46 protein-coding genes (1 of these 46 running past the window's edge) are annotated in these 57,671 nt (G+C 47.1%); 19 read left to right on the forward strand and 27 right to left on the reverse strand.

Going from position 1 to position 57,671, the window contains the following annotated elements:
- A partial coding sequence (locus ACKFKF_RS04335) for a CHAT domain-containing protein (protein WP_446866548.1) occupies positions 1-2,455 on the forward strand: 2,455 nt, incomplete at its 5' end.
- Positions 2,456-2,924: 469 nt separating this feature from the next.
- Here the strand turns inward: ACKFKF_RS04335 and ACKFKF_RS04340 are convergent.
- The 3 genes from ACKFKF_RS04340 to ACKFKF_RS04350 all read right to left on the reverse strand — a co-directional run bounded on the left by ACKFKF_RS04340 (position 2,925) and on the right by ACKFKF_RS04350 (position 5,680).
- A complete protein-coding gene (locus ACKFKF_RS04340) occupies positions 2,925-4,016 on the reverse strand; it encodes a radical SAM protein (RefSeq protein WP_446866549.1) in 1,092 nt (363 codons plus the stop codon).
- 64 nt (positions 4,017-4,080) lie between these two features.
- Positions 4,081-5,172: a hypothetical protein gene (locus tag ACKFKF_RS04345; RefSeq protein WP_446866550.1), complete on the reverse strand. Its 1,092-nt coding sequence runs from the start codon at positions 5,170-5,172 to the stop codon at positions 4,081-4,083.
- 217 nt (positions 5,173-5,389) lie between these two features.
- Positions 5,390-5,680 carry a Nif11-like leader peptide family natural product precursor gene (locus ACKFKF_RS04350; RefSeq protein WP_446866551.1) on the reverse strand — a complete coding sequence of 97 codons (291 nt, stop codon included), beginning with the start codon at positions 5,678-5,680 and terminating at the stop codon, positions 5,390-5,392.
- A 583-nt stretch (positions 5,681-6,263) separates the two neighbouring features.
- Here ACKFKF_RS04350 and ACKFKF_RS04355 point away from each other — a divergent pair.
- Positions 6,264-7,331 carry a transaldolase family protein gene (locus ACKFKF_RS04355; protein ID WP_446866552.1) on the forward strand — a complete coding sequence of 356 codons (1,068 nt, stop codon included), beginning with the start codon at positions 6,264-6,266 and terminating at the stop codon, positions 7,329-7,331.
- Here the strand turns inward: ACKFKF_RS04355 and ACKFKF_RS04360 are convergent.
- The 3 genes from ACKFKF_RS04360 to ACKFKF_RS04370 form a co-directional block, all read right to left on the reverse strand.
- A complete protein-coding gene (locus tag ACKFKF_RS04360; RefSeq protein WP_446866553.1) occupies positions 7,328-8,953 on the reverse strand; it encodes an NB-ARC domain-containing protein in 1,626 nt (541 codons plus the stop codon). The genes ACKFKF_RS04355 and ACKFKF_RS04360 overlap by 4 nt on opposite strands.
- An 82-nt stretch (positions 8,954-9,035) precedes the next feature.
- On the reverse strand, positions 9,036-9,422 hold the full coding sequence (locus ACKFKF_RS04365) for a nuclear transport factor 2 family protein (protein ID WP_446866554.1): 387 nt from the start codon (positions 9,420-9,422) through the stop codon (positions 9,036-9,038).
- A gap of 65 nt (positions 9,423-9,487) precedes the next feature.
- Positions 9,488-9,781: a hypothetical protein gene (locus ACKFKF_RS04370; RefSeq protein WP_446866555.1), complete on the reverse strand. Its 294-nt coding sequence runs from the start codon at positions 9,779-9,781 to the stop codon at positions 9,488-9,490.
- A gap of 550 nt (positions 9,782-10,331) precedes the next feature.
- Here ACKFKF_RS04370 and ACKFKF_RS04375 point away from each other — a divergent pair.
- From ACKFKF_RS04375 to ACKFKF_RS04385, 3 genes are all read left to right on the forward strand, one after another.
- Positions 10,332-10,862, forward strand: a complete 531-nt coding sequence (locus ACKFKF_RS04375) for a filamentous hemagglutinin N-terminal domain-containing protein (RefSeq protein ID WP_446866556.1) — start codon at positions 10,332-10,334, stop codon at positions 10,860-10,862.
- A 224-nt stretch (positions 10,863-11,086) separates the two neighbouring features.
- The gene (locus ACKFKF_RS04380) at positions 11,087-12,511 is read left to right on the forward strand and encodes a hypothetical protein (protein WP_446866557.1); all 1,425 of its coding nucleotides are present in this window, start codon (positions 11,087-11,089) and stop codon (positions 12,509-12,511) included.
- A 109-nt stretch (positions 12,512-12,620) separates the two neighbouring features.
- Entirely contained in the window at positions 12,621-13,208 is a 588-nt protein-coding gene (locus ACKFKF_RS04385; RefSeq protein WP_446866558.1) for a Uma2 family endonuclease, read from the forward strand.
- Here ACKFKF_RS04385 and ACKFKF_RS04390 read toward each other — a convergent pair.
- The 6 genes from ACKFKF_RS04390 to ACKFKF_RS04415 all read right to left on the reverse strand — a co-directional run bounded on the left by ACKFKF_RS04390 (position 13,205) and on the right by ACKFKF_RS04415 (position 16,658).
- Entirely contained in the window at positions 13,205-13,513 is a 309-nt protein-coding gene (locus ACKFKF_RS04390; RefSeq protein WP_446866559.1) for a hypothetical protein, read from the reverse strand. The genes ACKFKF_RS04385 and ACKFKF_RS04390 overlap by 4 nt on opposite strands.
- A gap of 70 nt (positions 13,514-13,583) precedes the next feature.
- Positions 13,584-14,183 carry a solute carrier family 23 protein gene (locus ACKFKF_RS04395; protein WP_446866655.1) on the reverse strand — a complete coding sequence of 200 codons (600 nt, stop codon included), beginning with the start codon at positions 14,181-14,183 and terminating at the stop codon, positions 13,584-13,586.
- Entirely contained in the window at positions 14,087-14,983 is an 897-nt protein-coding gene (locus ACKFKF_RS04400) for a solute carrier family 23 protein (RefSeq protein ID WP_446866560.1), read from the reverse strand. The genes ACKFKF_RS04395 and ACKFKF_RS04400 overlap by 97 nt, the downstream gene beginning before the upstream one ends.
- Positions 14,984-15,125: 142 nt before the next feature.
- Entirely contained in the window at positions 15,126-15,884 is a 759-nt protein-coding gene (locus ACKFKF_RS04405; protein ID WP_446866561.1) for a class I SAM-dependent methyltransferase, read from the reverse strand.
- 164 nt (positions 15,885-16,048) lie between these two features.
- Entirely contained in the window at positions 16,049-16,267 is a 219-nt protein-coding gene (locus tag ACKFKF_RS04410; RefSeq protein WP_446866562.1) for a hypothetical protein, read from the reverse strand.
- 130 nt (positions 16,268-16,397) lie between these two features.
- Positions 16,398-16,658: a beta/gamma crystallin-related protein gene (locus ACKFKF_RS04415; RefSeq protein WP_446866563.1), complete on the reverse strand. Its 261-nt coding sequence runs from the start codon at positions 16,656-16,658 to the stop codon at positions 16,398-16,400.
- Between the two features lie 365 nt (positions 16,659-17,023).
- Between ACKFKF_RS04415 and ACKFKF_RS04420 the strand changes: the two genes are divergently transcribed.
- The 3 genes from ACKFKF_RS04420 to ACKFKF_RS04430 all read left to right on the forward strand — a co-directional run bounded on the left by ACKFKF_RS04420 (position 17,024) and on the right by ACKFKF_RS04430 (position 21,437).
- The gene (locus ACKFKF_RS04420; protein ID WP_446866564.1) at positions 17,024-17,653 is read left to right on the forward strand and encodes a tetratricopeptide repeat protein; all 630 of its coding nucleotides are present in this window, start codon (positions 17,024-17,026) and stop codon (positions 17,651-17,653) included.
- 168 nt (positions 17,654-17,821) lie between these two features.
- Positions 17,822-20,194: a filamentous hemagglutinin N-terminal domain-containing protein gene (locus tag ACKFKF_RS04425; RefSeq protein WP_446866565.1), complete on the forward strand. Its 2,373-nt coding sequence runs from the start codon at positions 17,822-17,824 to the stop codon at positions 20,192-20,194.
- A 142-nt stretch (positions 20,195-20,336) separates the two neighbouring features.
- Positions 20,337-21,437 carry a glycosyltransferase family 4 protein gene (locus ACKFKF_RS04430; protein WP_446866566.1) on the forward strand — a complete coding sequence of 367 codons (1,101 nt, stop codon included), beginning with the start codon at positions 20,337-20,339 and terminating at the stop codon, positions 21,435-21,437.
- Between the two features lie 14 nt (positions 21,438-21,451).
- Here the strand turns inward: ACKFKF_RS04430 and ACKFKF_RS04435 are convergent, their stop codons facing one another.
- The 4 genes from ACKFKF_RS04435 to ACKFKF_RS04450 form a co-directional block, all read right to left on the reverse strand.
- Positions 21,452-23,416 (reverse strand): ScyD/ScyE family protein, encoded by a 1,965-nt coding sequence (locus ACKFKF_RS04435; protein WP_446866567.1) that lies wholly within the window; start codon positions 23,414-23,416, stop codon positions 21,452-21,454.
- Between the two features lie 346 nt (positions 23,417-23,762).
- A complete protein-coding gene (locus ACKFKF_RS04440; protein WP_446866568.1) occupies positions 23,763-24,455 on the reverse strand; it encodes a DJ-1/PfpI family protein in 693 nt (230 codons plus the stop codon).
- 567 nt (positions 24,456-25,022) lie between these two features.
- Entirely contained in the window at positions 25,023-25,283 is a 261-nt protein-coding gene (locus ACKFKF_RS04445; protein WP_446857904.1) for a carbonic anhydrase, read from the reverse strand.
- 119 nt (positions 25,284-25,402) lie between these two features.
- Entirely contained in the window at positions 25,403-25,957 is a 555-nt protein-coding gene (locus tag ACKFKF_RS04450) for a hypothetical protein (RefSeq protein ID WP_446866570.1), read from the reverse strand.
- A gap of 603 nt (positions 25,958-26,560) precedes the next feature.
- Here ACKFKF_RS04450 and ACKFKF_RS04455 point away from each other — a divergent pair.
- Positions 26,561-29,221, forward strand: coding sequence for a two-partner secretion domain-containing protein (locus ACKFKF_RS04455; RefSeq protein WP_446866571.1), 2,661 nt, complete (start codon positions 26,561-26,563; stop codon positions 29,219-29,221).
- Between the two features lie 68 nt (positions 29,222-29,289).
- On the forward strand, positions 29,290-29,925 hold the full coding sequence (locus tag ACKFKF_RS04460) for a Uma2 family endonuclease (RefSeq protein ID WP_446866573.1): 636 nt from the start codon (positions 29,290-29,292) through the stop codon (positions 29,923-29,925).
- A gap of 21 nt (positions 29,926-29,946) precedes the next feature.
- Here the strand turns inward: ACKFKF_RS04460 and ACKFKF_RS04465 are convergent, their stop codons facing one another.
- On the reverse strand, positions 29,947-30,720 hold the full coding sequence (locus tag ACKFKF_RS04465; RefSeq protein ID WP_446866575.1) for a DUF928 domain-containing protein: 774 nt from the start codon (positions 30,718-30,720) through the stop codon (positions 29,947-29,949).
- 197 nt (positions 30,721-30,917) lie between these two features.
- A complete protein-coding gene (locus ACKFKF_RS04470) occupies positions 30,918-33,659 on the reverse strand; it encodes a CHASE2 domain-containing protein (RefSeq protein WP_446866576.1) in 2,742 nt (913 codons plus the stop codon).
- A 240-nt stretch (positions 33,660-33,899) separates the two neighbouring features.
- On the opposite strand from ACKFKF_RS04470, the gene ACKFKF_RS04475 reads away from it, so the two are divergent.
- Positions 33,900-35,282, forward strand: coding sequence for an AAA-like domain-containing protein (locus ACKFKF_RS04475; protein ID WP_446866577.1), 1,383 nt, complete (start codon positions 33,900-33,902; stop codon positions 35,280-35,282).
- A 379-nt stretch (positions 35,283-35,661) separates the two neighbouring features.
- On the opposite strand, the gene ACKFKF_RS04480 is transcribed toward ACKFKF_RS04475, so the two are convergent.
- From ACKFKF_RS04480 to ACKFKF_RS04510, 7 genes are all read right to left on the reverse strand, one after another.
- Entirely contained in the window at positions 35,662-37,092 is a 1,431-nt protein-coding gene (locus tag ACKFKF_RS04480; protein ID WP_446866578.1) for a transglutaminase domain-containing protein, read from the reverse strand.
- Positions 37,093-37,539: 447 nt separating this feature from the next.
- Positions 37,540-39,090: an MFS transporter gene (locus ACKFKF_RS04485; protein ID WP_446866580.1), complete on the reverse strand. Its 1,551-nt coding sequence runs from the start codon at positions 39,088-39,090 to the stop codon at positions 37,540-37,542.
- A gap of 71 nt (positions 39,091-39,161) precedes the next feature.
- The gene (locus ACKFKF_RS04490) at positions 39,162-39,653 is read right to left on the reverse strand and encodes a hypothetical protein (RefSeq protein WP_446866581.1); all 492 of its coding nucleotides are present in this window, start codon (positions 39,651-39,653) and stop codon (positions 39,162-39,164) included.
- A gap of 241 nt (positions 39,654-39,894) precedes the next feature.
- A complete protein-coding gene (locus tag ACKFKF_RS04495) occupies positions 39,895-41,304 on the reverse strand; it encodes a glycoside hydrolase 100 family protein (RefSeq protein WP_446866582.1) in 1,410 nt (469 codons plus the stop codon).
- A gap of 496 nt (positions 41,305-41,800) precedes the next feature.
- A complete protein-coding gene (locus ACKFKF_RS04500) occupies positions 41,801-42,916 on the reverse strand; it encodes a sigma-70 family RNA polymerase sigma factor (protein WP_446866583.1) in 1,116 nt (371 codons plus the stop codon).
- 33 nt (positions 42,917-42,949) lie between these two features.
- The gene (locus ACKFKF_RS04505; protein ID WP_446866584.1) at positions 42,950-43,843 is read right to left on the reverse strand and encodes a ferredoxin-NADP reductase; all 894 of its coding nucleotides are present in this window, start codon (positions 43,841-43,843) and stop codon (positions 42,950-42,952) included.
- 669 nt (positions 43,844-44,512) lie between these two features.
- The gene (locus tag ACKFKF_RS04510; RefSeq protein ID WP_446866585.1) at positions 44,513-46,453 is read right to left on the reverse strand and encodes an ATP-binding protein; all 1,941 of its coding nucleotides are present in this window, start codon (positions 46,451-46,453) and stop codon (positions 44,513-44,515) included.
- Positions 46,454-47,848: 1,395 nt separating this feature from the next.
- Here ACKFKF_RS04510 and ACKFKF_RS04515 point away from each other — a divergent pair.
- Both ACKFKF_RS04515 and ctaD read left to right on the forward strand, forming a co-directional pair.
- Entirely contained in the window at positions 47,849-48,880 is a 1,032-nt protein-coding gene (locus tag ACKFKF_RS04515; RefSeq protein WP_446866586.1) for a cytochrome c oxidase subunit II, read from the forward strand.
- A 105-nt stretch (positions 48,881-48,985) separates the two neighbouring features.
- Positions 48,986-50,773, forward strand: a complete 1,788-nt coding sequence (gene ctaD, locus ACKFKF_RS04520) for a cytochrome c oxidase subunit I (RefSeq protein WP_446866587.1) — start codon at positions 48,986-48,988, stop codon at positions 50,771-50,773.
- Between the two features lie 94 nt (positions 50,774-50,867).
- On the opposite strand, the gene ACKFKF_RS04525 is transcribed toward ctaD, so the two are convergent.
- Positions 50,868-51,011, reverse strand: coding sequence for a hypothetical protein (locus ACKFKF_RS04525; protein WP_446866588.1), 144 nt, complete (start codon positions 51,009-51,011; stop codon positions 50,868-50,870).
- Between ACKFKF_RS04525 and ACKFKF_RS04530 the strand changes: the two genes are divergently transcribed.
- Positions 51,010-51,636, forward strand: coding sequence for a cytochrome c oxidase subunit 3 (locus tag ACKFKF_RS04530; RefSeq protein ID WP_446866589.1), 627 nt, complete (start codon positions 51,010-51,012; stop codon positions 51,634-51,636). The two genes, ACKFKF_RS04525 and ACKFKF_RS04530, sit on opposite strands and share 2 nt — an antisense overlap.
- 156 nt (positions 51,637-51,792) lie before the next feature.
- Positions 51,793-52,320, forward strand: a complete 528-nt coding sequence (locus ACKFKF_RS04535) for a YqhA family protein (RefSeq protein WP_446857880.1) — start codon at positions 51,793-51,795, stop codon at positions 52,318-52,320.
- 193 nt (positions 52,321-52,513) lie between these two features.
- Here the strand turns inward: ACKFKF_RS04535 and ACKFKF_RS04540 are convergent, their stop codons facing one another.
- On the reverse strand, positions 52,514-52,906 hold the full coding sequence (locus tag ACKFKF_RS04540; protein WP_446857879.1) for a response regulator transcription factor: 393 nt from the start codon (positions 52,904-52,906) through the stop codon (positions 52,514-52,516).
- A gap of 615 nt (positions 52,907-53,521) precedes the next feature.
- On the opposite strand from ACKFKF_RS04540, the gene ACKFKF_RS04545 reads away from it, so the two are divergent.
- The 4 genes in view from ACKFKF_RS04545 to ACKFKF_RS04560 are tightly spaced (at most 13 nt apart) and all read left to right on the forward strand, a layout consistent with a single transcriptional unit that may run on beyond the window.
- Positions 53,522-54,307, forward strand: a complete 786-nt coding sequence (locus ACKFKF_RS04545; protein ID WP_446866590.1) for a glycosyltransferase family 2 protein — start codon at positions 53,522-53,524, stop codon at positions 54,305-54,307.
- Complete coding sequence (locus ACKFKF_RS04550) at positions 54,289-55,542, forward strand: glycosyltransferase family 4 protein (RefSeq protein WP_446866591.1); 1,254 nt, start codon at positions 54,289-54,291, stop codon at positions 55,540-55,542. Before ACKFKF_RS04545 ends, ACKFKF_RS04550 begins: the two co-directional genes overlap by 19 nt.
- Positions 55,542-57,059, forward strand: a complete 1,518-nt coding sequence (locus ACKFKF_RS04555; RefSeq protein WP_446866592.1) for an HlyD family secretion protein — start codon at positions 55,542-55,544, stop codon at positions 57,057-57,059. The genes ACKFKF_RS04550 and ACKFKF_RS04555 overlap by 1 nt, the downstream gene beginning before the upstream one ends.
- Before the next feature lie 13 nt (positions 57,060-57,072).
- On the forward strand, positions 57,073-57,671 hold the 5' portion of the coding sequence (locus tag ACKFKF_RS04560) for a tetratricopeptide repeat protein (RefSeq protein WP_446866593.1). 781 nt of this gene lie beyond the right edge of the window; only the first 599 of its 1,380 coding nucleotides appear in the window; its start codon is at positions 57,073-57,075; its stop codon lies beyond the right edge, outside the window.

Genomic DNA, 57,671 nt, shown 5'->3' on the forward strand with positions numbered 1-57,671 from the left:
ATTATCCTCAAGCCTATCCGCTGGGACTATTGAGAATGGTGCAAGATCTGAGTTAGCAAAGATCTGGTATCTGGCAGCCCTTGCATTGCTGCAATTTTTGTGTGTCATTGCTTGGGGCGTTTTCTCACACGCTCAGGGGATTGCTCAGATCGCGCCAAATCGTACTAGTCCCACGCTCATTTCTCAAACGCTCATTTCTCAAACAAAGACTGGGAAGGTTTCGATAGCGCTTGTTCGTGCCCAAACATTGAACATCCGGGGCGCAGAGCAACTTGCAGCCGGACAAGCAGAAGCGGCGATCGAAACTTGGAAGCAAGCCGAAGCCGCATATAAAGCAGCAGGGGATAAACTAGGCACACTAGGCAGCCAGTTAAACCAGGTGCAAGCCCTGCAATCTCTGGGTCAATATCGACGCGCTAGGATAACTCTAGAGCAAGTCAATACCCAACTGCAAAGCCTGCCAGATTCTGCTTTGAAAGCTGATGGACTCAGGAGTGTAGGGATCACACGATTTCGAGTGGGCGATCTGAAAGAAGCTCAATCAGTTTTGCAGTCTAGTTTGACCATTTCTCAGCGCCTGAATGCGAATGCGGGCCAGAGCTATACGCTACTAGCCTTGGGAAATGTCACCAGGGCACTCCAAGAACGTGAGAAAAAAGACGGTGGAAAAAATGCGGCGAATGAAGCAATCGCTTTCTATCAACAAGCCGCTACACTAGCCCCTGACGATCTCACGCGATCGCAAGCCAGATTGAACCAGTTGAGCCTTTTAGCCCAAGCAAGCCCAACCCTCGATCAAGCTCCTCTACTCGCAGAAATTCGATCGCTGCTCAAGCGTCTGCCCCCAAACCGTGCATCAATCTATGCCCAGGTCAATCTGGCAGAAAGCCTGATGAAAATGAGCAACCAGGATCAACGAGACATTGCACAACTGCTCATCAACGCCACCCAACAAGCGCAAAAACTCCGAGATTCTAGAGCAGAAGCCTATGCATTAGGTCAATTGGGTCATCTCTACGAAACACTGCGCCAATGGTCGGATGCTCAGAAAGTAACGCAACAGGCGCTGCAAATGGCTCAAACAACTCAAGCGAATGATATCGCAGTCTCCTGGCAGTGGCAATTAGGACGAGTTTTTAAGCAGCAGGGACAGATACAGGATGCGATCGCTGCTTACAATCAAGCAGTAAATACGCTCTCAATCTTACGAAGCGATCTGGTGGCAATGAATCCGGAAGTGCAGTTTTCATTTCGAGAGCAAGTCGAGCCAGTTTACCGCCAATTGGTGCAATTGCTATTAGAGGACAATCCAAATCAAGCAGCGCTACAACGAGCCAGAGAAGTGATTGAAGCACTTCAACTCGCAGAACTCAACAATTTCTTTCGAGAAGCTTGTGTAGATGTTAGACCTGAGCAGATCGATCAAGTCGATCGCAATGCAGCCGTTGTTTACTCGATTTTGCTGCCCGATCGCTTGGCAGTGATCTTGTCGCTACCAGGTCAACCACTTCGCTATTACACTCCCGCTGTACCCTCAGATGCAAGTACGATCGAGAAGGCATTTGATGATCTCTTTGCAACCCTCAACCCATTTATTGCGACCTCAGATCCGCTCCGCCCAAATCGGCAACTATACGATTTATTGATTCGCCCGATCGCCAAAGATTTAGCTCAAAGTCAGGTCAAAACCCTGGTGTTTGTTTTAGATGGTGTCTTGCGAGGGGTTCCGATCGCAGCCTTACACGATGGTCAACAATATCTAGTTGAGCAATACAGCATTGCCCTATCTCCTGGTTTGCAACTCTTACCTCCCCGTTGGCAACGTCGTCTAACCGCAGCAGTGCCTTCAGACCAGTTGCAAACCCTCGCAGGGGGAGTATCCGAGGCTCGTCAAGGATTTTCGCCGCTTCCGGGTGTGGTGAGAGAAATGGAGCAAATTTCCGCATTGGTTCCGACAAACGTTTTGCTGAACAAAGCCTTTACGCGCACCCAGTTTGAAAGTAGAGTCGAGTCGGTTCCGTTTCCGATCGTGCATCTTGCCACGCATGGTCAGTTTTCGTCTGAGGCAGAGAAGACGTTTTTATTGACCTGGGATGGACGAATCAATGTCAAAGAGTTTGACCAACTTCTAGAAGGTCGCAGTCGCCGCGATCGTAGACCGATCGAACTGTTAATTTTAAGTGCCTGTCAGACTGCAACGGGCGACAAACGAGCGGCTTTGGGACTTGCAGGAGTAGCAGTTCGCTCTGGGGCACGCAGCACGATCGCAACGCTTTGGTCAGTGCAAGATAACTCAACGGCGATTCTCATGGCGCAACTCTATGAAGAACTGCGTCAGCCTGGAATGACAATAGCCGAGGCGCTGCGTCAGGCACAATTGAAGGTGTTGCGATCGCCAGACTACCAACAACCTTTTTACTGGGCACCGTTCGTTTTGGTGGGCAACTGGCAATGAGCAACCAACGTTGTGTGACGCTTATGCAAGAGTTTTGTGATTTATAGCCGCAACCTCGTCCCGTTTTGTCATTGGCAAATGAAAGATGATGGAAATCGCCAACGTGTACATTAATCTGTTGCTCAAGTCCTGCTTCCTGCACTAGTTTCTTGGCAGTATCAGCTTCTGCCGTTGCTAGCCAACCTGTCTAGTAAGTTTTTCCTACACACTTCACGATAGTCGGGGTCATGGTGTCGTAGTAGTTGCGAACTCGATCCAAATATTTAGAGTAATTAACTTCTACTACTTTACTAAGTGTTGCATCAGGGTTCAATTCATTGTGCAAGTGTTGTTGTGGTTGCTGAGGCATGAGCTTAGTTTCCATGTTGTTTGAACTTTGGATATCAGTGTCGGCGGGATACAGTTGTCAACTCAATGAACTACCTGGACGCAGCAGAAGTCTTTTTCATTCAGTTAAAGCTGCTTGTGTTCAATTAGAAGTTGCTTCGTTAAGTGGTGGTAGACCAACAAGAGGACAGGATAATGTTTCAAGGTCAAGAGTTTCAATGCCACGAACCCAGGGAGCGAGACGACCCGGTGTCAATTTCAAAGTTCCATCCGGCTGTAATAAGCCGATCTTATTGCGTTCATCATAAAGGGCTACAGTGCATTTCCCAATATCACCATTCGAGCGAACTACCAAGGAATTGAGTCGGGATGCGTAGCATACATCCTCTGCTTGAAATGAGCTTCGTTCTAATGTAGGGCTTTTCCCATACAACTTAGTTTCTAATGAGTTAATCGCTTTCTTCTTTTCCGCCTCAGGAAAAGTCTTTATGGATGCATCATTAGCCCCACCTAGCTGCTCGATCGCTTTGAAGAAAACAGAAAATCTCGAATCATCAATAAATTCTTTTTTGATGTCCTCAATCAAAGGAGCAAGCAGAGCAAGAGTATCTACAGTAAAATGGATACGTAGGCGGACATGAAAGAATAACGAGCTATCGCGGAGCGCAAGTAAATTAGACCAAATTTGATCATAAGTGCTGCTACCATCTGCACGAATTCGGCTTTTGTCATGTATCTCACGAGAACCATCCAAAGAAACTTGATAACATCTAACCCCAACATCTGCTAAGGCTTTAGCTGTGTTGTAATCCAGCAAGTATCCATTTGTCGTCATATCACTCTCATAACGTAATCTAGGATATCTCCGGGCTAGCGTCGTAGCATAACTAGAAATTTCCAACACAATGTCTTTAGCAATGAGAGGTTCTCCACCAAACCAGGCAATGTTCAAATAATCCAAATCAACGCAACGTCTTTCCAGTAAAGCCTTGACCCCAAGAATTGTTTCTTGCTTCATTCGTCCCATTACAAAGTCTTCATAGCAGTAAGTGCAACGAAAATTACACTTTTCTGTAGGCATCAAGATGAGATGAAAGTTTCGATTTGATGCTTCAGCTATTTTTGCTAAATTAGAATCGTTAGCATCCCTAACTAAGACTCTCCCAGTTTCACTAACCGTTATACTTTCGTTGTTTAGCGCTACAGCATTGAATTTTTCATTCGTATTGGTCATGGTATGCTCCTTGTTTGCTGACTAAGGGTTAACAATTTCTTTAGCTCACTGTTTACTTCCTGGTTTAAGGACTCGCATCAAACCAGTTATGGCAAAACTCTAGATATGCTTTAGCTTCCAAAAAGGCACCGGGTTGGTAGACAATTTTCACATGACTTATCTTCCTAGTAAAGATGCTGAATGCCCTAGCGCCCAGGAGAAGATCGCCCCAATGCAGATTATTAGGCCAAAGCTCTGGTTGAGAGGCTTTCTGAGAGTATCCAGACCAACCTAAAAGAGCATGTTGCTTGGCTGAAGTACAGAGTCCTATTTCCATCAAATAATTCAACAATAATTGCCATCGCGGTTCATGCTTAGGCTGCTGGATTAGGAAACATTCCAACCCAATTTTTGGGTAGACGCTCTCTCCAATGTCACAGCTCAAATGGATAAAATCCACAAACTCAGATAGATGTGTAACTAGCGATCGCAGTGTATGTGTTGGATCTGTCCAGCCAATTTGCACTAGATAATCTAGCAATTGCTCTGGGGACATTCCTCTTGCATTAATCCTTACTGCTTGGGTTGTGCGGGACATCATCGCTCCAATATGACTGATATATGCTTTGTCTGGCAGGTGATCAATGCTATGTTTTAGAATTGACTCTAGGAGCGACGGAAGCGGATGATTAAGTAGCTTGGCGGCTATTTCAAGTAGTTGTTGAGGTTCACTGATAGCCTCCTGATTCAAGGTCAAGAAGATACAGGGAATCGGTACTTGTAAGGGTTCTCCATCCAAATCAAATTCCAACCAGATATCTCTCACTCTGTGATGCAGGAAAGCTTCTGCATCAGTCCATTGCTGGATGATCCCTTGCAAGAGCCGCCAGGTAGAATGTTTCAAGAACTTTTCTGGCAGACTCGGTGCGCCGTAGGAGAGATTAGCTTGAAAGTCTACCCTAGATTGCTCATCTGTTAAACGACATTCAAATCCAGCGACTGAAAAGGCAGGTAAGATTTGGGTCAAGGACTGAATATGAGATAAGGCTTCAGTGGACACTAACTCAGAATGAAGATGGGGAGCAACAACTTTTAAGTAGTCTTCCATTGCACATTTCATAAATGTCTCGGCTAAGAAGTAAGCTAATAGCTGAATGGCACTGAAATAAGGAGTCAAGGAGATAGAAAAAGGCTCTAAGAGGGCGTTTGAAAAGTATTGAGGGCTTCTTCGCTTCGTTGTCATCCCGTCCAGAGACCGATTTCCGGGTGAGGCAATGCAATGAACGTTAGCTTTTCAAACATCCTCTTAGCGCAATGCGATAGTTTCCGTAGCTGAGACTCAAAAGATTTTTTCTACTCCTAAACGTCTCAGCTTTCTTTTCGCACTACTTTACCTAATCCCTACGTCTATTATCCCCACACTTGTTATCCATGTAAAATGGTCGTTGTTCGCCAGCTACGGCTTCTAGCAGTTCCTGTCTAAACCATCGCTGCGAGTTTGAGGCATCCAACTCATCAAGATACCCTTTTATCTCTTCAGGGCTAAAGTTGTACCCTTTCTCTTTCCCAATCTGAACAATCAGCGCAACCATGCTGTCGCGATCAGTTACGGTTTTTAATCGCTCTTGCAATGCAGGATCTTTCAGAATGTCTTGATAGAACTGTTCCAGATTTGCTGTTTCCATTTTCTCTACTCCTTTGTTGATGTCTTGTGTTTTGCTAGTTAGGTCTTTCTGAAGCGAGCAATTACATCATCTACATTTGTTTCTTAGTAGCCCTTTAGTAGCCATAACTTGTCTCCTGTTTTTTAGAGTTAAAGTTCAACTTGCGTGATAACGTATGCTATCAGCAATTGAGTTCAGTATCTACTTTCAATTTGTGGATGACCAGGCAAGATCGATCAGTGAATCCGCAACTTATGTCGTTTACTTCAAATCCAAATCAGGCTCATGTTCGACAGGATTTTGATGAATCGCCTTGATCTCGTTTTGACTTAAAATAATCATTGATGAAAGCTCTGAAATACGCTTGGCGCAAAGCTTTCTCAATCTAAAATCAACTCTAAAATAAATCTTGAGGGTTTAGTGGCTGATGTTGCCTGGTGCAATTCAAAGCAGTCTTCTAGGCTGACATACAGCAGGTTTCTACTCAGTGAAGTACAGTTGAATTGGCAAAAAGCTCGATTCTTTAGAGGTTTCAGCCATTTGTTTTTGTACTTCACCTATCTGCAAAGTGCTGTAATCGTTTGTGCCAGCCAACACTCCCCCTATGAATTTGCTACAAATGCTTCGGCTCCATAGGCAAGCGGTCTGGCTGAGTTGCTTCGATCGCAGATTAGTAGAAAGTGGGCAGCTACAACGATATCTTGATCAGGGACTGCAAGGCATTCTCTCTAGTTTTTCTAGTATTGAGCGATCGCTGCATACCTCCCAGTACGATCGAGACTTTCAAGCATTGTCTCAAACAGATGTTTTGTCACTCTATAACTTCATCGCTGTTCGGGAGATGCAGTTGGCGGCTGAACGGCTCAAAGAGGTTCATGATCAAACCGATGGGAAGGATGGCTATGTTAGTCTTGAGCTTCCACCTTATCGGGTGAGTGATCCAGAATCAATCCTCACCGAAGCCCGACAGCTATGGCGACAGGTCGGCTGGTCAAACTTCATGGTGAACATTCCAGCAGCACCAGAAAACAAACGGGTGATTCAACAACTTGTTGCAGAAGGGATCAATGTGAACGCCACACAGGTTGTTTCACTTGCAGACTATGAGCGGGTTGTAGAGGCATATTTGACAGGGCTAGAAGCCTTTGCAGCGCAAGACGGAGTACTTGATCGAATGGCGAGTGCTGCCAGTGTTCCAGTTAGCCAGATCGAAGCAAGCATTGCTACTATTGGAATTGCTCAAGCAAACGTGCTGTATCAGCGCTATCAAGACTTTTATCACAACAATAATACCTGCTCGTTGGCAAGGCGCTGGCGTATCTTAGCGGAACGAGGGGCACATCCGCAACGACTGGTTTGGATGATTGCAGATTGTCAGACAACAGCACTAACCCAGCACTATGCTGAGTCTTTGATGAGGGACAACACGATCATGGTACTTTCCTCAATCCAGCTTGCGATGCCTTACGAAAATTACCTGTTACGATCGCACTCGACTAAAGATTTAGAAACTGCCCACCAAACATTGGTCAATCTAGTGCAGTCTGGAATATCCCTCGATCAAGTTGCTCAACAGGTGCGAATTGAACAGCAAGCGCGATCGCAGTTACGCTTTGAGCAATTGTTGCAATTAATAGAACAGAAACAACAATCTGTTCGCTATTTTGATTAATGTCCGATTTTAGGAACTAGCTTGTCGCAGTTCCGTAATTCAGTTTTCAATTGCACTAACAAATTGAGCAGGTTGCCTTCCACATAGGTTGGTTCTAGTGAAACTTCTGTTTCTTGCTGCTTGAGAAGTGCTTGTAGCTGTTGCTCGATCCCTTGCTGATGAGAAAAACTTGCCGACAGCCGCGCGATCACAGGCTGAATAATTAACCGCTTTTGGGCTTCCTGAATGTATTCTTTAGCTTGTTGCTTCATCAGAGTATGAGTTTTAAGTCGATCTAGATCTTGCATCTCGATTTCATGACAGACTTGTTGAACAAGTCGCTCGGTCAGATAGTCGATCACAATCGGTTGCAGTGAAAACTGTTCTCCATTTTTTTCAATCCACGATCGTCGCATCAGCGAATAGAGCATTTCTGGTAATGCTTGTTTGCCAACCTGGTTGACAATATCCTCGTCTAACTCTGCAAGGGAGACAGGTTCTCGATCGATTGCCAGCCAATACATCACGTCCTGCTCGATGTTTGACAACCGCTCGAACTGTCGCTCTAGCAAATCTCGAATGTCGTCAAAGACGAGAACGCCTTGATGCACAAATTTCAAAACCTCTTCAAGTCTGCCGTTAAATAATTCTTGAGTTGCGACAGCTACAAGCTTGAGGGCTAGCGGATTCCCGCCATAATGTTCGATAAGATGATTCCATTGTGCCTCGGTGCCTGTAAATTCACCGTGATGCCGGAACAATTTCTGTCCTTCAGCGGTGTTAAGTCCAGTTAAGCGCAAATCACGCACCTGCGATCGCTCTCCCGTCAGTAATGCGATTTCTTTAGGCTTTTCCCGCCCCGTGAGAATAATACAGCTTTGGTGTGGGACTTCACCCAACATGCGAAACAGTTGCCCATACGCCTCATAACCAGGGCAATATTGCCCCATCCGTTTTGTATTGCTCAAAATCGACTCTACATTATCTAAAATAAGCAGACACCGACTAGTCTGCAAGCACTGCATCAGGTAAGACAATTTGCCTTCTATACTTGCAGGAATGGAATCATGATTTTGTGGCTGTAACAAAGATAGTAGGATACCTTCAACAAAATCCCCTAAAGCAGGAGCATTTTGCAGCGATCGCCAGACAACATTCTCAAACTGATCTTGAATTTGGAGTGCCAGTTTCATAGCCAGGGTGGTTTTTCCAATTCCACCCATTCCTAACAAGGTAATGAAGCGGCAATGCTCCAGACAAATCCATTGATGCAATTGCACCAGTTCTGCTTCTCGACCATAGAACACAGATACATCGATCGCCATACTCCAATCTGGTTGCTGTATGGGGTCTGCCTCATCCAGCCCAATCGGTCGCACACAATCTTCTAGATCAAGTTGCAAACCAAAGCTACGCATCAAGTATTCGATCGACAGCTTATCAACGGCTTTCTCACGTTTTAGAATTCGAGCAACAGTGTGGATGGATAGCCCAGCGCGATCGCTGAGTTGTTCTTGGGTAAAGCGTCGCCCCCAATTATCTGCTACTGCTGCTTCCTGCATCGCTTGTTGTAACTTGAGCCAGCCATGAGATGTTAGAATCACCCCTCGTTCAGCCCGCTTAGTAAAAGACGCTGAAGACATAAATGCACCCCATTGCTATAGTTCCTCACATACTTACAAGACACCTCTGTTGCGATCGCTGTTGAACTCGTATTGGTGATGTCTACCCCCGAATCTGAGCCATCATGGCTGCATCATCCCAATACGAAGAGACTTGCTGAATCTTTCCAGACTCGTGCATTTCAAACACACTAATTCCTTCAGCAATGCCCTGCTTCCCGCTCTTTCCCAACCCTCGCATTGTCCATTTCACTGCTGCTCCATTGCCTGCAATGAAGATGTGATCCTGAGAAAGCTCCAACTTCTCAAACGCCATTGAGAGCAGTCCAAAGAAGGCTTGAGCATTCTCACGCGCTTTACTAGGTGGATTGCCAACCGGATCATAGATAACTGCATCTTCCGTAAAGTTTTCCGACCATCCTGCTATATCCATTGATTGAAGACTTGAAAAGTAGGATGTAACTAAATTCTGAATCAATTCAGGTGACATTGAAATTCTCCTCCACAGTTGTAATTTGATAATTGTAAGCCATTCTTAATTATGGTGATTTTGAACTATCCTGCTAGACTTCTAAGATACTGACTGCCCACGATCGCTTGCCCAACGAGATAGATCGGTAACTGTGGGATATCCAGAAGCTTTGCAGGTAAAGGAGCGACACCAGAGAGCCAGCCGCGGCTTGCTGTGCCAAAAATCCCTAGCAACAGCGCTCCTTTTACCTGCCGAACCGTCAGGATTGCTGTCAGCAAGATCCCAGCGATCGCAATCAAGGTGGTGGGCTGTCTTAAAGAGCCTAAAGCAGTCGCAACTACCATTGCCATCATGAGCGCAATTTTTGACTTATTCATAAGAAATGACAGTGTAGTAGAAGTGGAGTTTTGCTCTGTTTAATGCCATTGATCTAAATCGGTTGAGAGTTGCATGAAAGCATCATGTCCGTAGAAGTTGATCTTTCCAGGTAGCGCGAGCGGGCTATCTTGATTTGCTTTCACGCTTTTGTTTGCTTGCTTATCATCTTGACGTTCCCCCTAAGATTTTGAAATCTATAAATCTCATACAAAATCTCATAGTCAAACTCATTAAAAACAATAGTCCGGACAGTTTTTTGAACGACTCCAAAAGGCTTTCAGGAAGTACAGTTCCAGCATTGAGCTATTTTTCAAAGTTGGCTCTATTCCTGACTTTGAAAATAAGATCCTGTCCCACGAGCGAATCAGGGTTTGAACCTGAAAATCTGCTCAAAATTTGTCCGAAGTATTGTAAAAATAATGTTTTAAGTCATAAATATTACCTGTGTTGACAATCTCGATCGAATCTGCTTAAATCACCGCAAAAAGGACATTGAAATCGCGATCGCAGCTCTAATGTCCCGTTGAAGCACATCATTGAGGATGCACTATGGTTCGGTTTTGGATGCTGGGATTGGGGCCAGTGAGCGGATTTGGGCTGAGCAATCGCGCTTTCGCTCAAGTTGTGCCGGATCAGACCTTGCCTGTGGGAGAGCGATCTGTGGTAACAGATATCTCTTCGAGATCGCAAGTCTCCGGCGATCTTAATTCTCAAATCAACGGCGGCGCAATTCGAGAAACCAACTTATTTCATAGCTTTCAACAGTTCTCTATCCCTACGGGCGGCGGTGCTTCGTTTAACAATCCAGCAAACATTACGAACATTCTCACTCGTGTCACTGGAAGTAATGTTCCTAACATTGATGGATTGATTCGGGCAAATGGAACTGCAAATCTATTCTTAATCAATCCAAACGGGATTGTATTTGGTGCAAATGCTCGATTAGAACTTGGCGGCTCATTTCTCGCGAGTACAGCAGAGGGTCTAAAGTTTGACAATGAATTTAAGTTTAGTGCAACGTCTTTTCAAAGGTGGCTCTGTACAATGCCCGGAGGTGCTGGGTGTCGTGTAATTTTTTAGCACCTTAAGGGACAAGTAGATTTTCTGTCGAGTCCCTCTAATCCTGTTCTTGTGATATGGAGCGGTAAAAAAATAGGAAACACCAGAGAAACTGAAAAAAGAGTACGATTGCTGGCTCGAAAGGAAAGAGTGGAGACATCGTGATTAACGCACGATCGCTTTCCCTGATCAACTCACCAGTATCAGCTAGTACCTTGGGTGAAGGAACAAGCGGAAATCTGACCGTGAAAGCCACGGACTTGATACAACTCATTGGAATATCAGCAGATGATGAGTTTCCCGGCGGCTTGTATACTCAAACTCGAAGTCGTGGCAATGCAGGGAATTTAAGTATTGAAACGAGAACTCTCATCGTCCGTGATGGGGCACAAATATCATCTGGTAATCGTGATGAAGGAGCAGGCGGGAGTTTAACCATTAAAGCCACTGAATCGGTACAAATCATTGGAAGGTCGGCAGATGATCGGACTCCCAGCGCCTTGTTTTCTCGAACTGAAAGTCTTGGCGACGCAGGGAATTTAAGCATTGAAACGGGAAATTTAATCGTCCGCAATGGGGCGCAAGTATCATCTGGTAATCGTGGTGGTAGTGGAGCGGGCGGGAATTTAACCGTGAATGCCGCAGACTCGATACAAGTCGTTGGAGCCTCAAGAGATGGTCAAAATCCCAGCCGCTTGACCGCAAGAACAACGGATAGCGGCAACGCTGGAGATATAACGCTGAAAACAAGGCAACTCGTGATTGAGGACGGGGGACAGGTTTCTAGTCAACAGACGACCGAAACTGCAACCGGAAGCGTCGGGAATATTCGCATTGAAGTGGAATCGCTCTCGGTAGGAAACAATGCAAGTATCACTGTCGAAGATCGAAGAACGACTGTAGCTCCTCAAAGAACCGCATCCGTTGGCAATATCAACATTCAGAGCAACTCTGTGAAAGTCGATCGCGGACTCATCTCTGCCGAAACCGCTAGTACCGATGGCGGCAACATTGATCTCGGTGTGCAAGATATATTGCTGTTACGGAACGGTGCCCTTGTCTCGACCAATGCGGGAACGGCTCAAGCAGGCGGCAATGGCGGCAACATCACATTTAACGGTGACTTCATTGTGGCTGTGCCGCAAGAAAACAGTAATATCTCAGCGAATGCCTTCTTAGGACGGGGAGGCAATGTGAGGATCACCACGCAAGGACTCTTTGGAATTGAGCCTCGTTCAGCAGAAACAGCCTTGAGCGACATTACTGCGAGTTCTCAATTTGGCATCAGTGGCACAATTACACTGAACACGCCCGATGTTGATCCGAGTCGAGGCTTAGTGATCTTGCCGACCGAGCTGCAAGATCCGAGCGGATTAATTGCCAGCACTTGTCCAGCAGATGAAGGCAATTCGTTTTCGATTACTGGGAACGGCGGATTACCAGAAGACCCGCGACAGCCATTGATGGGCAATAGAGTTTGGTTAGACGATCGCGCCACAGGACAATCTCAATCCTCAACACTGAACCCGCAATCTATTCCTGCGATCGTGGAAGCACAAGGATGGATTCGCGATCGCAACGGACAAGTTACGCTGGTCGCTACTCATCCAAGCGGCATGACCCAAATCTCCCAGCCGCTTCTCTGTTCTTTACTCAAAAACGATCGCTAGATAGTGAAAACTATTTCATCCGATTCTTCTTTGCTCAAACTAGCAAAATTCGGTAAAATTACTGCATAGTCGGTGTTAGAGGTGGATAAACTCAGTTGAAGGCAAGATTATGACCCAAGCCAAGCTACGATTCAAAACGATCGACGAGTATCTCGATTATGATGACGGAACCGATACTCGATATGAATTAGTCAATGGGGAGTTAGTTGCTTTGCCTTCTGAAGATCCGATTAACTCCACGATCGCGACTGTACTAGTCGTCGCCTTATCTATGTCAGGCATTCGTCCTCGTTGTCTCGCGATCGGTCATCAGATTGAAGTTGAATCTGCTGAAGTTTCGGCAAGACAGCCCGATCTCGTTGTCCACTCTGAAGAATCACTCCGAGCGGTGTTATCCGGGGAGCGGCTCATCCGGTTTGGAATGCCTGCTCCACTGCTGGTGGTTGAAGTCGTATCTCCTGGTAGTCCGAGCAGTAAAAACTATCAGCGCGACTACATAGAAAAGCCAAGAGAATATGCAGCACGAGGTATTCCTGAACTATGGCAGATTGATCCGAGTCGATCGGTTGTGAATGTGCTGCAACTGGTGAATAGTGCCTATCAATCCTGTCCGTTTGGGGGTGACGATCCGATCGTGTCGCCGCAATTCCCGACTCTACAATTAACCGCAGCACAAATTCTAGCCGCGCAGCTTTAGAAGCCCGGCTGGATCAAGCATCCTTCTAATTTGCTTAGTAGACGAGACAACTCGATCGATTTTGTGTCGTAGTCGTCGCAGCCTGCTGCCAGTGCTTTCTCACGATCGCCGATCGCATACTGACGAAAAAAGGAAACCTTCAGACTTAGCAATCGATCCCACACTGCTGCTTGAATCGAGGAGTTGGCGAAGGTATCCAGCCGGATCAAGGCAAATCCTTGCGTCAATTGAAAGAGCGTACTGCCAAAGGCGGTTGCCAACAGAACACCACCCCTACCCGTCTGATCAACTGTGCGATCGCTCATGTCAGCAGAGTCGAGTGTGCGCTTCCGGTGCGTGAACAAAGCGAGGGACTTTAGAACACACTCTAGACTTCTAAGACTGCAAAGCGATTAGCAGAAAGTAAGCGACTGAAATTCCCGCAAGTATCAAGCTTGATTTCGACACGGGTTGTTTCTTGCCCTGAGTCATTTTGATCGCAGCATCCGCAATAAAACCCACTGCCATCCCATCTGCAACCGAAAACGTTAGCGGCATAATCAAGATTACTAGAAAAGCAGGAATCGCTTCAGCTAAGTTATCCCAGTCGATCGTGCGAACACCACTCATCATCAAGACCCCAATCATAATTAGAATCGGTGCAGTCGCAAACGCAGGAATCGCCGCAAACAGTGGCGCGAACCATGCTGAGACAAGAAACAACATCGCAACCACGATCGCCACAAAACCACTGCGTCCTCCTTCAAAGATACCGGAGGCAGACTCAAGATAAGGAATCGCTGGCACACCACCCCAGAGCGCTCCAGAGACTGTGCCAAGAGAATTTGAGAGTAGGGCTTGCTTTGAGCGATGCAGTTCTCCATCAGGCTTCACACGGTTTAGCTGTTGTCCCAAAACATTGAGCGAACTAATCGTATCTGCAAAACAAACAATAGCATGAACACAGCAGTCACAAAGTTTCCGAGTTGTGACCAGGTAAGATACTGACTACCCACGATCGCTTGCCCAACAAGATCCATCGGCAACTGGGGTATCGTCAAAAGCTTTTCGGGCAAAGGAGCGACACCAGAGAGCCAGCCGAGGCTTGCTGTACTAAAAACTCCGAGCAACATTGCCCCTTTTACCCGCCGAACAGTCAGCACTGCCGTGATCAAGATACCTGCGATCGCAATCAAGGTCGCGGGCTGTTTTAAAGATCCTAAAGCAGTCGTCGTTGCAGTGCTGGTGACAATGATGCCCGCTCCCAAACTTGGAGGCGCGACGTTGCCAGAGAGCGCAATGTAAGAGAGAAACAATCCTAAACCAACGATCATTGCCTGCTTGAGCGAGATGGGAATGGCATCAATGATCTGGCGACGAAACGGACTGAGTACCAGCGCTGTGAAAAGAATTCCTTCGATAAAGGTGGCAGTTAGCGCGAGTCGCCAGTTCATGCCCATGTTTAGCACGATCGAGAACGTAAACAGAGCCGCAGTTCCCGTTCCTGGCCCCAGTGCAAACGGATAATTTGCGAACAGTCCCATTAGAATTGTTGCAATCGCAGAACAAAGAACAAGCGCCACCAAAATTTGCTCAAACAAATCTCCTGGCTGATCTAGAAACATCGCGTTTCCGAGAATATGAGCATTGACCACCAGAATCGGAGCCGTGGTCACGAATGTTGTAAAGCTAGCAAGTAGCTCAGTTCGATAGCAAGTTCCTAACTGGTCAAAGCGGAAAAAATGACTGATTCGCTCCGACATCGGCAAAGTGAGCGCAATTTTTGACTTATTCATGGGGGCACAAAGAATGAATGATTTGGACAGATTTGAGTTGGAAGAAGTAGACAGAAAAGCCATCCATCAATCCATCAATTACGGTGCGAATTGAACACCTGAAGCACCTGGTGATAGTTAGATCGGGAGAGTTTCTTCATCATCAGGCGTAGAAAGGGTTGCGACGGATGATCAAGAATTGCTGGGGGCAATCCCAACCGCCCTGTTGAGTGGTGTCATCCCAAAAGTGCTGCCGGACGTAGGCTTGAAATTCTGCTTCTGTCGGAAGGTGACGATAGGAATCGCGCGGGCGATCGTCTAACATCAATCGAGCGATCTCTAGTGTTTCTTCAAATGTTTTAGTCTGGAAACGTCCCAGTGTTGACACAAAGTTCACTTCATACTTCGGATAGCGCTTAAATGTGTTGAAAACACAGGACAGATCACATCGAGCAGCACCAAATGCTTCAAACATCTGATTCTCGCCTGCTGTGAAATGTTTAAGAATAACGATCAAGATTCCCTGCTGCGTCAACAGAGAGGCTGCTTTTAAACAAGTCTCGCCCCACGTTTCATCGGGCAGATAGTAGAGTAGATGACTCATGATGCCGATATCGACTAAAGCAGGAAGATGGGCTTCCAAGATTCCAGAGGGGATTACTGTCGCTGCTGGACAATTTTGAGCCAAAACGTTCTGGAGTTCGGGGTGCGGTTCAACGGCATAGACCGTTGAGAATTGCTGTAATAGCTCACGGGTCAGTGTCCCAGTGCCTGCGCCCCAATCGACTGCAATCGCATCTTGTGAAAAGCCGGATATCAGTTGAGTTAGCATCTGCTTGATGTAAATTCGCTCATTCGTCGATCGCAGCAATGTTTGGAATGCAGCAGCATACTCTGGCGAATCCGAGCTGAACAATTTCATTTGGGGCATGGATTCGAGAAGAGCCATGTTTTGCTTGTTCATGGAGAGAGATAGATGAGAGTAAAGGTTTAGTTCAGAAGTGCAATCCACTTCTAAGCAATAGAAGTTCGTTGCGTTGATCCGCGCCGGAGTGACAACGAAGCTAGAGAATTATTGAAGGAGTTCTATTTCGGATGCTTTGGAGATTGCAAACTGTTGTCTAACCTGTAAAACTCGGTTGAGGATCGCGTGAAGGCAATCATGCCCGTAGAGGTCAATTCCAGATAGCGCGACCCCTTGCGGGTAACTCGAAGAGATCGGGCTAAATGTTCAAGCAACCAGACAATGAAGGGCGTATCTGCTTGAGTATCGATCGCTAACTGTTGCGCTGTATGATCGAACAAAAGCGGTAGTATTGCTTTGCTCCTGCCGCTTAGGAGATAGTTGGAACCGAAATCAACTCAGAGCTTAGTTGTTCCTGAGCTTGAATATCATAGATTCGTCAACCTCTCCTAAGAGACAAAAGTGAGTTAGCTATCCTACAATTCTGGCTGACGAAATGGTATCGTTGTTGATACCACCAGGACTGATTGCAAGATTAGGATAATCTCCCGGTGGAAGTGTCACACTATGACCCGTGTAGTTCGTATGTTCAAAAACTTGCCACGTACCAGAAATCACCCTAGCTGATGTAATTGTGTCGTTCCAAAAATCTCCGACATTAGGCAGATCTTGGTTAAATTCACCTGAATCTCCTTGAAAATTGTCATCGGCATAGACAATCATTTGAGCCATTGGTTTTCTCCTTTTTGTTTGAACTTTGGTTGTAGCTAAGCTCTTTGCTGAACTGTTGCTTGCTTATCATCTTGGCGTTTCCCTCAAGATTTCAAAATCCATAAATCTCATACAAAATCTCATACAAAACTCATCTAGAAGCGCGTTTTTAGTTGTAAATATCACCTGTGTTGTCAAGCTCGATCGAATTTGCTTGAATCACTCAAGTAGAATCCATTGTCGAATGACCTCCTGTTTGGCATCAAATCAAGATAATTTTAGTGTTGCGATCGTAGGAAAGGAATGATAAAGTACCGCCATGATCGCTTCTTAAAACTGAACGATCGCTAAACAATCTTTTGCATTATCCATCAGGGGGATTTCCAATGTCGCTATCTAATGGTTTGAGAGACGAAGATCTTCGCGAAGATGAAGCCGCAAAATTACAAGCTTCTGTTGACGAGATAAACCAGCGAACCGGATCGGAAAGAGCGAAAGCAGTGGGTATAGCCGCTCTTTTTTTAGAGAACAATCAGAACGCTAAAGCATTTGAGGTTCTGCAACATTTCCTCAATTCTGAAAGTGATTTAGTAAGCGCTTACTACTATCTTGGGGAAGTTTATGAGAACGCTGACCAGTTCGATCGGGCTAAAGAGAAGTATAAGGTCGCTGCTCGGCTTGCCTCAGAAACACTGTGTGCTGCACGTGCTGGGTTAGCCAGAGTAGAAACAGACCCTAATCAGAAGAAAACGCGGCTCGAAAGCGCAAAAGCTGATTTTGAGACTTTGCAAAAAATTACGAATGATGATTTTGTCCCAGCAGGGTACGAAGAGCGGAAAGGCGATATGGTCGAGAAGCTTGGTCGGCTAATTCCTGAAGCAGACAATGAGAAGGGAAAAAAGCAGATATCATTAACGTCCATAGTAATTCAATGTACCCGTGATTGCGGTTTTGGTTATACACGAGGGGTTAACGGTTGTATTTACTGTTTGCCTGGACTCCGCGAAGAGTGTTAGCTGATTATTCTAAGATCATTTTTTCACTTTTTCTTCAAAGGGCTAAAACATTGCCTAGGGAGCGGTTGCGATAATACGTAATCGATTGCAGCCCATGCTTCTGATCTAAATCTTTTGTACAGAGGCTATGAAAGAGCAATATTAGGAAGCTGCAACAACTCCATACTTATGAACAAGCTTACCCAGCATTTTTGGTGTGTTGCCTTAGTTTCGCTTTTCTTACTATCTGAAGCAACCTGTTCTCAGGCACAAATTACTAGCGATGGAACAGTGCCTACTGAAGTTACCAACTTAAATGGTCGTGACTTTGAGATTAATGGCGGTAGACAAATTGGTGGAAATCTTTTCCATAGCTTTGGTAATTTTTCAGTCATCGCTGGTAGTTCAGCAACCTTCAATCATTCATTAAGTGTTCAGAATATTATTAGTCGGGTTACAGGTAATTTCATCTCCAACATTGATGGTTTGATCTCAGCCAGAGGCAATGCCAATTTCTTTCTAATTAATCCAAATGGAATTATTCTTGGCGCTAACGCCCGCTTGGATATTGGAGGCTCAGTCCTATTCAGTACAGCCGATCGCCTGAACTTTGCTGATGGCAGTTCTTTCAGCGCAACGAACACTGAAGCCCAACCGCTGCTAACGATCAGCGTTCCGATTGGGTTGCAATTTGGAAATAATCCAGGAACGATCGCTAGCTACACTCTATCTACAGTCCCTCAAGTCCGTCCTGACAGAACATTAGCGCTTGTGGGCGGCAATATTGTGCTAGATGGTGCCTATCTAGTGGGCGCTCAAGGGGGAAGACTTGAAATTGGGGGTGTTGCCAGTAATAGCTTTGTTGGGCTAACTGCAATTTCTCAAGGCTGGGAACTAAATTACGAAGCTGTGCGTGTTTTTCAAGATATTCAACTATCCGAAGCTACTCTTGGTGGAATAGACATTAACGATATTCAGTTGCGGGGTAAGCAGATTGCAATCGATAATTCGATCATCGGTACAGAAAACTCAGGAGCAAGACCAGGTGGAAATCTTGTAGTGAGAGCTTCCGATTTAGTAAGAATTAGCAATGAGAGTACACTATCTACTGCAACTGGTACAGTCGCAATTAGCTCCGTCGCACCAGGCGGTGATATCGTTATTGAAACGCCACGATTAGTTGTTAACCGTAATCCTACTATCACCGCGACGACTCAAGGACTCGGACAAGGTGGAAATATCTACGTGAATGCGCCTGAATTACTAGAAATAGATGGACAAGGAGATTTGACTCAACTCACCACTCAAACCTTCGGCAGTGGAAATGCTGGAAACATAAATGTAACGACTAAGAGACTGGTTCTGCGTGAGGGCGGGCAAATTGCAGCCTCGGCTGTCACACCGATTCCTGGAGTGGCGGTGTCAGGCAATGCGGGAGGAATCAACATAATCGCTTCTGATTCTATGGAAGTTAGCGGTCAATTTGTGTTCGGAGATACATCTTTTCCATCGGGTGTAGTTGCTAGAACAAGGGGTTCGTCTACTACTGGCAATGGAGGAAGCATACAAGTTAACACAAATCGTCTATTACTTCAAAATGGGGGGGCAATATCAGTTTCTGCTGAACAAGGTAGTACTGGTCAAGCAGGTTCTTTGACGATTAATGCTGCATCCGTGGCAGTTAGCGGTTCCAACAGTACAATATCTGCTAGCAGTACAAGTTCTAAGCCTGCTGGGGATGTAATAATCAATACAAATCAACTGCTAGTCGGAGATGGGGCATCTATCAACGTAAATAGCCAGGGGGCGGGTTCTGCAGGTAACTTATTCGTCTCGGCTCGCTCTATTGAACTGAATGATCGGGGACAAATTGCAGCGACCAGCAGTTTGGGAAATGGTGGTAACATTGCTCTCCAAGCCAGTAATACGCTCTTACTGCGTAACAATAGTCAAATTTCCACTACTGCTGGAAATGCTCAAGCAGGCGGCAATGGCGGCAACATCGCGTTTAACGGCAACTTCATTGTGGCTGTGCCACGAGAAAACAGTAATATCTCAGCCAATGCCTTCACGGGTCGCGGCGGCAACATTCGCATTACCACTCAAGGACTGTTCGGGATTGAGCCTCGATCGAGTGCAACCACGGGATTAAGCAGCATTACCGCGAGTTCTCAATTTGGCATCAGTGGGACGATCGCGCTGAATACCCCTGATGTTGATCCGAGTCGAGGATTAGTGACCTTGCCGACCGAGCTGCAAGACACGAGCGGATTGATTGCCAGTGGTTGTCCGGCGGATGAAGGCAATTCGTTTTCGATTACTGGGAACGGCGGATTACCCGAAGATCCGCGACAGCCACTAATGGGCAACGGAGTTTGGCTAGACGATCGAGCTACAGGACAATCTCAATCCTCAATTCCTCAATCGGTGCCAACGATCGTAGAAGCACAAGGATGGCTTCGCGATAGCAACGGACAAGTTACGCTGGTCGCTACCTCTACAGACGGCATGACCCAAACCTCCCAACCGCTTCTCTGTTCTTTGCTCAAAAACGATCGCTAGATGTTGTAGCCCAAAATCTTATCATTGCTGAGAACGCATTACGAAATGGCTCATTCTCAAATCTTGCAGTATTCCTAAGATCTACCATAATAAGTCTACAACTGTAGTAGTAGGCATCATCTAAAGGAGCAGTTACGTCAAGATGACAAAAAACTGGAATAACAATTCGATCGTCATTTACTCCAATTTTCCATTTCATATAGAAGACTGGTCTCTTCTATCCGTAAATAGAGGAATTGCAGGCAGTGAAGAAGCTGTAATCTACTTAAGCCAAGAATTAGCTAAGTTGGGATACGAGGTGACTGTTTTTAATCGATGCAATGATATGGAAGGGGAATATGCGAGTGTCGTTTATCAGTCTGTTGATAGATTCAATCCTCAAGATAACTTTAATATTTTAATCTTCCATCGCGCTTGGACACAGCCGATGCAAATGAACGTTAAAGCTAGAAAAACTGCTGTATGGATGCATGATAATCCTCAATTATTTCCCCCACTAGAAGAGGCTCAACGTGAAGCTTTTTTAGCAAGCTTTGATAAACTTTTTGTGTTGTCAAATGCCCATGCGTCCATGTTCCCTGAATGGATTCCTAGAGAAAAAATGTTTTTAACCAAAAATGGAATTAACATTCAGGACTTTAACATTAATTCGATCGGCAGAAACCCGAAAAGACTCATTTATATCAGTGACTATATGCGGGGTATAGAACATTTGTTAAGACGATGGAAAAATGTTCTTCAAGAAGTACCTGATGCCGAACTGCACCTTTTCTATGGATGGCAATTAATTGACGCTTTAGCGAAGTCTCCAATGGCTGAGAAGATTCCGAAGTTAAAAACACAGAAACAAGAACTCTTGCCTCTAATGCAACAGAAAAATGTTTATGAACATGGCAGAGTTGGACATCAGCAGTTAATCGAGGAATTGTTAAAATCTGGAATCTATGTTTACCCTTGCCACACACCAGAAGTTTTTTGCATCAGTGCTATCAAAGCCCAAGCTTGTGGTTGTGTCCCTATTGTGAACGATCTTGCTGCTCTAAATGAAACAGTACAATCTGGAATCAAAATTAAAGGATGTGCTGGCGATGAGGAAACCGATCGTAAGTTCATTGAAGCTGTCATAGACCTGCTAAAAAATCCTGAGAAACAAGAAGCTTTAAGGCAGAATGCATTCGCGCTTAAAGCTTCATTGGGCTGGGATCAAGTTGCTCAACAATGGCATCAGCAATTTATCCGTTAGTTCCCAATCTCAATTCAAGATTTTGGGAGTATGGAGGTGACATTCACGGTTGGATCGAGGTCGCCTCCTGTTTTGTAGACATAGTTAAACGCACCTTGATCGCCGAGGAGTTGCGATCGCAAAAACAATCCGCTCCACCGTCCAATCGCTCCGTTTGCCGTCGCTTGATCGAGCGTGGGACGACTGGGATCGCGATCGCTATCTTGATTGGTAATGCCGTAGTGATTCGTGCCTTCAACCGTAATCAATGCTTTCGACGGGTCTTGAATCTTGACATAAGTAGAAGCAGTTTCACCCAAATCAGACACACCATCCAGTGTTCCTGCAATCAGTCCAACTGGAATTCCTTGATTATCAATGGGTGGAAACACACCGCTATTTTCCGCAGTCTGAAAATTGGTACCATAAAAGATACCCGCTTTGAGTTCAGGCGGCCGAGTATAGTTACCGGAAGAGACCAGTGGACTATTAATGTTTTGAATGGCCGCAAGTCCCGCAAATCCTCCAAAGGAGTGTCCTAACAGTCCAAGTTTGCTAGTGTCTACAATTTCAAAAATCGGTGAGTGAGCGTCTGTATCTTCTAGTTTCATCTGAGCTAGGACATCATTCACTTGTTGTTGATCTGCTAACAGCCCTGTCACCGTTTGTCCATTGGGTGCAGTAATGCTTCGCTCATTGTTTGGAATCACTACCACAAATCCATAGCTTGCGACTTCTTGGGCATAGTTAGAGTAGTCTGCTTTATCGATTAAAGCACCCTGGAGCAGTAGCGCGATCGGTAGTTGATCCGCAGTCGCGTTCGGTAGGATTGGATAATAGACATCTGCTTGATCCCCATCGGCTGCAATGGTTGTGGTGTAGCGTTTTACCTGGTCATAGATTGGACAAGGGTTAAACGGTTCCGCTTGACTCAACCGTAGCACCTCGCCCTGTCCCGCGACAAAGCCTTTGTTTGAGATGTAAATGTCACCGTCAGAGCCAATTTCTAAACCCGTTGGATTCAAGAGCGCGTTCGTGACTGTGGTGCGCGTTTTGCCATCCGGAGAGAGATAAACTAAAGCACCTGCATCACTCCCTGTCAAAAGACCATCTGCATCGTACTCCAACACATACAAGCCACCTGCTTGATCAAAAGCCAGATCAACAATGTTGGTGAATCCACTTGCGTAGATTTCTAGCTGTCCTGCTGCATTGAGTCGGTAAACTTGTGCGGCTCCTGCTTGCAACGGGTATCCGGTGAGTTCACCCACATAAAAAGCGCCATCGGAACCAACCTTAATCGCAGTCGGAACAGATTGCTGCACCACGGTTTGACCTGTGAATGGATCGATCGCGCTTCGGCTTGGAAAGACCGTTTCTAGTTCTAATTGATTGCTAAAGGCCCGTTGACTCAGTAGGTTATTTCCGCCTGCGTCAATCACATAGACCGTATTATCCTGAATCAGCAAATCATAGGGGTTTGTGTTGATGTCTTGCCCGTCAGGATTGTTGTTGAGTTCATATGCGCCAAAATCGATTAACCGAGTCCAGGACGAACCGCCATCGAAATTGTCGATCGCGATCAACTGAGCAAAATCAGGCACTTGCACGATACTATCTCGATTGGCAGGATTGCTGGCAAAACCAAGGAGCGCATAGGCATTTCCAGCCGCATCAAAGGCAACATCGTTTACCCCTGTTGCATCTCCACCATCGGGTAATGCCAGCGATGGCAATCCGGTTACGACCCGTTCAACAACCCCATCTTGAATGCGAATAATCGCGCCTGTTGCGCCATAGGATAGCACCGCGCCCGGTATACTAGGAGATGGAATACTTGCACCCGTCCCTCCCCGACCTGCTTCGGCAATGTAAAGCGCCCCATCTGAGCCAAAGCTCAACTTCCGTGGGCCATCCAGACCGCTTGCTACGACCTCAATTTTCAAATTCCGAAGAGTTTCTACTGTTTCAAAATCCGAAGATGCAACTGTTTCAATCATGACTTTCTCCCTCAATAGTTTTGGTGTCTTCTTAGTTATGGTGTCTACTTGCTAAATTTGCGAGGCTTCCCTGTTTGCAGGGAGTATTCAAAGCTGATCTCCACTCTAACAATAGATGTAAATCACATAAAGTCTCTAAAACCTGCTGATTTGTTACGAGAACGTTCAAGCAGCCAGACAATGAAAGGCGTATCTGCTTGAGTGTCGATCGTTCACTGTTGCACTGCATCCTGTAAAGTACAGCAATTCAAGTCGATATAGAAGTTTGGTTCTATGTGATCAGGCGGTACTGGCTTCTTAACCGAAGCTAGGTTGAATGGAATACCTTGCATTTTGCCTCTGGTTCTTACACGGTAGAAGTGATGCGCCGAACAATCTGTAATCGCGCCCTCGATAGCGTCTGCTGTTCAGCCCGAACTCTAGCAAAGGTCTCCGAAGGCAGTGATTCTGGAAAGCCATCAGAGAACAAGGTTGGATTATAGCCGAGTCGCAACTGAGTTTCTTGTGCGATCGCATCTCCCAATAGTTCTTGTGCGATCGCGCTTCCCAAAGCAAGTCCATCTGTCAGACTGCTTGCGGTAATGCGATTACAATCCACCACGATTCGGTCTGCAACAGGCTCCGCACCAAACATTGCTAGCAGCGCCAGGGAAGACCAGTCAGTAGTAGCACGATGCCCCCGCAGTAAGGTAGCTGCCGCGAGTAGCAGCGCTCCGCTACAAATTGAAGTGACGTAACGAGCGCGTTCACCCTGTCGCTGCAAAAACCGGAGAAATTCTGCATCTTCTAGTTTGGCAGTCACACCCAAACCGCCCGGAACAAACAACACATCTAGCTCAGGCACTTTTTCAAAGGATGTATTTGGAATTAGCGGAAACCCGGTGTCAGAGTAGATTGGCTCAAGCGTTGGGGCGATTCGGTAAATCTGAGTATTTGGCATATGCGAAAAGATTCCGTAGGGAGCCATAAACTCTAACTCGCTGAGATTTGGAAACAGCATCATGCCAATTTTAATGGAAGGAGTTTGCTTCTGAAACATTATTTACCTCTTCGGTGAACTTTAGCTAACTCAGCCTGGGGTGTCAAAGCTAGCTCAAGTAATTTCTGCTCTAGTTGAGCAAGATAAGTCTGAGGAGAGCGGCGGAATTGCTGCTGTTGCACTTGCTTTTGTGGCGTTGCTGATTGAAGGGATGAATCGGTGGAAAGTGTCAACTTTTTCGCCCCCTAAATCCCCCAAAATTGGGGTAGGGTTGATTTATTCTAGGGAGAGAAAAGCGAACAGCCGATTCCCTCATTAGTTGCTAAGAACCATCCAAATGAAAGAATCAGGGTTTTGGGTTTCCTTGATTTTCCCTTAATCAGAATGAATCAGCCCTACCAAAATTGGGGGACTTTGAACATTTAGTTCCCCTTCACATTAGGGCAATTCATCCCGTGATTCAGCAATGCCGCTTTTGTGAATGCTGCCGGAGTGTCGATCGAGGGTGCTGCCACTGAGGATATAGAACAATGGCTAGCTGACCGACAGTGTTTTTCGCTGCGTGGCAAGCGCTGAAGTCAATTGCACCAAACCCCCTGTCGCTGCTGTTGATCGAGCAATCTTTCGTTAAGTCACGATCGTGAACTTTCCAGTTCGCAAATCATACTGACCGCCCACAATTTTAAGCTTGCCTGCCCGGATCAAGTCAGCCAAAATTGTTGAACTTTCTGCAAGTTTCTGTGCCTGGTATTGGATGTTTGCAATCACCGCATTTTCTGTTAAGTCACCCGTTTTATCTTTCACACGAGCAACGTCTTGGAGACGCGATTGCGATCGCTGCGGTTTTTGGCACGCTTCGTCAACGAATCGCTGATTGCCTTCGAGCAAACGCTGTAATTGTCCAAAAATGTTTCCAGGACTGACATAGCGACAGACAAAGTAAGCGTTGCCCTCATGTTCATCAATGCTGGCAGATCCGGCTTGACTCGTATCTTTCCACCAAATCGCTAGTTCTTACACAGGTGCAGCCATGCTCCCTTTCTCGCAGAATCAAGCTCTCCCCTTGCATAAATCTTCCTTGCAGCCTCATAGCTGTCACTTGCAACACAGTAGGCATAGATTCCATAAGATGAATATCGAACGTTCTCGCCGCTATTTTGTGTGAATGTACCCGACGGAAAATCAAATTCATACCAAGGATCGTCAGTGATAAATTTGTAGCTGAGTTTTGTTGGATCGGGTTCAACACCTTCAAGACCGATGACATGCCCGGACTCAGAAGTAAACCAGCCATGAGTGATCAACTGATACCCTTGACTCAGCGCCTCTCGCATATCGAGAATGCTAGCGTTGTCGTTGAAATGATACTCACGAATCTTGGATTGAAGATATTGTCCCATTGTGCTGGGCGAACCTGGGTTGCCGATCGCTTCGAGTGCTACCCGAACTCCCATAACGTCCTCTGTCCCGATAATTCTAGCAACACAGGCAGATTGACAGGTGTAGCCGTTGGGTTGAGCAACATAGTCCAAAACTCTGGTTGTGGGTGTTTGAGTTGTCATACTTTCTCCTGGGTGATTTGTAATGTTCAATTTGTCAGTGTGAAGCGCTATCAAAATCAAACAAAGTGCAGATTTTTCACTCGCACGCTAATCGATCAGTTTTTCTCGGCTAGTTCGCAGAAGTAAACTTCGTTTGTATAGCCGCGAATTTATTCGCCCGATATTCATACAAGGGGTTTACTTTACAATCGAGAGTAAGACTTAAACGTTCTATTTTCGAGCATAGAGTTTTTAAGGACGACTAAGTTTATGCACTGAGTTTGGGTTATGTCATGATAGGGTTTCTTCTGTTAGGTTTATGGTTTCAGTAGCGTTGAACGAAAGCTATTGTGATTTGCTTTCACGCTTTTGCTTGCTTGCTTATCATCTTGGCGTTTCCGTCGCAATTTTGAAATCTATAAACCTCATACAAAACCTCATATTCAAACTCATTAAAAATAATTTAGAGTTGTAAATATTGTCCGCGTTGCCAATCCCGATCGGATCTGCTTAAATCACAGAGAGAACGTGGAGTTCGCGATTAGCGCAGAGCGCAACTGCGAAGCAACCGCTGATCCAGCCAGCGTAAAGAGTCCCGTTAAAGCACATGATTGAGGATGCACTATGGTTCGGTTTTGGATGCTGGTATTGGGGCTGATGACTATCGTTGGGTGGGGCGGTTCCTGCGGAACTGCGCTTTGCGCTAATCGTTCTGTAGCTCAAGTTGTGCCAGATCAGACTTTGCCTGTGGGAGAGCGATCTGTGGTGACAGATATCTCTTCGAGATCGCAAGTTTCCGGCGATCTTGATTCTCAAATCGATGGCGGCGCAATCCGAGAAAACAACTTATTTCACAGCTTTCAACAGTTCTCAATTCCCACAGGTGGCAGCGCCTCGTTTAACAATGCTCCGACTATCACAAACATCATTACTCGCGTTACTGGAAATAATCTTTCTAATATTGACGGATTAATTCGTGCAAATGGTACTGCCAATCTATTTTTAATCAATCCAAACGGAATTCTATTTGGTGCAAATGCTCGATTAGAACTTGGCGGATCATTTCTAGCGAGTACAGCAGAGAGTTTCACGTTTGCGAATGGATTTGAGTTTAGTGCAACGTCTCCTCAAGCTCCGCCATTGCTGGAGATCGGTGTGCCGATCGGGTTGCAGTATGGAAGTCGTGTGGGGGAAGTACGATTAGCGCGAAGCGCAACTCCGCAGGAACCGCAAGGCGCAACTTTACAGGTTCCGAATGGTCAAACCTTAAACCTGACAGGTGGCAATGTCGCGATTGATGGCGGGCAATTGTTAGCACCTGGAGGACGGGTAGAATTGGCAGGTGTGGCAGCAGCGGGTGAGGTGGGACTAAGGCAGCAGGGGCAGGAATGGCGGTTGAGTGTACCGGATGGATTGGCGAGGGCGGATGTGTCGATCGGGAATGATGCGATCGTCAATGTTCGTTCTGGTGGCGGTGGCAGCATTGCGATTACCGCTCGAAACCTGCTAGGAACTGGGAGCGGAACACGCATACGCGCAGGCATCGCAGAAGATTTAGGATCTGTAGAGGCTCAAGCAGGAGACATTGACATCAATGCCACAGAAGCCACTAACCTTGATGAAATGGTAATCTCCAATGCAGTTTTAGACGGTAGCACGGGCAATGCCGGAAATGCCAACATCACCACGGGTAGGCTCTTCCTCACCAACGGGGCGGTCGTGAGTACTGCCGTGTTTGGGCAAGGAAATGCCGGAAATGTCACGATTACTGCGAGAGATGCCGTGTCCTTGGATGCGGTCAGCCTTGTTTTCAGCGTGGTGGGATCTGGCGGCATTGGTCAGGGAGGTAACGTCACCATCACCACTGGCACACTTTCTCTTACCAACGGCTCACAGGTGAATACTGGTCCGTTTGGGCAAGGAAATGCCGGAGATATCACGATTACTGCGAGAGATGCCGTGTCCTTTGATGGGGTAGCTAGCGAAGGAGCTAACAGCTCTAACAGCGGCGCTTTTAGCTCGGTGGCGGATTCTGAAGTAATCGGAAATAGTGGCAATATCAGCATCACGACAGGGACGCTTTCTCTCACCAACGGGGCAGTAGTGTTTGCTGGCACATTTGGGCAAGGAAATGCCGGAGATATCACGATTACTGCGAGAGATGCTGTGTCCTTTGATGGGGTGAACAGCATCATTCAAGCTAATAGTGGTGCTTTTAGTACGGTGGGAGTTGGAGGCAGTGGTCAGGGAGGCAATGTAAGCATCATCACAGGGACGCTTTCTCTTACCAATGGTGGGAGAGTGGGTACTGACACATTTGGACAAGGAAATGCCGGAAATGTCACGATTATGGCAAGAGATGCCGTGTCTTTTGATGGAACAGGCAGCAATGGATTTAACAGCGGTGCTTATAGCCAGGTGCAATCTAGAGGCATCGGTCAGGGAGGAACGATCGCAATTGATACCGAGCGATTCTCCATCACAAATGGGGCGCAATTATCCGCCTCTTCTGAGGGCCAAGGGGCAGCAGGCAACTTAGAGGTAGCAGCCCGTCAACTTCGTCTCGACAACCAGGGATCGATTCAGGCACAAACAATATCGGGGCAAGGAGGCGACATCACCCTGCAAGTGCCTGCCCTGCTGCTGTTACGGCGCGGGAGTTTCATCTCCACCACAGCAGGAACAGATCAAGCAGGCGGAGATGGTGGCAATATCACTTTGAACAGCAATCTGATTGTCGCTGTGCCGCAAGAAAACAGTAATATCTCTGCCAATGCCTTCACGGGGCGCGGCGGCAACATTCGCATCACCACTCAAGGACTGTTCGGGATTGAGCCTCGTTCAGCAGAAACATCCTCAAGTGACATTACTGCGAGTTCTCAATTTGGCATCAGTGGCACCATTACCCTAAATACCCCTGATGTTGATCCGAGTCGAGGCTTAGTGCAGTTAGCCACAGAGCTGCGAGACACAAGCGGATTGATTGCCAGCGGTTGTCCAGCAGATGAAGGCAATTCGTTTTCGATTACTGGGAACGGCGGATTACCAGAAGATCCACGACAGCCATTGATGGGCAACGGAGTTTGGTTAGACGATCGCGCGACGGGACAATCTCAATCCTCAATTCCTCAATCGGTGCCAACGATCGTAGAAGCACAAGGATGGATTCGCGATCGGGACGGAGGAATTACTCTAATTGCCGATCGTCCGGGTGCAATCTCTCAAACTTCTCTGCCACTGACTTGTTTGTTGCCATTTGTAGGGAATGAGCGATCCGATCAATAACCCTGATTACGCAGACGTAGATTGTGCCATGCTAGAGATATGATATTTCGTGTGCAAGAGGACAGCTTATGTATGCAGTCATTTCACGAGACAAAATTCGGCTTCCACCCGGAACCGTTGTACGGATGCCCGGTTCTTGGCAAGACTACTGTGCCCTCAGAGACAGCCGAGGCGATGGCTCCATTCCTCGAATTAAATACCGTGACGGAGAAATCTTACTGATGAGTCCAATGCCCCGACACGGAAGAGAAGCGCATCTGCTTGCCAGGATTGTAGAGAGCCTTCTAGATCGGGACGATCGCAATTATGAAGCCTTCACTCCGATCACAATGGAAGTGCCTGAAGAAGGTGGCATTGAGCCAGATTATTGCTTCTACATCGACAATTGGCAAGCAGCCGTGGGTAAAGACCGCCTCGACTGGCAAAGCGATCCACCCCCTGATTTAGTGATTGAAATTGATGTGACAACCTACACCGAGGCAGTTGACTATCTGCCTTACCGAGTGCCAGAGGTGTGGCTGTTCAAAAAGAATCGGTTGCTAATCCATTGGCTGGAAAATGGCGAATATACCCTACAAGAAACGAGCCAGTTTTTTCCCAATGTGGACATCAAGACGATCGTGGCTCATTGCTTGCAAGTAGCAGCAGAACGCGGTACAGGAGTTGCCCTGCGAGAATTGAGAACTAGCCTATTGCCTGAGTGATGCAGTGGTTCTTTACTGGGACTACCGCAGCGGCTCTGTGGCGATCGCTGCCAATCCGACGGTCGGCTGGGTCAGAAAGCTTGCCCAGGTTTTGTCTAAATCTGCATTGTTGGGTTGCGATCGTTTAGCTTCTGCTAGAGTCGTCAGGGCATCATACCAAATTCCTTGTTTGCCATATTGTGCGGCTTGTTGCAAGGTAGTCTGTAAACTGAGTTGTCTAGTAGGTTGTTCTCGACGAACCCAGGCAGATACAGCCGGGTCATTGGGGCTAGGTCGATCGCCACACACAAGCACGATCGCCCACTGATAAGTTTTCCCAACTTCTAGAGGCGGCGCATCCTCAGCCGCTTGGATGCCGATCACGCCTGGTTGTCCGGTAATTGGGACAAAGCGTTGAGAATGATGCTGATTGCCCTGTTTGATGCTGAGAACAATTTGACGAGCAGAGGTCTGTGGCACATACACCCAAAACATGGGGCGCGCTAACCAGGTCAAGCCATAGTGATCACTGGGAACAAGAGCAGTGAGGGAGGACTTCTCAGCCGTTTGATTGGTAGAGAGTGAACTATCTTGGGAACATCGTCGATCGTCCCGTGAGCCTGCTCCTCTAGTAGTGCCCGGTGTTCCTTCTTGTGGCGGTGGCTTAAAGAAAATCGGGGCATTCAGACCGTTGGAGCGTTCTAGCTGACTTGAGGATTGAGCAATGTTCTGAATCGCAGGTCGCGCTGATGCAGATTCAATGCCTGTTAGTAAGAGCCATGTCACGATGAGTGTTAATAATGCTTGAAAATTCATTGTCCTTCTCCTAATAAGTAAGTTATTTTTCAAGATGGTGGATTTTTTATCGAATCGCTTCTCAGCTCATGTCAAAGTTTGAGATAGTTTAATTGGATGACTACTACAGCCTCTACTTACTTCATATCAACAATCCTAGAATAAAGTTGACGAGACTAAAATCCGTAAATCTCATACAAAATCTCATATAAGAACAACTAATGCTCTTTTAATTGCTGGTCGATCGCTGCCTGATTTTCCTTTGTTTCCGATTGCTTCAAATACTCGATCGCAATGCGTCCAGCCGTTGGATAGTCTTGTCTGGCTCTCAAAAGTAATGTCAGAGTATGCCGAAATCGCAGGTGATCCAGTTGTTTATTTGTGACAAGCCATAGCGCGATCGCACTTCCCCACAATCCCAATAACGCAGGCGCAACAGGCAACCACCATCCCAATAGAAATGCCCCATAGCATCCTCCCACAAGTCCAGCACTGGCTAACACTGTCCCCATCACCAACTGAATTGGAGATTTGAACCGCCAGCTAATCAAGGCTCCAACTCCTGTCCAGACTAGAATCCATATGCCTTCCAGGGGCTCAGACCAGGGGCGAATCAGCGGTCGTCCCTCTAGAGCAGCACTCAAAAGCTGGCTGACAATGTTGGCGTGTAACACAACTCCGGGCATTGGCTGAGATGCACCAAACCAGCGATCGCTAAAAGGCGTTTGAAAGACATCTTTGACACTTTCTGCGGTAGTTCCAATCAAAACAACGCAGTCACGAAGTGGAGCGTCTCCGCTCTCACGCAAACTTTCTGATGGGGCTTGACGCTTCAGAACTTGTTGCAAAGAGAATGTGGCAAAATTTGCTTGTGTCCCGCGATAGTTTAGAAGAATTTGATACCCCCCGGTTTCTGCACTGACATAGCCGCCAGCATTGCGTTCTAGTCGCTCGAAAATTACTTTACCCAGACGTAAGCGTTGACCTTCTGAATCTAATGGCTCAGGCGTGATCTTGTCAGATTTTAGATAGTGTAGTGCGAGTTGGGTAGATAAACTGTACTGAATGTTATCTTCGGACGAGACCGACAACAAGGCTCGACGCACTGTTCCATCACTGTCCTCAACTTGATCAGAAAAACCAACCTGCCGCAATTGGCGCAACATAGGAGGCGCTGCGACTCGACTCCCGACAACTTTCTCAATCCCAAATAGATTTGGCGTAGATTGAAAGACTTGCACCAGATCTGAATGTCCTGGCTCGACAGGCAAATCTCGATAGTTATCTAAGCCGATCGCTCGTGGTTTCTGTGCTTTGATCGCATTAATGGCTTGAGCTAAGACACGATCGGGAATCGGATAGCCAAATTGCTTGAGATCAGACTCCTCGATCGTAACAATGGCAATTCGTTCATCGCGCCGTTCTACAGGTCGCCACCGCAAAAACTGATCAAACAGATCCAACTCCCAGCCTTGCAACAATCCCAGAACTCGGAGCAATAGAACGGGCGCTGTAACTGCGATCGCGACTTTAGGAATCCAGTGAAAGGGAATTCGCTGCTTAGGAACCTCCTGACTGGCTTTCTGTCTGGCTTCTGCCAGAATGTGATTTGCCTGTTCAATAGCTTCTAATGCGAGTTGGGCTTCCCATTTGGCAAGCTCCTGACTTGCGCCCAAAAACTGATAGTCCTGATCCGCGAGACTTTTTCCCAATGCCCAGGCGAGTGCATCTTGCAACGCTTGACCCCGTAATAGGCAGGCAGTATCTTGTTTGCCACTGGCAACCCAGGCAGCACAAAGCGGCGCATAAGGGCGAAGATAAGCAAGTTTTTGGCTCACCCAATCTGGATGAAAAACGGCTCGATAGATCGGATTTTTGACGACAAGTTGCCCTCGCTGATTGGACACTAGCCCAGATAACAAAAGCTCAATTTGCTCATCGCTGCCATCAAAAGGGACTGTTGAATCTAGCACTTGCTGATACAGTCCGAGTAGTCGGGTTGATCGCTCCGGATTGCTCAACACACGATCGCGAATCGTTCTCAAGTGTTCTGGCTCATCCTGAAATTCCCAGGATTGAAGAATGCACTGCTGCACAACCTTAGCAATGTGCTGGCGATCGTCTATTTCTAAATCGTCCATTTCTGAAGTCGATCTCTTCGAGTTACCCGCAAGGGGTCGCGATTCCCCAACTAACCGACATAATTTTTGCGTTAGAAAAGGCTGTCCACCCGCCCATGTCAAAATTTCTTGAAGTGCTAGTTGAGGATCATTGACCGCATCTGTTAAGCCCTGCGCCAATGGTTGAGCTTCGGATAACTGAAAGCCATCAAGCGCGATCGCCTGACCAATATTAAATGGCGTTCGCTGAGAATCAGTCATCAAATCTGAAGGTCTTGCCACCCCCAAAAAAGCGAATGTGAGCCGTTGATACTCCGGTTGAAGACTGCGACGGTTATAGCAAGCACGAATCAGGGCAAAGAAATCTTGTATAGAGAACTCTAAACTACAAACACTATCGACCTCATCGAGAAAAATCACTAAATTTGGACGCGAATGATTTGCAGACGTAACTTCAACTAAGAGTACAGTTTCAATCCATTGTCCCAATCGTTGCACCGAAGAAAGATCCTGCCGCTCCTGCCACCAGGTTTTCAAATTGACCGACTGTACCAAATCAAACGCTTGCCAAAGCTCAACCGCCAATCCCTTGTACCACTGCTCCAGGGTTACGTTCTGGCTCCCAATGCGAGAGAGGTCGATCGCAGCACAGGCAACCCCCTGATTCTGAAGTTGATGAAAGGCCCGCACCATCAAGCTAGATTTGCCCATTTGTCGAGCATTGAAGATGTAGCAAAACTGACCTGTACTTAAGGCGTGATAGAGGTCGATATCTGCCTGTCGCTGCACATAGTTTGGATCATCCCAACGGAGGCTGCCCCCAACTTGATAGTGATTCATGTTACACAGCTATCTCCCTTCTTCACGCCTTTAGGAACCCCTTTCCCATTTAATCCTTTATGCTTGATAATTAAACCCAGCAACCTCATAAAAAATCTCATGAAGAAACTCATAAATCACTTTTTAGTGTGATTGACTTACGGAGTGTAGGCGAAATAAGTTGTGGTCACTGCTGGTTTAAGACTGACACATTCATCCACTGAGGGGCAATTCTCCATGAAGCTGGATATGAAACTAGATATGAAGCTAGATAATCTTTTTGAGACTCTCAACCACAAACTAGTTTCTTGCAACAATCGACCATTAAATTCGACAGAAACGCTGCTTTTACAGGGAATCTGGCAGTATCAGACCTATAGCCAGATTGCTGACGAAATCGGCTACAGTCCTGGGTATTTGACGAATGTTGTTGCACCAGAAATGCTACATCGACTTTCTCAACTGACAGGTCAGCGTCTCACCAAGAAAAACTGTCGCATCATTCTAGAATCGTTTGTCGCTCAGTCTGTGCCTCAGTCTACCTCAGAAACTGATTCGCTAACTAGTTCGCCTAACTCATACACGCTTCCGATTGCCGCCACTGCTGCCCTATCGTTGCCCTCCTTTCCTAGCGGCCCGATCGCGGTCAACTCTCCCTTCTACATTGCCCGTCCGCCGATCGAAACCCAAGTCTTTGAAGAACTCCAAAAACCCGGAGCATTGGTACGAGTGAAAGCCCCTAGAGACATGGGAAAAACTTCTTTGCTCTTACAGGTGTTGCATCAGCTTGATCAGGTGGAATATCACACGGTTTACCTTTCTTTGGGGCAGATCGATCAGGCCATCTGCAATGATCTGAATCGGTTTTTGCGCTGGCTCTGCGTCAGTGTATCCAGACAATTACAGCTAGAACCCAAACTTGATGAGTATTGGGATGATGACGTTGGCAGCAAAGTAAGCTGCACGCTCTACTTTCGCAATTATCTACTGAAAAAACTCAATGCGCCGCTAGTCTTAGCCTTAGATGAAGTAAACCGTATTTTTGAACATCCAACCGTTGCTCAGGATGTCTTACCTTTGTTGCGCTCCTGGTATGAAGAAGCCAAACGGCTCCCCATCTGGCAAAATTTTCGGCTGATCATGGCTCATTCGACCGAGGTGTATGTACCGCTCCAACTAAATCAGTCTCCCTTCAACGTCGGGCTTGCTGTCCAGTTACCGAGCTTTAGTTTGGAGCAAGTCCAACAACTCGCGCAACGCTATCATCTCAACTGGGACAATAGCAACGCAGCCCATCAACTCATGAACCTGGTTGGCGGACATCCGGCCCTGATCCACGTTGCACTCTACTACCTGAGCCGAGGAGAGTTTACGCTCGATCGATTGCTCGAAGTTGCGCCGACTTCAACAGGCATCTATCAACATCATCTACAGCGTCACTGGGTCACGCTTCAGGAACAGCCAGCCTTAGCTCATGCTTTCAAGAAACTTTTAAGTACGACTGAGCCGATTCACACGGAATCAACTCTCGCTCACAAGTTGACCAGCATGGGGTTAATTCAACAATCGGGCAACGCAGCGATCGTCAGTTGTCAGTTATACCAGCAATATTTTCGGGAGATGCTTGATCACAGTGTCACGTAAATGGACACCAATCAGCAGATTACATCAAACTGCTCAACCAGTCGAGAAAGCTGGAATCGAACCATTGCTAGTGCAACTGAGCTATCCAACTTCATCTTCTCCACGCTTGGCATTACCTTTTCCAGAATGGGCGACGATTTATCTGCATTGGTTGCAAGGGATCAATTTTCGGCATTGCTGAATTGCAATATGAAATGCTAGATTTGCCCTCACCCTAACCCTCGCCCTTTGGGAGAGGGAACAAGAACTCTGGCTCCCTTCTCCCTAGGGAGAAGGGTTGGCGAGGGCTGTGCCCCACTTCGTGAGGAGGGCAATTCATATTTGCATTCAGCAATGCCCAATTTTCTACTGTCGTGCATCACTCAATTCAGCCATTGATCTAGCCTTTATTAAACTCAATTTGCCCGACATACTCGTACTGACCATACTGGTGCTTTCCACTAAACAGCGCCACCTCATAAGCTCCAGCACTGGGCAAAGGACAAGAGAGCTGTAAACCTTGACTGGTTTGCTCGACACAGCGTTGAGATTGGTTGCTGCCTTTGGCACTGTAGGTTGCCATGAGCCATCGTCGCTGCGGATTCTCAAGCTCGATCGCCGGATCACCTGACACATCTGTTTGCGATCGCGTCGGCGAAATCAGCTTCAGCCCTTGAGCAAAAAACTGTGGTTGCAGCATTGGCTGACGCAAAAACTCACCCCGCGACAGCGGCTTTGCGAGTAGTTGCCACGCGACTTCTTGGGGAAAATGGCTAATTGACATGACGGTGGGCGGTGGAAACAGAAAGTCTGCGCGGTATCCCTTTTTGAACCCGGAAGCATCTACAGAACCACTATCCCAGGTCGCATCGATTAAGTACCAGGTGCCCTTCACCTTTGCCGCATTCCAGGCGTGTGACTGACCATTGAGATCGCTCGTTTCAGTCCGAGCATCGCCGACGACGTAGACAATCTCCTCCCCGATCGCGTTTCCCAGCGCTTCTAAAAGTTTGGCATAGCCCGCACAAACCGCTGTCCGTCGGGTAAACACCGTTTCAGCATCTTGAGGTGGGTAACGCCCTGCAAAGTAGGAAGGCGCGTCATACGCAATGCGGTCGGCTACATAGTCATGCAAAGCCTTGACCCGCAGAAATGGATCGCGCTCCTGTTGAGCAATATACTGAGCAACCGACGCAATGCTGGTTTCCACACTGGCCGGGAGAGTGGCGATCGCCGGATGAATCTGGGTGTTAGCCCAGGGCCACGGACTTGAACTTGGCTGCTCAAGCTGAGACGGTGCGGTAGGAAGGGGGCTGGGTTGAGGAGAGATTTGGGGGTCAGAAGCAGGTCGAACTTCGCGACTGTCTGCATACTGTTGATAAGGATTTTGATGAACTGCAAGGTACAACCACTCCAACCGATTAGCCGCCTGAAAGAGCGATCGCCGCACCCATTCAACTTGAGTACCTTGTTTGCCGTCAAGCATCCAGTCGCCACGAGTGGACAGCGCTAGAAAGGCTGTTTGCGGGCGTAGGGCAAGTAGACAGCCCAAAAAGACGAGGTTGAGCAATAGGGTTCGCAAAATAATGCGATCGCCGCAGGTGATAATCTGCGGACGGCGTTGACGGCGTTTTCTGCCCCATAAGTCCCAGGCGATCGGGAGCAGGGGAAATAACAGAATGCCTGACAAGACGGCTAGCTCGATCGGCCCGTTTGTATAAGCAACAAGCGACGATGCCAGCCAAACGCCCAGAACTGGAGTCAAAAAAACCAGAACCGTCAGCAATCCTTTGATCATCAAGAATGGCAGGTCAAGCAAGATCAGGCGCATAGGTTGGATGAGTACGGGGAGTGTATCCCCATTAAAGTTCCCTTTCTGGCTACTACAGCCTACCAGCGGCAGGTTGCAGAAAAAATCGTTTTAGGGGATGTTTGAAAAGTCTAAATCTGGGTTGCCCCACCCGTCGAATATGGGCTTCGTTTCGAGATTGAAGCAGGATTTCTTGATGACAAATCGAATGGCTTTCAACTTGAGTGCTTACAGATTCGCTAGGCTCAAATGCTCTCTCGCCTCTGTCTTGTCTTAGCGATCGCGACGCTCTATCTCAGTGCAGTGGGAACTGAAGGGATCGAATCTGGATATCTTCATTTTGTTGACCCGCATTGGTTGCGCGGCAGTCGCTATCTCAAGATCCATTGGCGCTGGATTCATCAATCCTTGGTACAGGGTTGGAATCTACCGACTCGCTTAGAGTGTAGTTTGGTAGATGCTCAACTGCTAACGATCGACCAACAATGCCGCCATTGTCGCGCTCACCCAAGACAAGCCTGCACAAATCAACATAACTACCCGAAAAGTATCCACAAAAGCTAACTTAACGGCTATTTCGATAGCATTGAGTGTTTGTGGCGCAAGGTCTGGCAAGACGATCGCTTGTCCAAATTGGCTGGCTCCTGCTTGGAGTGCGATTTGCACCTCGGTGGATAGATTGAGACTTGCCGTGTGAGTGGTCAATGCTTCTGCAAAGGTACTGAGTGCTATCGAACCGACAATCGCGATCGCTAACACTCCTGCCGTCCGTGCTACGGCATTGTTAATTCCTGATGCAGTTCCGGCATAGTGTGTGGGCACCGATCCCATTACAGCCGTGGTCAAAGGGGCAACCGTCACCGCCATTCCTAGCCCAAAAACAAGGATGCCAGGGAAAAAAGTAGTCCAGTAGTCAGCAGATCCGTGAGTGAGTCCGACGATCGCCAGCAGTAGAAACCCCAGCCCAGTCAAAAAAGGGCCAATCATCAGGGGTAGTCGTGATCCATAGCGATCGGTTAACCTTCCAGCCCAGGGCGATAGTCCGGCTAACATGAGTGCAAAGGGCAGATCGGCAAGTCCCGCGATCGCCTGTCGATAGCCTTGTGCTTCTACTAGATTGAGGCAGAGGAAAAAAGGGCCGACACTAAAGGCTGCATACAGAAATAAGGTGAGAAGATTCGTACCGCTAAAGGTGCGCGACTGAAACAGGGAAAGGGGCAACATTGGGTGAGCGCTACGAGCTTCGACGATGCCGCAAAGAACTAGCGTAAAGGTGCCGACTAGTAGTGATCCACAGCTATGCAGATTGCTAAATCCCAATTTGGGCAGAGAGATAAAGCCATAGGTGAGTCCTGTCAGTCCTACCATCATCAGAATTGCGCCTGGGTAGTCAATTTGAGAAAAAGCGGTTTCATCCCGACTTTCTGGAACTTTCAGGTGAAGGATGAGCAGTGTAATCAATCCGATCGGTAGGTTAATCAAAAACACGCCGCGCCAGAGTCCAATATCTGAGAGACCGCCGCCCAAGACTGGCCCCGCGATCGTGACGATCGTCGTTGCTGCTGACCAGGTGCCGATCGCTTGTCCTCGCTTTTCTGAACTAAACGTAGCGGTGATAATTGCCAGGCTCCCAGGAATCATCATTGCACCGCCGATCCCCTGTATAGTTCGTGCCCCAATGAGTAGTTCGGTAGTCGGCGTTAGCCCACAAACCAGAGATGCCAGAATGAATAGGCTAATTCCTGCCATGAATACTTTTTTGCGTCCCAGCTTATCACCGAGTGACCCACTAACTAGAATGAGTGCAGCCAACATTAGCAGATAGACATTCACAATCCACAGTAGTTGTATTCCACTTGCCTGAAGATCTTTTTGTAAAGAGGGTAAAGCAACATTCAAGGCAGAGGCATCAATAAAAGCCATGCTGGAGGCAAGAATGGTGGAAAACAAGACCCAGCGTTCTCCTCCGGGCGAAAGATCATGCGCGATCGTCTCCTGCTGAACTTTAGTTGCTATCACAATGAGCGAGTTCTCCTAATAAAGCAATCATGACCAAAATTTTGTCTTTGCCGCAACATTGAGAGAAGACTTTAGTAAGGAATTTTAGTCGCCTGAACATCGATCGTGATGGGAGATGACGAGTAGGTTCGCGATTGAGCTGGCCCTTTTTTCTGAAACAAAGGTAATATCCTTGAATGTTGTTCAATCAAATACTGATCGAGTACTTCATCGATAATTTGTAGCTTCTCAACATTTGTATTGATGCGCTTGAGTGTTTCTGCACAAGTAAAATTTGGATGCCCCAGCATTGAGTGGCTTGCTTTAAATTCGGCGAGTCTCAAATGGATGATGCTCAAAAACTTTCCAAAGTTTGCTTGAACCATAGACTCGGTGGAGTAATTTGGAATCTTACTAGCCTCAAAGCTCTCATACTCAAGAGACTTAATCAGGAGTGCAGCGCTGTAAGCCCGATCGAGCGCTCTTTCAGGTGTACTCAAAAACCATTGTTTCGCAGCTTGCCAAGATGCCTGGCAGGTTTTATGGAGATGCCCTTTGCTCTTGACGAAAGTAGAAGTTTTCATGCAAAAGAATTTATGCTAATGGATTTTATGCTGATAGATAATGCGCAGACCCTTGCACCCTGATTGACTGACAAATCTTTTCAGGTAGGTTGGGTTGAACTTGGTGAAACCCAACGTTAGCAACGGTAAAAAGGCTGCTGTTGGGTTTCGCGTTGCTCAACGCCCTACGAAGCATCGGGGTTTCAGGAGTTTTGTCAGTCAACCAGCCATTGCACCATTATTAACGGCATCTTATTGCGACTTAAAAAACAAAGTCTAGTCCTGTATTGCAGATCAAGGGTACGGGTTCTTGCTCAAAACTGATTAGCGATAGGTGGTCAACATTGTCTAATAGCTTTTGTGCTGCCAGGAATCCAGCGATCGTCCAGGTTTGAAACTTTCTGGCTTCTTTACCAACTAATCGCCCTTGTCTTCCATCGTAGTATTCGGGCCACTGATCTCGCGCTAGTCGATTTTGAGCGATTGCCAGCGCTTTACAAGCGATTTCTGGTCTCCCGCATTTCTGAGCGGCAGCAGTGAGTAGCCACAGCATCACGGGCCAACTCCCTCCATTGTGGTAAGACCAGGGAGTATTTTTGGGATCACACCCTGTGATCAACCGCCAATCTTGCCCTTCAACTGCTGGAAAGCAGAGCTTCATCGGCATCTGCCCAACTAAATCGTGCCAGCGATACTCAATCATGTCCAGGATGGCGTGGGATTGTTGTGGGCTTGCTAGAGACATCACGATCGCAAGCAAGTTGCCTTGAGTAAAAAAGCGAAAGTCCATTTGGGCAGGGCCTAAGTTTCCGACAAAGTAGCCGCCTTTTTCTGGCAACCACTCTACTAACCAATCTGGAATTGTGCCAGGATAGATGTTAAGCCAATTAACAACTGACTCGCCAAACTCTTCGACTCGGTAATGGTAGATTTTTTCTAATCCATCTAAATCTAGCCAGTAGTAAGTACGAATGTGATGTGCGAGATGACTGAGTCGATCGCGAATAGCTTGTAAGTAGAGTGTCCCCTTCTCATCAGGTAGCAGTAGCTCACTAGCGGCTTGCAGCGCTCCATATAGCAAACTCTGAATCTCAAGTGGGTAACCATAGACTCCCATTCGTCTGTCAATCATGAATGAGCCATCAGGAACTAGAAGCGTGGGAAACATGTCGAATCGAGGAGTTAAACACAGGTCAAGAATCAGTCGGAGACCTTCTTGAAATTCGGGTTTGTGAGCCAGGGTTAGATCACCTGTGGCTTTCCCATAAGCGCGTAATAAGATGGGCCACCAAAAGCAAGAATCGATCGGCGCAACACGAGCGATCGCCTGTTCACCAAAATCGGCACTAATAAATTCGCTGATTCCTTTAGAGGCTACCTTAAAACTAGCAGGCATGATGCCTTGACCTGGTTTGAAGCAATTCAACTGCTTTTCATGACTTTGAAGCTCTAGAGTCAGCGTGAGAAAATTGCGAACAATTTCAACTTCGCCCTGCATCAAAAAGACTAAAGCAGAAACGACAAAATCACGAGTAAAACACTGGTCATAATTGAGTGTACTCATTCCTGGATCACAGGCGGCGATTGTTCCAACAGGGGCCTTCTGATAGTAAACAATTGAAGCTTGCAGAGCTTCGCGTGCTTCGTCTATTGCTGTTTGAATCGGTTTCATTATGTATCACTGGATGTTAAAAAGGGAAGCATCCCAATTGTGTCGCACAGTCTTTCTGCCCTCACCCCTGATTGACTGACAAATCTTTTCAGGTAGGTTGGGTTGAACCTGGTGAAACCCAACGTTAGCAACGGTAGAAAGGCTGCTGTTGGGTTTCGCGTTGCTCAACACCAACCTACGAAGCATTGGGGGTTTCAGGAGTTTTGTCAGTCAACAAGGCCCTCACCCTCTCCCCCAGGAGAAGGAACAAGAGATTTGACTACCTTTTCCCCAGGGAGAAGGGCTGGCGAGGGCTTCGCCCCACTTCGTGAGGAGGGCAATCCGAGATTCTGCACAATTGGGATGCTCTCGTTAACAAGTGGCTGGATGGATAATTGTGCAACTTCTTGGTCACTGTTTAAGAGAGTTTCTACTAGCGGGAGTGAGAGGAAAGAAACACTTTGATCAATGTAATCTGCAACAATCCTCCCTCGCTTTTAGACAGAATATGGCGCTTTTAGAGTCCTCTCAGTAAGCTCTGAAGACGCTTTGCAGTTTGAGGGCGGTGAAGTTTTTGGATTGCTTTGGTTTGAAGCTGAAGCACACGGTCTTCTGACAGGTTATATAGACTGCTCACTTTATCTAGTGAGGACGGTTCACTTTGAAAAAGACCATAGAGAGAAAAGACAATATCCCGTTCGCGGCTAGATAGCACTTCATCCAGGATATTTCGCACCTCTTGATGGATAAGAGTCTCAGCAGTTTGTTCTTCAAGTAGCTGAGAGGTATCTTCTAGCAAGTCTACTAGCTCAGTTTTTTCTTCTTCACCAACGGTATGGTTGAGAGAAATAGCACGGCGGCGCACCCGTTGTAGCGCAACTAACTGACGTGGAGAAACTTCTAAAATTTTGGCTAGTTCGCCCTCTGTAGGGCTACGCCCTGATGTTTTGTGAAAGTCGCAGATGACTTGTTTAAGCTTGTTGAGCTTGGTCACCGTCTGGTAGGGCAATCGAACAGTGTGGCAATTGTGAGCGATCGCCTGATTGATGCACTGATGTACCCATCCATACGCATAGGTTGAGAATTTATAGCCTCGCTCTGGATCAAACTTCTCAACAGCACGGTTTAGTCCCAACACGCCTTCTTGAATTAAATCTGGGAGAAGCTCTTTGTGATTGGGATACTTGTGAGCAATCGAGACCACCAATCGCAAGTTTGAGCAAATCATTTTGCGCTTGGCAATGCGCCCTTGTTTGCAGCGTTGCTCTAATTCAGATGTTTCAATTGTCAGCCTTGCCGCAAGCTCAGAGGGTTTAGGAACTCGACCCAGTTCTTGAGTGAGATCATTGCGCTGTTCTTCAGCAGATATCAGAAACCTGACTTGTCGAGCGAGTTCAATCTCCTCAGTTGCTTTGAGCAGAGGGTAGCGAGACATGACCTGCAAAAAAGCAGGCACCGAGTCTGATAGGGGACTGATGTAATGCTCAGAGGGTGATGGTGAGTCTTTGTCAGGAGCAAGGTTGTCTTGTGGGGGTGTCTGGCGATCGATACTTTTTGTACGTCTGAGACGTGTTGTTGCTTGCCGGGCAGATTTCATGGTTGCGATCGGGTCTAATGTCTTTAAACTCTTCATAATTCAGTACTTAAAGCAATCAGTTGCGGAGTGTTAGTAAGTTTCTACATGCCATCTTCCAGCTTTCTTCAATTGCTTCTGGTACTCAGCCCAATCGACTCCATCCTCAAGCGCAGCCTGACTTAAAGCTTCATTAATTCCCCCTTCCATGCCTTTCAGCCCACAAATGTAGACATAGGTGCTTTCTCGCTGAAGAAGATGCCAAAGCGTTGTTGAATAGTTAGCAATGAGATCTTGGATGTACATCTTGCCACCTCTACTGTTCCTCTGCTCACGGCTAATTGCATACTGGATGGTGAGTCTTGTTCCATCTAAGTCTCGCAGATACTCCAGTTCGTTTCTGTACAGAATGTTGGCAGTTGTGGGAATCCCAAAGAACAGCATGGCATCACCATTGAACATATAGTCCGCATGGTATTCATCAAACATTCGCCACAGGAAGGCTCGGAAAGGAGCAATCCCTGTTCCAGTTGCCATCATGATGATGGTTGCATTCGGGTCATTGGGCAGTAGGAAACTATTACCTACCGGGCCCACAATCTGTACTTCATCACCTGGTTGCATGTTGCAGAGGTGGCTGGAGCAAGTCCCGTAGATGATTTCGCCTGTTTCTGGATGGGGGTATTCTAGAAGTCTGACACAAAGCGAAACGGTCTGATCGTCCCCGTGATCTCCATGCCGAGTGGAGGCGATCGAGTAAAGCCGCAGTTTATGAGGTTTGCCTTTACTATTGGTTCCGGGTGGAATAATACCAATGCTTTGTCCTTCTACATAGCGGAAGTTTTTATCAGGCAGTCTGAGAATGATATGGCGGACATCTCCAACAGCGCCTGGATGAACAAGTTTTTCGTTGAGCAAACATTGACCGATCAGAGGGTGATCTGGACGATACAGGTTAACGGGAATGCTGGCTGTAGTCTGTGTCATGATTTTTCTCACTTGCAGTGCTTGAAAAAAGTTTGGTAGACACCCGATGACTCTTATAACTGCTAACTGAGCGGCTAGTTGTCAATGTCGCAATTTCCACTCTATAGTTGACCCTAAGCCCAGGGTGCATTGTTGCAGAGTGCCTGGTAGATCGCCGCTTCCAGTAAAATTAAAATAGATACTGATTAGACTCACTGCTATAGCTTAAGTAGATAAGAGTGACAAACCTGGGACAATCTAATCTCAAGCTGAAAAGAAGTAAAATTTTACTAAGTACGTAGGTCTAATTAGATTGAAGATGGAGTAGTAGGTTGGGTGGAAGGATGAAACCCAACATCAGTATCAGTTACGCGATCGCTGAAGGAGCATCCCCATTGTGTCGCTGAGATCTTCGCCCCCTAAATCCCCCAAAATTGGGGGACTTTGAGTGAGCCAAACTTTCCAGTTCAAAGTCCCCCAGAAGGGTAGGGTTGATTCATTCTATTGAAAGGAAAAACGAAGAGCCGATTCTCTTGTTAGTTGCCGTAGACCGTTCAAAAGAAAGAATCAGGGTTCTGGATGCCCTTTGAATTTCTTCGCTCAGAATGAATCAACCCTACCCCAGAAGGGGGGATTTAAGGGACGTAAAAGACTGGAACGCAGTGAGAAAGACCATCAAACCTTGTGTCTCTACGTTGACTGAGGCTGCTGTAGGGGAATTTGAATCGCAAACTCGGTGCCTTGTCTGATCGCCGATCGACAAGATAGCTTTCCGCCGTGTTTTTCTACGACAATCTGGTAGCTGATTGAGAGACCCAATCCGGTGCCTTGGCCTACAGATTTGGTGGTGAAGAAGGGGTCAAACAGCTTGGAGCGGACAGTTTCACTCATCCCTTTACCATCGTCAGCAATGCGGACTGTTGCCCAGTGATTGCTAGTAACCTCCGTGTAGATCCGAATTGTATTAGGGTTGGCTTTGATCTCCTCAAACGTGCGCTCCTGGTTAGATTCTTCTAAAGCATCGATCGCGTTACTTAGAATGTTCATAAACACCTGGTTGAGTGGCCCTGCATAGCAGTTTACTAACGGCAATTGTCCATACTCCTTAATCACTTGGATTTCTGGACGCTGTGAGTTAGCTTTCAAACGATTGTTTAGAATGACGAGTGTGCTATCGATGCCTTCATGAAGATTGACAGCCTTAATTTCGGCTTCATCCAGGCGAGAGAAATTCCGTAGAGACAGCACAATTTCACGGATACGATCGGTGCCCAGATACATTGATTGAACAACCTTCGTGAGATCTTCTACCAGAAAATCGACCTCGATCGCGGCAATCTCGGCTTGAAGTTGGGGTGATGGATTGGGGCAGTCTTGTTGATAAAGCTGTAACAGTCTGAGCAGGTCTTGAGCATACTCCTCAACATAGCTGAGGTTGCCATGAATAAAATTAACCGGGTTATTAATTTCGTGGGCTACCCCTGCGACCATTTGCCCAATGCTAGACATTTTTTCACTCTGAATCAGACTCATTTGAGTGCGTTCCAGTTCTTTTAACGTTTGCTCAAGTGAGCTATTTTTCTCGCTGAGTTCATGCGTTCTAGTCTCAACCTGCTGCTCTAGCGTGTGACTATAGACTTCTAATTGTTCATTCGCTTCGATTTGGGCTTGTAGCAGGTACTTTACTTTCCAGATCAGTTGGTTGAGTGCTGTCGTTAATTCGCCCACTTCATCCTGGCTGGTGACAGGTGCTTGTAGATCAAAATTTTCGGTCTGGATAACCTGCTGGGCAACATTAGCGGTCATTTGAATCGGCTGGGCGATCGCTCGGCTGGTGGAGATAGCGCAGAAAATGGCGATCGCGATCGAGAATAGTAGGCTAATTGTAATGATCTGGGTTCGCAATTCCAGAGCAGCCTCTATAGATTCGTTTGCTTCCTCATGCTCCTCAAGCGCAACTTTCAGGAGATTATCCACCCGCTTTGAGAATTCATCAAACTCAAAGACTAACGAATCGTTGTTCGCCTCGATTAACTGAGTCTGAGCCGCCTTTCTCTTCTCTGGTGGCAAGTTCTGTGGATTTAGCTGCTGAAGCTGTTTTTCGACTTGCTGTAAGCGCAGATCCAAACCCTCGTAGGACTGACTCAACTGGTCAAGTGCCTCTTGCTCGATCGCGGATTCTTCAACTTCGGGATTGAGATATCCTTGAGACGATTTAAACTCTGCCCATACCTGACGGGAGGATGCCAGATGAGTCAAAAAATCGGCATACTCTATTTGCCACAGGGTCGGCTTTTCCATCAACAGGATGAGTTGTTTTTGGTGAAGATGGGCTTCTAAGACATCACCCTCCATCCGATAGAGCAGACTGATCTCCTCCGTGGCATCTTCTTCCGCTTCATAAGCCTCCCGCTGATAGTAATCTGCAACTAAAAATCCGGCCGTGATTCCCACAACGGCAACTCCCAGTGCCAGACCATACCCACCACTAATCTTTTGTCCCACCTTCAAGCGACTAAACCATCGGCCCCACCCCTTTTTTACGAAAGGCTGTGTATCAAGAGACCCCTCTGCTGTCTGGCGGCTTGGCTGAGGGGGTTGATTCGTTGGAGTTCCTTGAGATTGAGGCATGGAATCGTCTAAAGATGAAGAGTTAGAGCAGGCACGAGGTCACTATCTATCAGAATACCCCTGAGACCTCTAATAATCTCTCTTCAACTGTAATTAGGTAAAGGGTTGTCGATCGACCAATCTCTCTATTTTGCGCCTGGCTCTTTTTGTCCCAAGTTTATCACCCTCTAAAGTCTAAGCTTGCTGAAATACAGAGCGGTTGTTGATCCTGCCGATTTCCGATTTGAGGTTCTTGCTGTAAGAACTCACTTTTTGCAAGTTGAATAGGCAACAACTTTACTGTATTTGAACCTGGTCAAAACGATATTCTCAAAGCCTTGGGGTGCAAAACCGATAGACAACCTTCTCCCAGCTAGAAATAAGTGGGGCAGAGCCGTGTGGAGAGAGTAGATCGTTTGCCTGCTAATCATAAGGAGACTTTGATGATTTATAACCACAACCCTTCTCAAGTGTCCAAAACTGTTTACTTCAGAGTAAACGTCAACGGGAATATGCAGCTTCTTCCAATGGAAGTGAATACTCAAGGCTTGCTTAGATACATCGGAAAATATGAATGCGATCGCTCAATTGTTGATTCACAGATTTCTAAGCATCTTGAATAGCTGGGATGTTTGTGATGACTCGAAGCAGTTTTCAGCAGTATGAAGTGGAGCCAAGGCTCGTGCAGAAGGGGTTTTCCCTTAATTTTGATCCTCATAGACGCTCAGGTATCGCTCTACCTCGGCGACCTTTAGCAAAATTGGTGAGCGATCGATCGTTCCAATGATTTACCTTTTTGAAATTGGAGAAACCACTATGTTGACTGACCTGACAATCAATTCCTGGACAGCAATCATCTTAGGACTCAGCGTGATCTTGTGTCCGACTCTGTGCTGGATTCAAGCTGCCAGAGTTCGCAATCTTTATCGCTAGTTTCATCGGCGTTGCTGAATTGCGGTATGAAATGCTAGATTTGCCCTCACCCTCACCCTCTCCCAAAGCGCTACCGTGTACATACAAGTCCGGAGTCGCTTCGTTTCAGTCGCCTTCAGCCCCCTAAATCCCCCAATCTGGGGGACTTTGATAAAGAGAGACTGTGATCGTTCAAAGTCCCCCAATTTTGGGGGATTTAGGGGGCGAAAGATCTCGGCAATGACGGATCGATCAACTTGTGTGTACACGGTAGCCCAAAGGCCAAGGGGACAAGAGTTCTGGCTCCCTTCTCCCTGGGGAGAAAGGTTGGTGAGGGCTTCGCCCCACTTTGTGAGGAGGGCAATTCATACTTGCATTCAGCAATGCCGTTTCATCCAGGTATTAGGGTGTGTTTTGATTGCAAGATTCACCCTAATATTCAAAGCTTTCTATCTTAATGATCCGCTCCAACTTGTTCGTTTTGCAGGGAGTTCTGCGTAAGCCGTGAAAATTCCAAGTAGTATTTTAACGCTAGTAGCGGGTATCCTTCTCGCCTGGGTGAGTCTATGGGTCGGTCAGCACCACGGTTTGTTACCCATTGCCGCTTCTAAGGAAGCCTTCTTAGTCGATGGGTTGTTTAATACGATGATGACGATTTCGGTCGGGTTATTCATCATTGTGCAAGGGGCGATCGTGTTTGCTGCGATTCAATTTCGGCAGCGTCAAGGAGATGACACCGATGCTCTACCCATCCACGGCAACATTCCCCTCGAAATTTTTTGGACTGCTATTCCTGCGATCGTTGTTTTGGGACTAGCCGTTTACAGTTTTGACGTTTATACCCAGATCGGGGGGCGCGACCCGATGGATCACAGTGCCCAGGCTCACAGTAGGTCGGCGATCGCTCAAGTGCCTGGATCAGCCATCGCCGCCTCTTTACCGTCTAATGCACCCTCAAATGCGGTTGTAGAGACTGTTGCAGAGACCACAGTTCCTTCAGAATCCCCTACAGGAGTCATCGCTCAGAATCAACCTGCTTCAGCCTTGACGGTGAATGTAGCAGCCATGCAGTTTGCCTGGATTTTTAGTTACCCAGACAGTGGGGTGATGGCTGGAGAGCTACATGTTCCCTTGGGTCGTGAAGTGCGGGTCAATCTCTCAGCCAATGATGTGATTCATGCCTTTTGGGTGCCTGAGTTTCGCCTGAAACAAGATGCAGTCCCAGGTCGAGAATCTGTGTTGAGCTTTACGCCGACCTCTGCGGGAACTTACCCTCTGATTTGTGCAGAACTTTGTGGTGCTTATCATGGAGCAATGAAATCGCAAGTCATTGTGGAAACACCCGCAGAATTTGATCGTTGGATTCAGACGCAAATTGCCAGTGGAGCAGCAGACCCTGAGACCGCGATCGCTCAAAATCCAGCAGAGATGACTCCCTCAGAGTTTTTGGCTCCCTATGCTCAAGAAATTGGAGTCACTCCTCAGATTCTAGAGCAACTGCCTCATTTGTATCAGCCAAGCCAACAGTCGGCGTAGTCGTGTTTGTTTCCTCGATCGGCTTGGGAGAGCCAAATTTTGCCCTCTGACCATCAACTTCTGCGAAAGGTCATCCAACTCGACCAGCACAAGGATTAATTTTGTATGACACAAGCGCAGCTTCAAGAAACGACCAATTTTGTGCCCCCTATCCCTGACGAAGAGCCAAAGGGGACACACTGGCGAGAATACTTCGGATTTAGTACAGATCATAAAGTAATCGGCATTCAATACCTGGTGACAACGTTTGTTTTTTACCTGGTTGGGGGAGCGCTGGCGACGATGGTTCGCACAGAGTTAGCAACTCCAGAAGTCGATTTTGTGAGCCGCGAAGTTTACAACAGCTTATTCACAGTTCATGCGACAGTGATGATCTTCTTGTGGATTGTCCCCGCTGGGACAGGTGGCTTTGGAAACTATCTAGTGCCTTTGATGATTGGGGCACGAGACATGGCATTTCCTCGCTTAAATGCGCTGGCATTTTGGATGATTCCACCCGCAGGGTTATTGCTGTTGAGCAGCTTCTTTGTCGGTGCCCCCGGCGCAGGCTGGACTTCTTATCCACCGTTAAGCACAACGGGTGACAAAGCAGGCGAGGCGATTTGGATTCTCAGCGTCCTACTGCTTGGCACGTCCTCTATCTTGGCAGCCTTAAATTTCATCGTCACCATCTTTAAGATGCGTGCCCCTGGGATGGGATTTAACCAGATGCCATTGTTCTGTTGGGCAATGTTATCAACATCCGCCCTGGCGCTGATTGCAACCCCTGTATTAGCGGGTGCGTTGATCTTGCTGGCGTTTGATTTGCTAATAGGAACTTCCTTCTTTAATCCAACAGGCGGTGGAGATCCGATCGTCTATCAACACTTGTTCTGGTTTTACTCGCATCCGGCAGTTTATATTATGATCTTGCCCTTTTTTGGGGCGATTTCAGAGATTTTGCCCGTCCATGCTCGTAAACCCATCTTTGGCTACAAAGCGATCGCTTACTCCAGTCTTGCAATTAGCTTTCTAGGCTTGATTGTTTGGGCACACCACATGTTTACTAGTGGAACACCGCCTTGGTTGCGAATGTTTTTCATGATCACGACGATGATCATCGCTGTGCCCACGGGCATCAAAATCTTTAGCTGGGTGGCCACGATTTGGGGTGGTAAGCTGCGATTAAATAGCGCCATGCTGTTTGCGTTGGGATTTATCTCAATGTTTGTGATTGGTGGTATTAGCGGGGTTATGGTTGCTGCTGTTCCCTTTGACATTCACGTTCACGATACTTACTTTATCGTGGCTCACCTCCATTACGTATTGTTTGGTGGTAGCGTGTTTGGGATTTATGCCGCCATTTACCACTGGTTCCCCAAAATGACAGGGCGAATGCTCAATGAAACACTGGGTAAAATTCACTTTGTGCTGATGTTAATCGGGTTTAATGTCACCTTCTTCCCAATGCACAAGCTCGGACTAGAAGGCATGAATCGACGGGTTGCAGAATATGATCCAAAGTTTGCAGCGATCAACTTGATTTGTAGCATCGGTGCTTACTTGCTGGCAGTTTCGACCCTTCCCTTCGTTGTGAATGTTATTTGGAGTCTCATTTCAGGCCCCAAAGCTGGAAATAATCCCTGGCGAGGCCTGACGCTAGAATGGATGACAACTTCGCCGCCGCCAGTAGAAAACTTTCTCATTGATCCCGTTTTGGTCACAGGCTTCTATGACTATGGCGGTGTGCCTGATCATGGGACAGGAAGCAATCATCAGAAAGATGGCTTTGTAGATGTGTTGTTCTCTGATCCAGCAGGTTCTTCGATATCAGATCCCGATGATCTAGCTGTTCAGTCTGCTCGATCGTTGACTCATCCTGACAGCCAGGAACAAAGCCTTAGCCAGGAATAAGTAAACCATCCTTCAAAGTGTATGGGTTAATTAGCAATGACGGCGTTGCTGAATCATGGGACGAATTGCCCTAAAGCGAAGGGAAACCCAATGCTCAAAGTCCCCCAAAATTGGGGGATTTAGGGGGCGAAAAGATTGGCACTTCCCACGCATTCATCCCTCCAATCAGCAACGCCCAATGGACTAGTAGCCCATACACCGTGACTCGACAATCCTTTAAAACCGAACCAACACTCATGCAAAGCTCAACAACCAATCCGGCTGAGACAGCCAACCACGATTATCTGACGGCCGAAACGACGATCGCCGCCCATTCTGAGCATCATGACTACCGTATCTTCGGGCTGTTTATATTCCTACTTGCCGAAGGCATGATCTTCTTAGGCTTGTTTACTGCCTACTTAACCTTTCGATCGGTCACCCCCGTCTGGCCCCCCGCAGGCACACCGGAGCTAGAGTTGTGGCTACCCGGAGTCAACACCATTATTCTGATTGCCAGCAGTTTCGTGATTCACAAAGCGGATGTCGCCATCAAAAAAAATGATGTTGCAGGCCTACAAACCTGGTTTTTGATAACTGCGGCGATGGGAGCAATCTTTCTGGTCGGTCAAGCCTATGAGTACTTTCATTTAGAGTTTGGTTTGACGACAAACTTGTTTGCCAGTACGTTTTACGTTCTAACGGGCTTTCACGGGCTGCACGTCGCATTTGGGCTGGTTTTGATGGGGGCAGTGTGGTGGCGATCGCGTAAAGAAGGACATTACACCAGTGATCATCACTTTGGGGTAGAAGCCGCAGAACTTTACTGGCACTTTGTGGATGTCGTGTGGATTCTTCTATTCTTTCTGCTGTACCTTCTCTAACAAACATCAGGTCATTCTAGCGTTGGCGTTTTAGCAGCCTAGAACTAGTAAATCGCTAGAGATTCCTCTAGATTGCCAAGATTGCAACAACTACAAGTGATGTAGCCATTTGTAATTTGTGTGAAGAAAAAACTGTTGTAGAATACATTCACCAACATGCTCAATCGAATTATTAACAGCAGTCGAATATCGATTTTAGTTGCTGTACTGTGTTCATTCGCAATCTCAATCACACTGCTGCTCTATGGTGCGGTTCAAACTTTTGTTACGATCGGTCTTGCTCTAAAAATAGGGCATTCCAGTAGTGAGGCAAAGACGATAATTCTATCGTTTATCGAAATTATCGATTTGTTTTTACTAGCAACTGTTTTTCACATCACGGCACTTGGACTCTATTTACTGTTTATTGACGAACGCCTTAAAGTGCCTCCCTGGTTAGAAATTCACAACCTAGATGATCTCAAAGGCAAACTTGTGAGCGTCGTAGTGGTGATCTTAAGTGTTTTGTTTCTAGGGCGAGCCGTGAAGTGGGAAGGCGGAACAGATATTCTAGCCTTCGGAGTTAGCATTGCCTTGGTGAGTACAGCATTGACGTATTTTCTGGGCCTTCATCACAAAAAGCCTAAGGCAGAAAGTAATCTTTCGGAGGAGTACGAGCGCTATAAGGCCCGCCACCTGGACTAAGGTTGCCCTACCCAAACTCTCTCACCAGAGCTAGTCACGACAATTCACACAAATCTAATCTTCAACCTGCTGGTAGTGGTACTCAAAAAGTCGCTATCAGCTTTTTTCATGCTTAAATCCCCCAATTCTGGGGACTCTGACTTTGAAAGATCTCGGAGTTGAGGCAGACGATAAAGTTTTCCTAACAAATCTCTTAAGCTCTAACAGACAAGTTTTGACAGGCAAGTGAAGGCTTCTCAAGTAGAGTGCGGATAGAAGCCAACAACTCTCTGAGCTTATAAGGTTTAACCAGGTAGCCGTCAGCACCCGCATCTAGCCCTGCTCTCCAATCTTGGAGGGTATCTCGCGCTGTTAGCATCAAAATCGGCATACAGTAGCCATGAGAGCGTAGCCGCCGACAGAGACTAATCCCATCTTCTTTGGGCAAAAATACATCCAGTAGAAGTAAGTCATAATCAGAAGCTACCACTGACTCCCAGCCGGCCTGACCATCTAGCGCAATGTCGATCGCATAATTCTCGCCAGCAAGAGCCTCTGCCAACAGTTCAGTAATACACTGATCATCCTCAACCAGTAAAAGTTTCATAACAAGTCATAAAAGTAGATGCGAAACTTGAGCTTTTAACAAGACCGTAAGACAGCCGATACTATCGATTTGCATTCGCTTCGATCAGTGATTGAGACCCCGACTCCTGCTTTGGAGAGAATTCTAGAGACTAAAGGCTTTGCTAGAAGATTTTAATCTGGTAGATCCTTAATCAATTACGGATTAAGCTTTTTGCAGAAGATTGGTAAAAACCCCCTCGTTGCTGCTTTGAGTACGGACATTTTAGAACTGCTATCGGTTGCAACCCTTGATTGCAGCAGACTCAGTTAGTTCTTGATGTCAGATAGTCTACACCAGTTAAATGTAATTGCCCATACCATTTCAAAAAATATTTCCCCACCTTTTTGTTAATAAATAAATCATATCAGCAGATGTACCTGTTTCCAATTCAACTTTCTTCGTCCCTAGTTTGTCACCCTCGTAACAGTTATCTTAGGTGAATTCCGATGCTTTGACGGTCACCCTAAAGAGTGAATTGAAGTGGCAAGCAAAGCAAAGGTAAATGGGAATCTACCAGAGTGATGATTGATCAGCCCGTCCGATCGATACCCAGGGACGGAGCCTCTTTCCTGAGAAATTCAGGAGGTCTAAACTATGACATTACTAGTAGAAAGTCCTGCGTGTTTTTCGCCTTTACCTCCGCTTAAAAGCAAGTCTGTTACGGTTGTCATTCCTGCCTTCAATGAAGAGGGCAACCTGGAACCGCTGCTGATCTCGATCGATCAAGCTTTCAAAGCGCTTGGCTTCACGTTGCCAGTCCTGGTCATCGACGATGGCAGCACCGATGACAGTCCGAGTGTTCTGGCGCTTTTGAGTCAGCAATACCCCTTTTTGAACGTGATTCGTCATCCTCACAGGCGGAGTGTGACAGGTGTGTTGAAGACAGCCCTCGCGCATACTACTACAGATTGGATCTTCTGGGGACAAGCCGATCTCGAATCTGATCCTCAAACGGATCTCCCATTGCTGTTAGAAGCCTGTGTGCCTGGAGTGGATGCTGTAGCGGGCTGGCGACAACACCGAAATGATGGCAAGACCCGTGCATCTAGTCTGGCAAACGCTACCTGTCGTCGAATATTTGGCTTAGGCATTCACGATATGAACTGGATCAAGTTGGTGCGGCGAGATGTATTGGCAACTTTGCCATTAGAACTTGTCACCCATCGCTATACATTGGCAGTCATGGCAGGTTGGGGTTGTCGCGTAGTCGAAGTGCCGACACCCTGGCATCCGCGCCATTCTGGAAAGAGTAAATTTGGTCGCGGACGGTTGATTTCATCGGCGATCGATTTCTTTAAGGTCTGGTGTTGGTTTCAATCGGAAGGTCGTGTACTCACACCGATGAAACTGGAGCGGCTTGGATGGCTAGCGAAACAATAATGACCAGTCTTCGAGACAAACACATCTTAGTGATGACATCGGTTTATCCGCTCACGTCTGATGGTCATCATGGTGCCTTTGTGCGGGAAGCAAATCTGCGTCTGCAACCCACTGGAGCTAAATTCACAGTGTTTGCCCCTGCCTACGAGGGTAGTTCATCCTATTGGCTGGATGGAATACAGGTTTATCGTTTCCGCTATTGCATCAAACAGTTTGAGAACCTAGTACGGGATGGCGCTCCGACTAAGCTGCAACAGCAACCGCTCTACTTATTGGTTGCTGCGCTATACATCCTACTAGGAACCTGGCAAGTGTTTTGGATGTGCCGTCGAGAAAAACCAGATTTGCTGCAAGTCCATTGGGCATTTCCCCACGGGTTGATGGCGTTCCCTGCTAGTAAACTTTTGGGCATTCCGATGGTGTTCTGCTTTCACGGCGGCGAACTGCTGTTGGCGAACAAGTTTGGCTTCGTGGCAACAATCCTACGTTGGCTCCTGCCGATGACTAAAGGAGTGACTGCCAATTCTTCGTTTACTCAAGGGTTAGTTCGCAAACTTTATGATGGGCAAGTGACGATCGTGCCCTACGGTCTGACGATTGAAGCCAAAGCTCCGAAAGCCCGATCGCCCGAAGAACCTCCCAGACTCTTGTTTGTCGGTCGATTAGACGAGCGCAAAGGACTGCGATATTTGCTGGAAGCACTCCCGATCGTACTCGCAAAACAATCGGTTCGGTTGCGAATTGTCGGCAAGGGCATTCTGGAACTAGAGATTCGCACTCAATGCAAAGACTTGCGTTTGGAAGGCGTTGTAGACTTTCTAGGGTTCGTCACGAAAGAAGAACTGGCGAATGAGTATGCAACTTGTGATGTCTTTGTGTTGCCTGCGATCGTCGATAGTAAAGGTGACACCGAAGGTTTGGGAATTGTCCTGATTGAGGCGTTAGCTCACGAAAAGCCCGTAATTGCCAGTGCAGTTGGCGGCATCGTGGATGTAATTTGCTCAGGTAAAACGGGTTGGCTCATTCCTGAAAAAGACCCGGTGGCGCTGGCTCAAGCGATTCTCACTGTTTTAGAAGATCCCGTGTCGGCTCAAGAATTGGGACGCGCTGGTTTGAACGATGTGCAAACTCGGTTTAGCTGGTCGCGCATTGTTCCCCTGTGGCAATCCCTGTTTAGTACCGCGTTAACGAATGCTTCTGATTCTGATAGTTCTGTTACCTGCGATCGAGAATGATGCAATCCCAACTTCCCTCCCGTCTAATTTTGAGTGCTTTAGTTGCTGCGCCTGCAAGCCTCATGGGTGCGCTCACTGTCACCGTACTGTTGCCGACTCTGCAAAATCCAGAGTCTAAATTTTACGGTTCCCGCTTGGGGTATCCAGCGCTGCAACGCATCAAGGGCGACCCGATTAAAGTACAAACTGCATCGGTAGGGCTAAAAAGCGTAGAGGAAAGCGTCGCAGCACCGGGGGAATCAGCAGCACTGCAAGCCGTCAACATTCGTCCGCTACTATCATCACCTGTTGAGAAGGTGTATGTGGTCGAAGGACAACAGGTGCGTCGAGGTCAACCACTCCTTCGGCTACAAAAGGCTCCCTTTGCGGCTCAGGTCGATCGTGCCCGCAACAATCTGGCCAATGCTGAACAAAACCTGCGTTCTCTACAAGTTTCTGCACCAGAAAGAATGCTGGAGCGAGAAGGGAGCATTATGGCAGCCCAAGCCAGACTTAGCGCGGCTGGAACGAAACTGAGCCAGATTGATTCTCTAGCAGAACGAGAACTCAAGAACAATGTTGAAGCGGCTCAGGTCAGATTGAAGACGGCTGAAAGAAAATTGCAACAGCTTGAACCTTTGGCGAAGCAGGGAGCTATCTCTAAGTTTCAGTTGTATGACATGCAAGACATCTATGCCACGCGCAAAAAAGAATTGCTGTCGGCACAACAAGGGGTTGTGAACACCGAAACCCAGCGATTTAACAATCGAGACTTTGTGATTACTCGCCAGAGCGATCTGGCTGCTGCTCAAGTAGCGAGACGGCTTGACCAAACCACGATCGAGCAAGAAATAACTGCGGCTCGTCTAACGCTGCAAAACAGTAAGATCGCTCTCCAGGAGGCAATCAGAGACTTGAGCAACACAGTGATTTATGCTAGCAGTGATGGGTTAGTGAGTCAGGTCAATATCCATGCTGGTGAATTAGCGGATATGCGCGATCGTGACCCCTTGATCAAGCTAGAGGAAGGCGTTGTTTTCAAAGCATTTGTTGATCAGGCGCGATTGAATGCCATCAAAATGGGCGATGTGGCAACGGTTCGCCTGGTTGCCTATCCTGGACGCACTTACAAAGGGCGCGTGATCCGGCTTAATCGCACGGTGGAAACAGAAGCTGGAAAACCAAACAAGGTCAGTGTCGATCGACAATACACCTATTCTGTGTGGGTGGCTGTTGACAATCTCCAGATGCCTTCTGGTTTGCAGGGGTATGTGCAGTTCGATCGGGGTAAGGCAGGGTTGTTTATTCCAGAAAAGGCAGTGACTCACTTATCAGGTGGGGAAAGCATGGTCATGGTGCCTGAGTCAGGTCAAGCTGTAGTTAAGAAAGTGAAGCTAGGGAGATTAGCGGGCAATCAACGAGAAGTCTTAGCAGGTTTATTGCCGGGAGACGAGGTGATTCTCTTGCCGAGAGCCTTAAACCCTGGCGATCGATTGGAAGTGCAGCTAATGCCAGCAAAACCGTCTCAAATTAATTAACAGTTAATTAACAATGCAGATTTTGCTCCAACAACTAAACTGGTTTAACCGAGAGCGGATCACTTTGCTCGTCGGTTCGTTTGCGTTAGTTCTAGGAACGATCGAGCCTTGGTATAATTTGCCGCCCCATGCGCTAGAAGCCTTCGGAATTAATCTTTCTGTCATCAATGCAGGTAAAGTTCTCGCTGCATTATTTGCACTAATCGGATTTGCGTTTGTTTTCCGGCTCAGAATCGATCGTGCGCCGCGTTTATTTTTCTGGAGCGGTATCATTGCAGTTTTACTCGTTCCGTATCTTGTTACTACTTTCTCTCCCACGGTGACTCTAGTGGCGAAAGCTTACTATGAACAGGGACAACAGATTAACAAGCACGTCGAAGTTAATTTTTCTCAGGTGCAATCGCAGTGGAAACAAAACATTTCACTGGAGCAGTCGAGTCCCATCACATCGACGTTTTTCTCCATTGAAGATAGTCGATTTTTTCAACTGTCCTTATGGGATGAAATTTGGACAAGAGGCTTGGGCTATAGCAATCACTTTTTTGGTTTTATTGGTCAAGGCTGGGTGTTTACAACGATCGGGCTGGCGATCGGGTTAATGGCTTTCTACCT

The organism is Phormidesmis sp. 146-12 (assembly GCF_052939495.1).

Excerpts from the sequence above, each read along its gene's own strand:
- ACKFKF_RS04370 (WP_446866555.1), bottom strand. The coding sequence starts at position 9,781 with ATGAATAAGTCAAAAATTGCGCTCATGATGGCAATGGTAGTTGCGACT.
- ACKFKF_RS04390 (WP_446866559.1), bottom strand. The coding sequence starts at position 13,513 with ATGAGCGATCGCACAGTTGATCAGACGGGTAGGGGTGGTGTTCTGTTG.
- ACKFKF_RS04535 (WP_446857880.1), top strand. The coding sequence starts at position 51,793 with ATGCTCAATCGAATTATTAACAGCAGTCGAATATCGATTTTAGTTGCT.
- ACKFKF_RS04550 (WP_446866591.1), top strand. The coding sequence starts at position 54,289 with ATGGCTAGCGAAACAATAATGACCAGTCTTCGAGACAAACACATCTTA.
- ACKFKF_RS04470 (WP_446866576.1), bottom strand. The coding sequence starts at position 33,659 with ATGAATCACTATCAAGTTGGGGGCAGCCTCCGTTGGGATGATCCAAAC.
- ACKFKF_RS04525 (WP_446866588.1), bottom strand. The coding sequence starts at position 51,011 with ATGAGTGTTGGTTCGGTTTTAAAGGATTGTCGAGTCACGGTGTATGGG.
- ACKFKF_RS04375 (WP_446866556.1), top strand. The coding sequence starts at position 10,332 with ATGGTTCGGTTTTGGATGCTGGGATTGGGGCCAGTGAGCGGATTTGGG.
- ACKFKF_RS04510 (WP_446866585.1), bottom strand. The coding sequence starts at position 46,453 with ATGCCTCAATCTCAAGGAACTCCAACGAATCAACCCCCTCAGCCAAGC.
- ACKFKF_RS04540 (WP_446857879.1), bottom strand. The coding sequence starts at position 52,906 with ATGAAACTTTTACTGGTTGAGGATGATCAGTGTATTACTGAACTGTTG.
- ACKFKF_RS04450 (WP_446866570.1), bottom strand. The coding sequence starts at position 25,957 with ATGACAACTCAAACACCCACAACCAGAGTTTTGGACTATGTTGCTCAA.
- ACKFKF_RS04440 (WP_446866568.1), bottom strand. The coding sequence starts at position 24,455 with ATGTTTCAGAAGCAAACTCCTTCCATTAAAATTGGCATGATGCTGTTT.
- ACKFKF_RS04430 (WP_446866566.1), top strand. The coding sequence starts at position 20,337 with ATGACAAAAAACTGGAATAACAATTCGATCGTCATTTACTCCAATTTT.
- ACKFKF_RS04505 (WP_446866584.1), bottom strand. The coding sequence starts at position 43,843 with ATGACACAGACTACAGCCAGCATTCCCGTTAACCTGTATCGTCCAGAT.
- ACKFKF_RS04350 (WP_446866551.1), bottom strand. The coding sequence starts at position 5,680 with ATGGAAACAGCAAATCTGGAACAGTTCTATCAAGACATTCTGAAAGAT.
- ACKFKF_RS04355 (WP_446866552.1), top strand. The coding sequence starts at position 6,264 with ATGAATTTGCTACAAATGCTTCGGCTCCATAGGCAAGCGGTCTGGCTG.
- ACKFKF_RS04360 (WP_446866553.1), bottom strand. The coding sequence starts at position 8,953 with ATGTCTTCAGCGTCTTTTACTAAGCGGGCTGAACGAGGGGTGATTCTA.
- ACKFKF_RS04400 (WP_446866560.1), bottom strand. The coding sequence starts at position 14,983 with ATGAATAAGTCAAAAATTGCGCTCACTTTGCCGATGTCGGAGCGAATC.
- ACKFKF_RS04425 (WP_446866565.1), top strand. The coding sequence starts at position 17,822 with ATGAACAAGCTTACCCAGCATTTTTGGTGTGTTGCCTTAGTTTCGCTT.
- ACKFKF_RS04555 (WP_446866592.1), top strand. The coding sequence starts at position 55,542 with ATGCAATCCCAACTTCCCTCCCGTCTAATTTTGAGTGCTTTAGTTGCT.
- ACKFKF_RS04475 (WP_446866577.1), top strand. The coding sequence starts at position 33,900 with ATGAAGCTAGATAATCTTTTTGAGACTCTCAACCACAAACTAGTTTCT.
- ACKFKF_RS04500 (WP_446866583.1), bottom strand. The coding sequence starts at position 42,916 with ATGAAGAGTTTAAAGACATTAGACCCGATCGCAACCATGAAATCTGCC.
- ACKFKF_RS04365 (WP_446866554.1), bottom strand. The coding sequence starts at position 9,422 with ATGTCACCTGAATTGATTCAGAATTTAGTTACATCCTACTTTTCAAGT.
- ACKFKF_RS04480 (WP_446866578.1), bottom strand. The coding sequence starts at position 37,092 with ATGCGCCTGATCTTGCTTGACCTGCCATTCTTGATGATCAAAGGATTG.
- ctaD (WP_446866587.1), top strand. The coding sequence starts at position 48,986 with ATGACACAAGCGCAGCTTCAAGAAACGACCAATTTTGTGCCCCCTATC.
- ACKFKF_RS04385 (WP_446866558.1), top strand. The coding sequence starts at position 12,621 with ATGACCCAAGCCAAGCTACGATTCAAAACGATCGACGAGTATCTCGAT.
- ACKFKF_RS04435 (WP_446866567.1), bottom strand. The coding sequence starts at position 23,416 with ATGATTGAAACAGTTGCATCTTCGGATTTTGAAACAGTAGAAACTCTT.
- ACKFKF_RS04460 (WP_446866573.1), top strand. The coding sequence starts at position 29,290 with ATGTATGCAGTCATTTCACGAGACAAAATTCGGCTTCCACCCGGAACC.
- ACKFKF_RS04490 (WP_446866581.1), bottom strand. The coding sequence starts at position 39,653 with ATGAAAACTTCTACTTTCGTCAAGAGCAAAGGGCATCTCCATAAAACC.
- ACKFKF_RS04340 (WP_446866549.1), bottom strand. The coding sequence starts at position 4,016 with ATGACCAATACGAATGAAAAATTCAATGCTGTAGCGCTAAACAACGAA.
- ACKFKF_RS04415 (WP_446866563.1), bottom strand. The coding sequence starts at position 16,658 with ATGGCTCAAATGATTGTCTATGCCGATGACAATTTTCAAGGAGATTCA.
- ACKFKF_RS04530 (WP_446866589.1), top strand. The coding sequence starts at position 51,010 with ATGCAAAGCTCAACAACCAATCCGGCTGAGACAGCCAACCACGATTAT.
- ACKFKF_RS04495 (WP_446866582.1), bottom strand. The coding sequence starts at position 41,304 with ATGAAACCGATTCAAACAGCAATAGACGAAGCACGCGAAGCTCTGCAA.
- ACKFKF_RS04465 (WP_446866575.1), bottom strand. The coding sequence starts at position 30,720 with ATGAATTTTCAAGCATTATTAACACTCATCGTGACATGGCTCTTACTA.
- ACKFKF_RS04455 (WP_446866571.1), top strand. The coding sequence starts at position 26,561 with ATGGTTCGGTTTTGGATGCTGGTATTGGGGCTGATGACTATCGTTGGG.
- ACKFKF_RS04405 (WP_446866561.1), bottom strand. The coding sequence starts at position 15,884 with ATGAAATTGTTCAGCTCGGATTCGCCAGAGTATGCTGCTGCATTCCAA.
- ACKFKF_RS04420 (WP_446866564.1), top strand. The coding sequence starts at position 17,024 with ATGTCGCTATCTAATGGTTTGAGAGACGAAGATCTTCGCGAAGATGAA.
- ACKFKF_RS04545 (WP_446866590.1), top strand. The coding sequence starts at position 53,522 with ATGACATTACTAGTAGAAAGTCCTGCGTGTTTTTCGCCTTTACCTCCG.